The organism is Streptomyces sp. NPDC041970, assembly GCF_055588985.1.
In genome coordinates, this window is record NZ_JBVJCD010000014.1 from 1 (window position 1) to 56,617 (window position 56,617).

A 56,617-nucleotide genomic window follows, 5' to 3' on the forward strand; every position below is an offset into this window, starting at 1 on the left:
AGGTCAAAACAAAACCTCCCTAAACCGGCCCCCTTTTCCCCCTTTCCCGACCCGCGTGGGGAGGCCCCCCGTTGGGCCCCCCGGTGCTGGGGGGTCCCCCCCGGGGGGGGCCCCCCACCGGGCCTTCCTCACCTGCCGTCGATGAGCCGCAGCGCGAACTCCGGCGAGAAGTGGCCGGCCTCGACCTGCGGGCCGGTGGACGGGCAGCGGGCGTCGTCGGCGTACTGGCCGTCGGAGTCGCCGGGGTTCTTGATCCACAGGTAGAAGGCGGCGCCGCCCTCACCGATGCGGGCGGGCGATCCCAGCTTGCGCAGCGGCGGGTTGCAGAACCCGACCTGCCCGCTGGTCTCGTCGCCGGGGATCCGGTACGCGCCGTTGCCGTTGCGGGAGGTGTCCACGACCCAGGTCGTGTTCACGCCCAGCCGCTCCTTGACGCGGGCGGCGAGCCGCCGGCCGTAGTCGTTGGAGATGTCGGTGGAGTGGTAGTTGGCCACGTTCAGCGCCACGCCGTCGGCCAGGTAGATGCCCGAGCGGCCCAGGAGGTCGGTCATGTCGTTCAGGCCGATCCCCTTGTCCGCCGGGTCGTCCAGACGGCGTGCGCCCAGCGTCCACGTCGCGTTGCCCGCGTCGATGTACGTCTTCACGTACGGGCCCTGCGCGTCGAGGTGCTGGTTGGCGTACCAGAGCATGTCGAAGCGGGCCTCGCGCTGCTCGGGCGTGAGGCAGTTCTGCTCCACGTCGGCCTGGGCCACCGCGTCCGGCTCCAGGATGACGATCGCCGGCCGCTTGCCGATGCCGGCGATGAAGCCGTCCATCCACTCCTTGTAGAGCCGCGCGCTCTCCGCGCCGCCGCCGGAGGCGCCGCCGCAGTCGCGGCCGGGGATGTTGTACGCGACGAGCGTGGGCACCTGGCCGGCGCCGGCGGCCGAGGTGACGTACTCGTCGACGGCCGCGCGCACATCGGCGTTCCAGCCGCCGAACCACTTGACGGTCATCCGGTTGGCCACCCCGGTGCTGATCTTCTGGCGGTCCGCGGTCTCGGGGGCGGTGCCCACCCACCTCTGGGCGTTGGACTTCGGGTCGACGAAGAAGCCCTCGCGCGGCGTCGACGTCGTCAGCGAGACGTTGTCGAAGGTGAAGTCGCGGGGCTCCGCCTGCGCGCCGAGCTGGAGGGTGATCTGGCCGCCCTCGCCGGCCGTCGTGTCGATCGTGGAGCGGAAGGTCCACTGGAACCGCTTGCTCACGGTGTCCAGGTCGAGCCCCTCGTTCAGGGCGGAGAAGTAGCCGCCGCTGGACTCCTGGACGGAGGTCCGGATCCTCGTCGGGCCCGAGGAGCGGGCGTCGAAGGAGAGGGTGTACAGCGCGCCCTTGCGCAGCCGGACGCCGTTGCGTCCCAGCATCGCGTCGTAGGGCTGGCCCTTGCCGGCGCCCACGGAGGTCTTCATGGTGCCGCCCGAGTAGTCGGTGCCGCTGCCCGTGGAGGACCACCAGGTGGTGTTCGGCGGGGCGGTGGTGAAGTCGCCCTCGGGGGCGAGTTCGCCGTAGAGCAGCGGCTCGGGAGCGGCGTGGGCGGTGGAGGCCGGCAGCGCAACGGAGGCGGCCAGCAGGGGTATCGCGGTGAGGGCGTACAGCAGGGATCTCGTGCGCACCGGTGTCGGTGTCCTTTGCTCGGGGTGGTGGGGAACCGGTCGCGGGCACTGGGGGCCCGCGACCGGGGCGGACGGCGGCAGCGCCCTCAGAGGAGGGCGCCCTTGCGGAGCACGGTGTTGCCGCCGCCGTCGTGCCAGTCGATCTCGACTCCGTCGATGTAGCCGGAGTTGACGACGGTGTAGGCGGAGCCCGTCACGGAGACGCCGCGTGCGGGGGACGCCTTGCTGCGGCCGTCGTCGTTGCTGCCGGGGGTGACGATCAGGCCGTCGGCGAGCACCTTGGCGGCCGAGCCCTCGACCTTCAGCCCGGCGTACCCGCCGCCGCCCAGGTCGTGGTTGCGCCCGTCCCGGTCCAGTCGGCAGCCGGTGAGCTGGAGGATGGCGCGGGCGCTCTTGGCCTCGACCTTGATGCCGTTGAACATGCTGCGGTCGGTGGAGCATCCGACGAACTGGATGACGCCCTCCCAGCCGTGCATCATGAAGCCGTCGCCGCCCGACCACTCCGCCCGGCAACTGGTGAACGTGGAGTTGCCGGTGCCGGCGATCCACCAGCCGGTCCCGTTGCAGCCGAGCGCGTACACGTCGTGGAAGACGGAGTCGGTGCAGTTGTTCAGCGCGATGCCGTAACTGCCGGTCCACTGCACGGAGACCCGGTCGAAGTGCAGGCAGAAGGGCGCTTGCGGGCCCTTGGGGACGTCGGTGTTGAAGACGGTGTTGATCCCGATGCCGGTGACCTTGCGGATCTGCACGTCCCGCAGTTGGAGGTGCTGGATCTGGCCGACGGCGCGGATGCCGTCGATCTCCGCCCCGTCGCGCGGGAGGTCGCTGCCGTCGATGGTGAGGTCGAAGACGCGCGGTTCGACGGCCCGGCGCGCGTGGCCGCCCCGCAGTTGGTCGAGGACGAGGACCACGGCCTCGCCGGCGAAGTCCGGCAGCGGCTTCAGGCCGAACGGCGGGTCCGCCACGTCGTGCTCGTTCTCGCCGGAGCCGTGCGAACCCCGCAGGGTCACGTAGGGCCCGATCCGCACGGGCGCGCTCGTACGGTACTGGCCGACCGGGAGGTGGACGCTGTTGCCCGGTTCGCAGGCGTCCAGCGCCGCCTGGATCGCGGCCGTGTCATCGGTCCGGCCGTCCCCCTTGGCCCCGTACGCCCTGACGTCGTGCCAGCCCGGCGCGGCCGCCGCCCCGGCCTCCGCGGCGGCGGCGCGCGGTGCCACGGCCGCCACGGCCGCGGAGGCGGTCACCCCGCCGAGAAGAAGTCTTCGTGTGCGGTCCATACCCGCCATCCCCCTGTGATTCGAACATGTGCCCGTGTGTGAGCGGTGATCATCCAATCGGAGGAACGTGCACGTGTCCATCCCCGGCGGCCGCCGGCCCCGTCCCCGCCCCCGGACAGCGCGAGGGGCGGGGCCGGGCGACGGCTCAGGTCCGTGGACCCTCGCTCGCGTCGTCCGTCCCCGCCCCGGCGCCGCACGCGGTGGGTGCGGCATCGTGCGCGGTGCGCCTGCCTACTTCAGGTAGACCAGGCCGTCGGTGGTCAGGGTCGGGCGGCCCTTCGTGCCGACCACCACGATCTTGACCGTGTGCTTGGCGCTGGAGGACCAGGACGTCGCCCAGATCGCGTCCCGGTACTTGGTGGTGGAGGACTTCAGGTCCACCGTGGTCACCTTCCGGCCGTCGACGTAGACGTGCGCCTGACCGGAGGTGGCGGCCCGCGAGACCACCCACGCGGCCGACCTGCCGGTGAACGTCCAGGTCAGACTGGCTCCCGTGGAGCCGCTGCTGAACGACTTGCCGCCCAGGTAGCTGGTGGAGGACTTCGTCGTCCACGAGCCGCTCTTCTGCGCGGCGGACTCCTGGAGGATCACCGGTGTACCGGAGACCGAGGCGGCGGCGGTGTTGCCCGCGTGGTCGTACGCCGTCATCTTCCAGGTGGTCGCCACGGCCGACTTGGCCGTGTGCGAGGCGCTGGTGGTCGTCGGGCTGTACGTCTTGGCCACGGGCGCGGTGAGCCGGACGTCCTTGAGCGCGCCGGCGTCGGCGGCCTTCCACTTCAACGTGAGCGGGACGGCGCTCGTGTTGACCGTGCCGGTGCGCAGCGCGAGGGCCGGCTTGGCGGTGAAGACCGGCGCCGTACGGTCGGCGACCACGGTCGCGGCCGGGGAGAGGGAGGTCTTCCCCGACTGGTGGGTGGCCCGGACCTGCACCGTGTGACGGCCCACCGCGAGCGTGGCGGCGGCCGAGAGGACGTTGCCCTTGACGGTGGCCACCGGCTTGCCGTCGACGAGCAGTTCGTACTGCTTGACGAAGGCGGTGGGCGTGCTCGCCTTCCAGCCGACGGTGATGTTCGCCTTGGTGTGGTACGTGCTGCCCGAGGCGCTCGCGCCGGTCACCGAGGTGACGGCGAGACCGGCGACGGGGCCCGCGGCCAGGGTGCGGATGGCGGGCAGTTGGCCGTAGAGGCCGGCGCCCGGGCACTCGGTGAGGAACCCGTCCCGGTGCCCGGAGATCTGCCGGAAGGAGTAGGAGTTGCCCGCGACGAACGTCGTCCCGGACAGGCTCTTGCCCGCCGCCCCGGCGGTCAGTTGGACCGAGCCGGCCGGGTCGCCCTTGTACTGGCCGAGCTTCCACGCGGCGACCCGGGCGACCGCCGTGGTGGCGGCGGTCGGCGCGTTGGTGTCCGTGTACATGCCGATGACGGCGATCCCGGTGGTGTCCCGGTTGAAGCCGTAGGTGTGCGCGCCCATCACGGGGCGGTCCACGCCGCCCTTGCGGCCCTCGAAGACCGTGCCGCACTTGTCGACGATGAAGTTGTAGCCGAGGTCCTTCCAGCCGTTCGACTTCACGTGGTACGTGTGCAGCCCGCGCACGATGGCCGCCGAGTCGGCGCAGGAGTAGGAGTTCGTCTGCGCGGTGTGGTGGACGAACACGGCCTTGAGCCGGTCCATGTAGGTCGGCGCCTCGTCGTTGAGCGACTCGTCCGCCTTCCAGCCCGCCCGCGAGACGATCGGGGGCTGCGGGACGGTGGACGGCGGGCCCGGCGTCAGCGTCGGGGACGGCGTGGCGGTCGGCGTCGGCGAGGCGCTGGGCGTGGGGGACGCGGTGGTCGGGCTCGGCGTCGGCGTCGGGCTCTCGGTCGTCGGCGCGGGCGTGGGCTCGTCCGTCGGGACCGTGCTGGGCCCGTCCGTGGGGACGGTGCTCGGCTCGTCGGTCGGCTCCGCGCCCGGCGAAGTCGGGTCGGCGGGCGTCGGCTCCTGGGACGGCTCCTCGTCGACGGCGAACGCGGCCGGCTCGGCGGCGAGCGGAGTGCTCTCGCCGCCGGGGTCGACGGTGTCCAGCCGCAGCCCCTCGGGCAACCCGTTCTTCACGCCGTCCGCGGCTTGGACGCGGACCTCGACGCCGTTGGAGGGGCCGACCCAGCGGGGTTCGGTGGTGCCCCGGACGCCGGCGCGGCCGGTCTCGGTGCGCCCGTCGATCTCGGTGTCCAGCGGCAGCCACCCGGTCCACTCGCCGGTCGCGGCGGAGCGGGTGCGCGCCTCGACGCGGCCCTCCACCTTGGCGGCGGGGTCGGTCCAGGTGACGCCGAGCAGGCTGAACGGCTCGGTGCCGCGCCGCGCGAGCGAGGCGGAGCTGCCGTCGGACGAGGTCGTGAGCGCGGTCTTGCGCACATCGGCCTCGACGGGGGCGGACTTGGCGTCCGTGCCCGCGGCGGCGTCGGCGGCGGGGGTGTCGTTCACGCCCTGGAAGACCAGGACGCCCGCCACGGCTGCCGTCGCGACGGCAGCGGTGGCCCAGACTCTTCGCTGTGATCTCACGTGTGGTTATCCCCGGAAAGGAAGTTGGTGGGTGCATGACATTTCGACCGGTCAGGCACTGACCGGAGGGCGCGACGTCGCCGTCGGCCCGGCCGGTGGGGGCGACCCTGGGACATGCTTGCGGGGTGCAGTCTTTCATGGGGCCGATCCGATCGTGCGACCGGACGGACCGAAACGTGTCGCCCGCCGATCGATGAGGGAAGGAACCGGTCATCCGCCGACAGGGCCGGGAACGGTCGCGCCCCGGCCCCGCCGACCGCCACGCCGTGCGCAGCCGTGCGCCGTCGGGCGTCTCAGGCGGCGAAGTGCTGGGAAAGCGAGTCCCGGTCCTCGCGTTCGACCAGATCGGGGCGGGTGTAGCGCTCGGCGCGCGCGTGGTAGTCGAAGTCGCCCCGCACGAGCCCTCGGTAGTCCCGCACGCAGCGCTCCAGGGCGGTCCGGGTGGGACCGGTGATCCCCGCCGCGTCGATCTCCTCGGTCAGCTCCCGCTCGGCCCGCCGCACCCGCTCGGCGATCCGGGCCAGTTGCCTGCCGGCCTCGTCGACGGCCTCCTGGAGCGTGCAGCCGCGTTCGCGCTGGATGAGCCGTACGGCATTGTGCTCGTAGCCGAGGGCCGCCTCCTTCTCGAACGAGCAGATGTCGTTGCAGAGGCCGGAGTGGTCGGTGACCGCGTTGCGCAGGGCGATGTACGCGGGCAGGCTGCGGGCGGATTCCGGGAGATCGATTCCGGCGGTGATCTCGTGCAGGTCCAGGAAGGGCTGCATGGCCACCGAATCGCGCCGGTGCCGGACGAAATCGGCCCGGCTGGGGACCTGTTCGGCGGCCCGCTCGACCGCCTCGGCGTAGTACGTCCACAGCCAGGCGGCGGTGTCCCGGCGGAACTGCCTGTTCCACTGCGGCGAGCGGTCGCGGCAGGTGCGGTCCCGCAGCCCGGCGAGCGCCTGCTCCATCGGGCCCTGCGGCGCGGCCCCGTCGAAGACGTCCACCAGGCGGGCGATCGCGGCCTCGCACACCAGGGGATCACGCCCGGCCGGGCCGTCGTCGAACTCGTCGTCCACCAGGAAGGCCCAGAAGAGCCATTGGCAGAAGAGGTCGAGGTGGTCCTGCGAAGCCTGCGGGAAGATGAGGGAGATCCACAGTTCCGGCCGGGTGCGGATCATCTTCCGCCGCGCGGGCACGGACAGGTCGAGCCCTTCCGCCTCGGCCCATTCCCAGGCGGCCTCTCGGGTGGCGGCCAGCCCCGCATGGCAGCCCGCGCTCCTGAACGGCATGTGAAACACCGGTAACTCGATCTGGCTCATTGCTGGCCCCTCGTCGAAAAGATGGGAATGGGCGGTGCGCACAACGCGTCCCTGATGATCGCGCAGGGGGACGCGAGCGACAGGAAGTGTTGACCGGGCGTGCGGAATCGGGACCAATTGGTGACGGTACGAGGTGGGACGGCCGGTGCTGTCCCCTCTCCCTCGCCGGTGCACGGGTGCGGAAGCCGGGCCGGTGTCAGCCCTCGCACCGCCGGGCGCGAGGCACAGTCAACCTCCGGTCCAGGGGCGGAGGGAAGACACACGTGACCGAAAATGTCTGATCGCCGCCAACTCCCCGCACCCTCCCGCGCAGATGAGGGACGTGCGGGAAGGTTCACGGCCTCTGGGACGGCAGTGGCCGGATCCGGCCGAACCGGTCGATCGGACGCGTCGGCCGCGTGGCCGGAACCGGTCGCACCGGCCGGACCGGGCCTCGTTCGAGCCGGGTCCGGCCGGTGCGCGCGGGCGCGGTCAGGTCCGGCGGAAGAACTCCACCTCCCCGACCGCGATCGGCCGCCCCGCTCCCTGCCCGGCGGCCTCCCGCAGGACCAGTTGGACCGAGACCACGTCGCTGATGCCCATCCGGACGTCCTGGCGTCCGGGCTTGTCGTTGAGCGTCACCTTCTTCTCGTGGACCCCGCCCCCCGCCGTACGGATGATCAGCTCCGCCCGGACGGGCCGCGCGCCCTGCCGGAACTCCTTCGGCTTCGTGGAGACCCCGGAGTACACCACCACGCCCACCAGCCGGAACGGCGTGGTGAACGAGCACGTCAGCGACGAGCCGAGCGCGGGCGCGCCCCAGTACTGGTTGGTCACCCCGTCGACGGCCGCGTCCGCCGGGTGGCCGGGGACCGCCCCGCTCGCGGACGCCTTCGAGCAGCCGACCTCCGCCGTGCCGCCCCTCTTGTCCCGGACGTCCTCGTAGACGTAGCGCGCCAGCGGCAGGAGCAGGTAGCCCCCGAAGAGCAGCCCGACCACCGTCAGGACCAGCAGGATCCGCCGCAGCGCCCGGCCCGACCGCAGTCGCACCCGGCGCCGGAACGGCCACACCGTGCGCCACCACGGCAGGGCGGCCACTGCCTCCCGGCTCCGCAGCGGGGCGGCGCAGCGCCGGCAGAACCGCCGCTCCGGCAGGTTGGGGACGCCGCAGGACGGGCAGGGCGGGCCGTCCGCCGCCTCCTCCGCCGCCACGGGCCGTACGACGGGCCGCCTGGCCACGGGCTTCGCCGGCTGCACCGCCCCCACGGGCTCGTCCGGCTCCGGCCCGCCCGCGCCGGGTCGGGCCGCGTCCGGCGCCGGTCCGGGCGCGGACGACGGGACTCCGGGGCGTACGGGCGCGGGCTGCGCGGTCGGCTCCCGGCGGCGCCGCGCGGGCGTGCCGCTCGCACGCGGGGCCGCGTCCGGCGCGTTGCGGGGCGTGGGCGGAGGCGTCGCGGGGGGCGAGTGGTGCGGCGTGGGCGGGGGCGTCGCGGGGGGCGCGGCAGGGCGCGGCGGGGGCGGCGGCGAGGACGGAGCCGCCGGTTCGGCGCGTTCCGGCCTCCCGGCCGGGGCCGGTTCCGGTGCCGACTCCCGTACCGGTGCGGGCGGTGCGGGCGGTGCGGGCGGTTCCGGAGTCGGAGTCGGAGCCGGAGTCGGAGGCAGGGGCGCGGGAGTCGGGTCCGCGGCCGGTTCCGGAGCCGCCGGTTCCGCAGCGGCCGGTTCCGGAACCGCCGGTTCCGCGACCGGTTCCGGCGCGGGAGCCGGAGCGGGCGCGGCAGTCGGCCGGGACGGTTCGGAGGACCAGCCCAGGTAGCCGCCGCAGTTCCCGCAGAAGTCGTCGTCCTCGCGGTTGGCCGTACCGCACGCCGGACACGAGCGCATCGCGTCAGCCTCCTGTCTCGTCGAGCTGGGGGGAGCCCTCGGGCGGGCCGGGCAGGACCTCCACCCGGCTGGTGAGGTGGACGGGGCACGAGGCCGCGACGACGTCGTGGACGCGGCGCGCGTCCACCGCCGCGCCCTCGCGCACCGGCCAGACCCGTACGAACAGTTCACCGGTGGGCGGCGGCGGCAGGGCCGCGCCCGGCGCCGCCGACCAGGTCGCGCCGCCGCCGTCCCGGACGTCCGCGTGGACCTGGCAGCAGAGCCGCAGGTGCTCGACGAGACCGCGCCGGGTGCCGCGCCACCGGTGCAGCTCGACGGCGCGGGCGACGACGGCCCGGCGCAGCTCCACCGGCCACGCCGGATCGGCCTCGACGCCCACCCAGGACGCCAGCCAGGGCAGGAAGTCGGCCGGGGCCAGCGCCGGGTCCAGGTAGGCGGGCAGGTTGTCCAGCGTGGACAGGACCGGGGCGAGCACCGTGTCCAGGCCCGCCGTGAAGCGCTGGGCGAGGTCGTCGTCCGCGTACAGCGCGGGCAGCAGCCCGCCGATCGGGTAGCGGCTGGGCAGCCCCGGCACCGAGGCCCTCACGCGCCCTCACCGGCCCCGCCCGCGGTGACGACCACCTGGTGCTGGTGGGAGAAGACCAGCGCCCCCGGCGCCACGTCGATCCGGTCCACCGCCGCACCGCGCCGCCCGGTGATCGGGTCCGCGGGGAACAGCCGGACCTCCTCCACCAGCCCGGCGCCCTCCACCTGTTGGAGCACCGCGAAGATCTCTCCGTACTGCACCGGCCTGCCGAACGGCCACCCCGCGCCGTCCGCCCCGCCCCGCAACGGGTCGATGTGGCGGAACAGCGCCTCCAGCGCCTCGGCGCGCACCCGGTCCACGTCGGCGGCGGCCGCCACCAGCCGGGCGACGACCGTGACGCCCTGGTAGGCGGGCGGTTCCACGACCAACCGGGTCCCGACCAGCCGCCGTTCGTCGAGCCGGGCGGTGACCGCCGCGAGCACGGCGTCCGAGGGGATCAACTGCTCGAACCGGAGCCGGCCGTCCACGTCGGCGACCGCGTCCGGCACCACCAGCATCCGCACCGCACCGCCCTCGCCCGCCACGGCGGGCAGGCACCGCACCCGGCGCAGGGAGGGCGCGGCCTCCCGCGCGATGACCTCGTAGTCCTCGGCCGTCACCGCCCGCTCCTGGACGCGCAGGATGGTGGGCGCGCGCACCTTCGCGCTCTCCACGCTCTCGCCGTCCACCCCGCCGGCGGCGGCCTCGCGGTTGTGGACGCCCGCCACGTACGGCACCGAGCTGCGCAGCACGCTGATGGCCCCGCGGGCGACGTTCCCAGCAGCCCCGCCGCCGGTCCGGTAGCGCGGGACGCGGAGCTGCGCCCCCTTCTCGGGCACCGCGCCGTACACGCGCATCGTCCCGTCCGGCTCCCGCACCTCCGGCGGGAACACGAACTCGCCGGAGACGGCGTCGATCCGCACGTGCCGGTCGCCCGGCCGGGACGCGCCGAAGTGCTCGACGGGCGTCCAGACCTGCCAGCCGTCGTCGGTCGACACCTCGACGACGGGCGGTTCGCCGTCCAGCAGCAGCGGGACCCGGCTCACCGGGAACCGCTGCCCGGCGACGCCCTCGGACACCCCGAGGGGGACGTCGAGGACGGCCTCGGCGTGTTCCACGGGGGCCGTGCCGCCGACGGTGAAGACCTCGGCCTCGCGGATCGTCGGCGACTCGGAGTAGAACGGCTGGCCCGGCTCGGGGGCGGTGACCCGGCACCGCAGCCACCCCGCACGGGTCCCCGCCACCACCGACGCGGTGTGCCCGGCCGGGACGAACACGACGACCTCGCCCGGCCGGTTCAGCCCGCCGGTGCTGTCGGTGCCCGTCGCGCACGCCGCCCAGCGCGCCCCGTCCCACGCCTCCCACACCAGCGGCGGCTGGCGCGGGTCCACGCCCACGCCCTCCACCCGGCTGTCCAGGCGCACGGCGACGATGCACCGGGGCACCGCCGTGGGCAGCCCGAACAGCAGGGCGTCGCCCGGCTCCGGGCGGGCCTGGAAGCACGGGATGTCCTTGCCCGCGCCGAGCGGCGCGGTCCGGTCGGTCTGCTCGCCCGAGACCGGCGCGGTCACCAGCCGGACCAGCGAACTCGGCACGATCGGCAGCTCCTCGGAGGTGGCGAACACCACCGGCTCCTCCGCCTCCCCGCGCGCCGTGGCGACCTCGGTGCCCGCGAGCAGGAGCACGGTCTCCGGCTGCGGCGCGGAGAGCCAGAAGTCGACCTCGGCCCGCGCCGCGGTCGGCGGGAACAGGGTGAGGCCCAGCAGGTCGAGGAAGGCCGCGTAGTTCTTGTCGGGCACCCGGTTCAACCGGTACAGCAACTGGTCGACCATGTACGCGAACGTCTCGATGAGCGTGACGCCGGGGTCCGACACGTTGTGGTCGGTCCACTCCGGGGAGCGCTGCTGGACGTACCGCTTGGCCTCGTCGACGAGCTGCTGGAAACGCCGGTCGTCCAGGTTGGGCGAAGGCAGGGCCATCAGAGCACTCCCGATTCCCGAGCCGCCTCGGCCGACCCCTCGGAGGGGATCGTGTAGAAGGGGAAGACGAGGTTGCGCAGGTCGTTCGTGGCCCGCACGGTGTAGTGCACGTCGATGTAGAGCGTGCCCTCCTCGATCGCGTCGAACGCGATCGCCACGTCCGTCACCTCGATCCGCGGCTCCCACCGCTCCAGGGCGGTGCGGACCTCGTGCGCGATCCGCCCGGCCGTCGCCCCGTCGCCCGGCGCGAAGACGTAGTCGTGGATGCCGCAGCCGAACTCCGGGCGCATCGGCCGCTCGCCCGGCGCGGTCCCGAGGACGAGGCCGATCGCCTCCTCGATCTCCCGGTCCCGTTCGACCAGGGCGATGCCGCCGGTCGGGCCGGTCCGCAGCGGGAAGCCCCAGCCGCGTCCGATGAATCCGTCGCCGCTCACAGCGGGCCCCCGATCAGGACGTTGGGCGCGCCGGTCAGGATGGGCGCGCCGCAGGTGGTGGTGTCCCGCATCCGGGCGGCGGGCAGCCCGCCGATGAGCACCTGCCCGGTGACCGCGGCGGCCGGGTTGGGCAGGATCACGTTCCCCGGTCCGAGCGCGGCGTGCGGGGGGACGACGCACACGTGGAGGCTCCCGGCGACGGCCGCGGGCCGGCCGCCGATCAGCACGGTGGCGACGGCCACCGCACCCGGTGGCGGGGTGCCGATGACGCCGCCGTGGGCGGTGCTGTCGCCCGTGCGGGCTGCGGGGGGCATGAGCGGGGTTCTCCTTGCGGTGGGCGGGTGAGCGGGGGATGGAGGGGATGGAAGGGAGGGCGGGGGCGGGTCAGTTGATCCGGATGAGCCTGGCCTTGAGCACGGCGAGCAGCCCGCCGTCGACGGTGACCCCCGTCTTGCCGTTGACGGTCACCGAGCGGCCCCGGATGTCCACGTCGCCGGTCCCGGCGTCGAGGGTGATGCCCGAGGCGGACACCGTCACCGAGCTGAGCGCGCGGGTGCCGCCGCGCGCCTTCACGGTCAGCGTGATCTCGCCCCGCTTCTCGTCCAGCACGACGTCGAGCCGCTTGTCTCCGGTGGCGAGCCGTACGCCGGAGGGGCCGCGCGGGGCGTCCAGCAGCTCCAGCCGGTTGCCCTTGCGGGAGACCAGGGAGCGGCGGTTGACCTTGCCGCTGGTCGGGTCGACGAGGGGGACGTCGTGCGGCGAGGGCTTGTCGACCCCGTTGTAGAGGCCCCCGAGCACGTACGGGCTGTCCAGCAGCCCCTGCTCGAACCCGACCAGCACCTCGTCGTTGACCTCGGGGCTGAAGACCCCGCCGCCGCCCTGGCCGCCCCACTGCACCGTACGGACCCAGTCGGTGACGTACGTGTCGTCGAGCCACGGGAACCTCAGCCGCACCCAGCCCCGCTGCCCCCGGCCCTCCTCGCGGATGTCGGTGACCACCCCGATCGCCAGGCCCGGCATCCGCGACCCCCGCGCGGGGGCGCTCGAACCGCCGGACAGCCCGGCCAGCGAGCGGTCGGGCGAGGCGCTGACGAGGACCGTGGTGCGGTAGCCGCCGTTCGGTTCGAGGACGTGGTGCGCGGCGGTCGCCGTGTAGCGGCCGGAGAAGGCGGGCCCCACGTTGCCCAGGGCCACCGGCTCGCCCGCGCGCAGGCGCGGGTTGCCCAGGGCGACCGCCTCGATCTCCCCGAAGCCGGAGCTGACGGAGGCGGCGAGCGCACCGGCCACGGCGGTGGTCTCCGCCTGCGTCCGGTACGGCGTGTCGGCGATCGTCGTCCGCGCGTTGGCGCCGAACGCCTTCGCCGCCAGGGACGGGCTCATTCCCGGCGTGACGGTGGTGCTGCGGACGGCCTGGTGCCGGGCCACCAGCCGCGTCTTCGTCTCGACGTTCCAGCCGCGCACCTCGACGCTGTCCGCCCCGTCCGCGCCGGTCAGCACCGCGCGCAGGGCCAGCAGGTTGTTCCCGTACTCCAGCACCCTCGGGTCGCGGGCCGCCGGCGTCGTGGGCGAGGGGGCCGAGGAGGCGGGCTTCGGTTTCACGAACTGGAGCAGGCCCTTGTCGTCCACCCGCACGACCGCCCCGCTCTCGGCCGCCAGGTGCTGGAGGAACTCCCAGTCCGAGACGTTCGGCTGGGTGAGCTGCTTGTACGTGATGGGCGCGGCCTCCACCCGTCCGCAGGTCAGGCCGGCGTCGGCGGCGACCTTGCGGACGATGTCGGCGGTCTTCATGTTCCGGAACGCCGCCACCTTGCGGCCGCGCTGGAGGCGGTGCGCCTTGGAGAACGCCCGGACCACCGTGAACGAGCCGGTGGTGTCGCTGTCCAGCTCGACCGCGGTGACCTCGCCGGTGAACAGCCGCTCGCGCGCCCGCTCCTGCACGGTGACCACGGAGATCTTCAGCGGTATGCCGATGGTGATGCCGGTCGCCGTCAGCAGCTTGTGGTCCGGGTCCCGGTACGTGAGCACGGCGGCGTCCGGCAGGCCGACGTTCTCGTCGACGACGCAGCTCACCAACTGGGCGGCCCAGGCGGCCGGCAGTTCGTTCGGCGCCTCGACGATCGGGTCGGCGGCGAAGGAGCGGCCGGGCGCCTTGCCGGTCACGGGGCCACCTCCGCGACATGCTCGTCCCGTGCCGGCACGAGCAGCTCCGTGCCGGGCGTCAACCGCATCGGGTCGTCGATGCCGTTGGCCTCCGCGATGGCACGCCAGGCGGTGGCGTCGCCGTACTCCCGCCAGGCCAGCAGCGGCAGGCTGTCCCCGGCCACGACCCGGTGGGTGCGCCGCGCCTCCAGCGACCCCGACGTGGGGTTCTGGCCGGCCGGGTCGACGCTCGCCTCCTCGATGGAGAGCGAGCAGGTGGCGCGCAGCGGCTTCCCGTCCACGTCGAACAGGCTGTAGGCGACGGAGAGGTTGGAGAGCACCCCGTCGAACGAGGTCGTCTTCGACGTTCCCCAGTCGAACCGCACCCACGGGCTGGCGGGCGTCTTGCGGGCCAGGCTGCTCGGGGTCGGCACACAGGCCGTCATCAACTGCTCCACCGCCTTCTCCACGGAGTTGTCGTGGGTGGCCGTGGCGTCGAGGAACACCTCCAGCGACAGGGACCGGGGCCCGCTGCCGACGAACTCGGGGAGCGCGGACTGGCCGGCCATCCGGGACGGGGTGCGCCGCCACTCGGTGCTCTTGCTGAGCGACAACTGCGCCGGGTTGAACTGCAACGTGAGCCGGGCGAGCGTGCCGCCCGGCTTGGCGCCGACGGTCGAGGGCGGCTCCATGATGGTCAACTGGGCACGGGCGCGGCTGGCGCGGACAGCGGGTGACATGGCGTTCCTCCTTCCTTCTCTCTCGTGCTGCCGGTGTCTGCCCGGCCCTCTGCGGGGCCGAGGCGGGCGGTCAGGACGCCTCCAGCCCGTGGTGGGCGATCTCCAGCGTCTCGATCGCGGCCTGGGAGTCGGCCGGGTCGAAGGACGGCCCCTGCCAGCGCACCGGCACGATGCCCTGCACCTGCCAACTGATGATCCGGGTGCGGTCCGGGCGGAGCGCCACGATCTCGCCGTCCTTCGGCTCGACCCGCCGCATGGTCTCGTTCAACCACCGGGTGATCTTGGCCGAGTCGGCGGTGACCGGACGGGTCAGCGTGATGTTGGACCAGGTGATCCGCCCCGGAAGCTGCCAGGTGAAGCCGTTGTTGCCGCCCTCGGCGTAGGTCTCCATCTCCACCTCGGCCCCGAGGCCCGAGCAGGTGTGGAACGAGCCCAGGTCGCTCCCGCCGATCGCGAGCGTGAAGAACACGCTCGTCGCGAAGATGTTGTCCGTCATGCGCTTCTCGTCTTCTCTGCTGTCCGTCGTACGGGCGGTGCGGTGCGGGGCGGGGGCGGTCCGGCGTCAGCGGCGGCCGTCGTGCAACCGGCCGGCCCGCTCGCGCCCCCGGCGCAGGTCGGCGCGGATGAGCCGGCTCACCGGGTCGATGAGCCGCCGGGCCAGCTCCTCCATGTCCGCGCCGGTGAGCCGGTTGCCCGCGGGCGGGTCCGGGGCGGCCGGGGCGGCGGCCGGCGTGCCGCCGCCGGCCCGCTGGACGGGCCCGGCCGGGACGGCGCGGACGGGCACCCCGCTGATCCCGGCGGCCGCCGCCCGTTGGACGGCCTGTGCGGTGGAACCGCTGGTGGGGGAGCCGTTCGCCGCCGTGCCGCTCGGCGGAGCGGTGGGGGCGCGGGGCGGCACCCGTACGGAGAGGGCGGGCGGGGTCCCGAAGGCCGCGTCGCCGCCGGGCGTCGGACCGGAGACCGGCGGCCCCGCGGGACCGGGCGCGACGGGCATCGCCGACCGCTGCACCGGTACGGCGGTGGCCGACGGCGTCGCCGATGCCGGCGGATGCGGCCGTACGACCGGAACGGGCCGCGCTGGGGGCGCGGCCGGGGCGGTCGGGGCGGCGGAGGGACGGGACGCGGGGGCGGTACCGGACGACGGGGCCGGCGACGGCCGCGCCACGGACGCCGACGGCCCGGCGGGCGGGGTGGGGCCCGGCGCGGTGGGCGCGGGCGTGGTCCGCCGCGCCGAACGCTGGACGAATCGCTGGAGGACGCCGCCGGCCGAGGTGCGCGGTGCGGCGGGTACGGCGGGTGCGGCGGCGGACCGGCGGCCGCCGCCGCGTTCGCCTCGGGGCGTCCGGGCGTCGGGGCCGCCGCCGCGCGGGACCTCGGCCGCCGGGGCGTCGCCGCTGGTGGTCCGGGGCGCGGGGGTCGCGTGTACGGCACGTTGGACGGCGTCGCCGGGCGCGGGGCCCTGGCTCGCGGGCCGGGGACCGCCGCCGCCCCGGTGGGGCGGGGGCGCGGGCTGGGCGGCGCGCGGCCGGGGCGCGGGCGACGGGGCCCGCCCGGACGTCCCCGGCGATGCGGGCGGCTGGGCGGTCCGGTGGTCGGTGGGGCGCGGGGCCCCGGTCGGCCGGTCGGCGGAGCCCGGCCCCGGCTGCCGCGCGTCGCGCCGCCAGGTGGCCGCCACCACGGGCCTGGCCGTGCCCGCCGCCGTGCGGGGCGCGGTGAAGCCTTCGGCGGATCCGGTGTTGACGGTCAGGGTGCGACCGGAGAGCAGCGTCCGGGACCGCTGGACGGCGGGCGTCGGCGTCCCGCCGGAGGCGTGCGCCGCCCGCCGGTCCGGGGCGATCGGCCGGACGGGCACCGGCGGCAGGGGAGCGGTGGGGGCCTGGGGCGTACGGGGAGCGGTGCCGGGCCGCGCCCCGGCCCGACCGGGGGCCGCCGCGCGCTGTACGGACGCGGGGCCGGACGGGGACGCCGAGGGCCCGGCGGACGCCGCCCGCACCGGCATCGGCGCGGACCCGCCCGCCGGGGCGGCGGTCGCGGAGGGCGCGGGGGCGGCGGGGCCGGGGGCGGCGCTCTGCGGTCCGCCGCCGGGACGGCGGTCCCCGAGCAGCGGTGCGTGCGGGGTGGGTCGGGCGGTCGGCGGGAGCGAGGCCAGCGGCGCGCCGATCCCGCCGTGGGTACGGGCGCGGGCTCCGGCAGTCTCGGGCCCCGACGAGGCGGAGGGGCCGGCGGGCGCGGCGGCGCTCGTGCGCTGGACCGGGGCCGAGGCCGGGGGCACGGCCGCCGGGGCGGAAGGTGGCGGGGGCGGCCCCGAGGGGCGCGCCGTCCGGGACGGGGCCTGCGGGGGCTGCGGGGCCTGCCGCCGTTCCGGGGGCTGCGGCTGGTGGGCCGGCTGATGGGCCGCCTGCGCCGCCGGGTCGGACGGGCGGCGCTGGAGCACCGGCATCTCGGCGGGCCGGGTCGGGGCCGGGGCAGGCGGAGTGGGACCGGACGGCACGGCTCCGGCGGGCAGTTCGCGCAGGGGCTTGCCCAGGGCGGGGCGCACCGTCTCGGCGGCAGCGCCGGGGCCGGGGGGCGTGGGGCCGGCGGAGGGCCGCGCGGCGCCGTCGCCGCCGCGCGTCGCCGGGGGAGTTGCCGGGTCCGGGGCGCCGCGACCGCCCGAGGCCCGCTGCACGGTGGCCGTGGCGGAAGCGCCGGTGGCCGTGGCGGAAGCGGCGGGGGCGGCGGTGGGCGGTGCGGGCGGGAGCGCCGGTATCCGCCGCAGCGTCATCGCCGGACGCCGGGCGACGGTCAGGGGCGGGGCGGTCCGCTGTGGACGGACAGCGGCGGGCCGGACCCGCTCGCCGGAAGCAGAAGCAGAAGCGGAAGCAGAAGCGGAAGCGGAAGCGGAAGCGGAAGCAGGAGGAGAAGCGGAAGCGGATGCTGAAGGCGAAGGCGAAGCGGAAGTCGGCCGCCCGGTACGCGAGGCCGACGCGCCCGTGTTCGCGCCCGTCGTCCGGCTGTTGCCGGGCCCGGCGGACCCGGAAGCGGTCGCCGTACGCGTACGGGAAGGCGCTGACGGCCCACCGGAGCGAGACGAAGAGGAACCGGAACCGGAAGCGTCCGCCCCCGCCGGCGCGGAAGGGCCCGAGGCGCGGCCCGTCCCCGAAGACGCGGACGGGCCCGAGGCGCGGGTCGTCCCCGAGGACGGGCCGGCCGCCGAACGGCTCGACCGCTGGACCACCGGCCCGGCCCCCTGGCGCGCGGCGCCGGGCGGCTCCGGGGCCGGATCCGCCCCCGCGTCGCCCTGCGGCCGGACCGCGCGCAGCAGCAGCGGCCCACCGGGGGCCGCGGTGCGCGCGCTCCCCGGACGGGCGACCCCGTGGATGAGGCCCACCGGGGCCGAGGGCAGCACGGCGTGGCCCAGCTCCCCGCCGAGGGCGGGGTTCTGCCACGAGGCGAGCTGGGAGCGGAAGCGCAGCCCGTCGCTGACCCCGATCGAGGACCGGGCGACCGTCATCGCGGGCGGGGCGACCCGCCGCCAACCGCCGTCCCAGCCGCCGCCCGCAGCGGGCCCGTCCCCGGACCCGGCGTCGGGCACGGCGGAGGGAGCGGCGGCCGATCCGGCGGCCCCGCCCCCCTCGCCGTCCCGCGGGGGTGCGTCGGGCCGTCGCCGATCCGCCCGGCGGAACAAGTCCCCGAAGCCCACACGATCACCCGCCTTCGTTGACGCGGGTGTTGATCCGCGCTATCTCCCGCACCCACTGCTGACGCTCGCCGTGGGTGAGGTCGAGGATGTCCTCACGCTGCCAATGGAAGTGGTAGGCGACGTACGCGATCTCCTCCCGCAGCCGGGGAAGCGCGTACGTCACGATTCCCCCAGGCGCCCACCCGAGAGGTCCACCTCGAACGAGCCGTGGCACAGCGGGCAGGTCACCGCGGCGTGCGTGTGGCCCTCGCTGTTGATCCGGCGGTAGAAGTCCTGGAGGAACGCCACGTCGGTCGCGTACATCCGCTCGACCACCCCGGCGTGCACGTCGGTGATGGAGCCGAGCCGGGTGATGACCTGGCTCAGCAGCACCACGGACAGGTACGCCGGGTTCTCCTTCACCCGCAGGTCGATCTGCGGGCGCAGCTCGTCCCGTGCCGTCGCGAGCCGCATCGAGCCGTGGCGGTGCACCTGGCCCTCGTCGTCGACGTAGCCGCGCGGCAGCTCGAAGGCGAACTCCGTCTGCAACGTCTCCCGCTCGCGGGAGCGGGCCGGGGCCGGCGCGGGCGCCGCGCCCTCCTCGCGTGCGGCGGGCGCGGCGGCGAGGCTGTCGAGGACTTCGTCCAGCCCGCCCGACGTAACGGTCCTGCGCCTCATTCGACCACGATCTCCTCGAAGGTGATGGTCACCGTCTCGGTCGCGGCGCTGGACTCGCCCGCCTTCAGCGCGGGGCCCTCCCACTTGCTGGCCCAGCCCTGCATGAGCTGGATGCGCCGGACGGTCTCGCCGGTCGAGTCCTTGATCTCGATCGTGAGGTTCTGGCGGGCCGTGTCGACCGCGCCGTTGTTGAGCGTCTCCTTGATCCAGGTGGTGAACTCGCTGCTCTTGTCGAGTCCGCGGGTGATCGTCACCTCGCCCGCCTGGCGCGCGCCCGGCTGCTTGCGGATGATCTGCTTGCCGTCGGCGGTCACCTGGCGGACCTCGACGACTTCTTCCTCGACGGTCATGCCGCTGATCTCCTGGATGGACTCCACGAGATAGCCGCCGAGCTGCACGCCGAATATGTGGGTGGAAAGAGCGTCGCCCTCTGCCATGACTGTGTGTCACCTGTTCCGCTGGTGGGGGAGGACCGGGAAGGTCACTCGTTGACGAGGCTGGTGCTGTCGGAGAACTGCGAGAGGCGGAAGACCACGAACTCCGCGGGCTTCACCGGGGCGACCCCGATCTCGCAGACGACCTGACCGAGGTCGATCGACTCCTGGGGGTTGTTGCTCCGGTCGCAGCGGACGTAGAACGCCTCCTCGGCCGTGCGGCCGAACAGCGCGCCCCGGCGCCACTCCTCGGTGAGGAAGGCGGTGACGTTGCGCCGGATGCTCGACCAGAGGCGGTCGTCGTTCGGCTCGAACACCACCCACTGGGTGCCCAGGAGGATGGACTCCTCCAGGTAGTTGAAGAGGCGGCGCACGTTGAGGTAGCGCCAGGCCGGGTCGGACGAGAGGGTGCGCGCGCCCCAGATGCGGATGCCGCGACCGGGGAAGGCCCGTACGCAGTTGACGCCGATCGGGTTGAGGAGATCCTGCTCGCCCTTGCTGAGGCGGATCTCCAGGTCCACCGCGCCGCGGATGACCTCGTTGGCGGGGGCCTTGTGGACGCCGCGCTCGCCGTCGCTGCGCGCCCACACGCCGGCGACGTGACCGCTCGGCGGGACCAGGGCGTTGCGGCCGGCCGCCGGGTCGAAGACCTTGACCCACGGGTAGTAGAGGGTGGCGTAGCGCGAGTCGTAACCGGCGTCGTCGTTGCGCCAGGTACGTACGCGCTGGGCGTTCATGCCGGGCGGGGTGTCCAGGATCGCCACCCGGTCGCCCATCTGCTCGCAGTGCGAGATGACGGCGAGCTGCACGGTCTTGACGCCCTCGGCGTCGATGTCCCCGCGCTGGTAGGCGCTCATCAGGTCCGGGACGGCGACCATGGTGATCTCGTCGATCGCCTCCAAGCCCGCGAACCCGGTGCGCGCGGAGGCGTCGCCCACGTACTCGGAGGGGTTCAGCCGTGCCACGCCGGAACCCGGAGCGGCGGCGGGCGCGGCGGGGGCGAGGGCGACGGACTGCTTCTCGGGGCGGCTCTGGGCCGTGCCGGGCTGCTCGGCCACCTGGATGAGCCGGGAGTCGCGGGTCTGGGTGACCAGGTAGCCCTTGACGTTCTTGCGGGTGGAGACGTCGTACGTCTCCACGACCTTGCCGGCCTGCCGCACCAGCAGGCGGAACCGGTCCTCCGGAGGGTTCTCGCCCTCGGCGTCGGCGACCTCGACGGAGAGGTCGGCGCCCGCGCCGGGCTTCGCGGAGACCAGGAACCCGCCGAGCGCGACCGGCGCCGGGTCGACGGCCGCCGGGGAGGAGCCCTCCGACGCGTCCTGCGCGGGGCCGCCGATCCGCACGACGTAGGCCGCGCCGCCGCCGTTGGCGAAGTAGCCGTAGACGGAGTGCGCCAGGTAGGTGTCGGCGGTGAACGTGCCGAACGTCTGGACGTACTGGTCCCAGTTGGTCACCAGCGTCGGCTGGTGGAACGGACCGCTCTCGGCGAAGCCGACGAAGGCTGCGACCGCGGTGCCGACTCCCTCGATGGGCCGCGCTCCGGACTGCACCTCCTCCACGTAAACACCGGGGGTGAGGTACGACGGCATACTCGCTCCTTCTGGACGGACATCCGATCACCGCCCAGTCTCGACCGGCGGCGCGGTCGGAGAGTAGGCCCCAGGGTCCTGGACGCGGGGCAGCGCCGCTGCCTTTCCGGGCACCCGGACGCGGTGGATCACTGCCCCCGCGGGCCCCCGCCGTTTCCCCGCATTCACCGCACAAGGCCCGCGTTCACCACGGTCCGGGCGAAGAAGGGAAGAAGAACGGGTTACGCCGACTGGTCCCCGTCGGACCGCCGTCGAGGGATTCGCCGGGATTGTGGGCGAGGGCGTCGCGGACCCGGTGTGTTCGGTATCTCTTTTTTCCCGGTGAACCCGAGGCGGCCTGATTCCGTCGAGAGCGGCCGGGAATCGCGGCGGGCTGGTGCGATTCGGCCAGAATGCACCGGGGTGACGGGGCGAATCGGACGATTCCCTACGGGCGGAGCCGGTGCGGCCGCCCCCGGAGGGGTCGGCCGCGGCGATCCGTGGGACCGCCAGTACCCGTCCTGATCAGGCCCGTTCGTGAGAGGGCTCGGCGGAAGCGGATATTCTGCCCGCACTGCCGGCGCCCGGGGAGCCCGCAGGGCGTGCGGACCCTCGGCGTGGCCGGGAGGGCGAATCCGCCATCTTCCGGCACGCCGCGTTTCCTTACGGGCGTTATTTTGCTGTCCTCTCACCCGGCAGGGTGCGGAAAAGCCCTTACGGCCGCGGAAGATCGCTCAGCACACCGCTGACATTGAGGAGCTGATGGCAACCGGCGGCCTGCGTGCCGGTCGCCGGCGTGCCCGGCTTGGCGCAGGTGACGGACGCGTTGACGGTGGTGTTCTCGGGAACCTGAATGGGAGTGACCCAGTGGTAGTCCTGGTTGCGGAAGGTCTCCAGAGCGATGGTGGTGATCGTGCGCTGCCCGAACGAGATCGTCAGCACCCCCTCGTCGCCCTGGAAGTTCGCCACCACGATGTCGGTCACGTTGAACACCTTCCCGGCCGGGACCCGGTAGTTCTTCGCGTTCTGGCTCCCGGCGTCCGTCTTCACGACGATGGTCTCGGAGGTCTGCTGACCGCCGCCCCCGACGCCGGTGCTCCCGCCCGTGCCGCCGCCCGGTCCGGCGCCGGCCGGTCCGGAGCCGCCCGTGCCGGCGCCCGCGGTCGCGCCCTGACCGTCCGGGCCGGTCCCCTGACCGCCCGCCGGTTCGCCCCCGGCGCCCGGCGCGACCGCGCCCTGCTCCTCGGCGCGTGCGGTCTCCTCCTGCGCGGCCTCGGCCACCGCCTGGTCCGCCGTGCTCTTCATGGCCGGGCGGACCAGCGCGAACCAGGCGACCACCAGGGCGATCAGCACGGCCAACACGATCAGCAGCCACTTGGGCAGGATCGGGACCTGGGCGAACTCCCCGGCCAGCGGCTCGGGTCGGGCGACGGGCTCGTCCGGGCGCGCCTCGGCCTCCCCGACCTCGGTCGCCTCGACCTCGAACGGCCAGGCGACCGGTTCACCGAACCAGATCAGCTTCTGGGCGCGCACCCGCAGCGCGGTCTCCGCCGACTCGCCGGGCTCCAGGCGGTGCGTCTCCGGGGCGAAGGCCAGCCGCAGCTCCTCCCCGTCCTGCCTGCCGGCGAGGGCGACCTCGACCGCGGTGTTCCCCTTGTTCTGCACCGCGGCCCGGTAGCGGGCGCCGCGCCATCCCCGGCGGCGGCGCGGTTCCAGGTCCGCGCGCAACTCGTGGAAGGGCTCGACGGTCACCGTGCCCTCGGGCACCACCGCCGACTCGGGGCGCTCCGCGGGCAGTACGCGCACGGCCAGCGGGATCTCGCCCGCCCGGACCTCGTGGGAGCGGGGCGGGGCGAAGGTGAGGACCACCGTCTCGGAGGTGCCCGGATACAGCGACACGCGTGCCGGCTCGACGGTGCTCCACGCGGCGCAGTCGCCGACCACCTCCAGCGTGTACGCCTCGACGATGTCGCCGTCGTTGCGCACGGTCAGGGTGGTGGTCGCGGTGGCGCCCGGCGACACCGTCACCGAGGGGCCTTCGAGTTCGGCAGTTGTGGTCACGGTGCGACGGTAGGCCGCGCGCCCCGCCCGGCAGCAGAGACGCGAGGGCAACGAACGGGCACGGGTGCTGCCCCGCGGGCCCGTCGCCGAGGTGCCCTCGCGCCCCCCCGCCGAGCGCGCGCCCCCTGCCCGGGGACCGGCGGACGACACGGACGACACGGACGACACCAGGCACACCGGGCACCAGCACTACGGAAGAACGGGCAGGGAACGATGACGATGACCACAGGAAGCAGGAACGGCGTGGCCGTGGGCGGCCAGTACCGCAGGGCCGACGCGCCGCGGCGCCGGGCGGCGGTGGCCTCGGGCGGCGCTTCCGGGGAGCGGGTCTCCGTGGCGGTGTACGCGGAGGACCTGATCCTGCAGACCGGCATGACCCACCAGCTGCGGGTGCGCCCGGAGATAGAACTGCTGCCGGAGGACGAGGCGGACGACGCCCAGGTCTCCCTGGTGGTGGTGGACATGGTGGACGAGCCCACCGTGCAGCTCCTGCACCGCCTCCAGCGCAACACCTCCACCCGCACCGGCCTCGTGGTCGGGTACTTCGAGTCGGGCGCGCTCCAGACGATGATCGAGTGCGGCGTCGCCGCCGTGCTCCGGCGCGGGGAGGCCGACCAGGACCGGCTCGTCCACCTGGTCAAGGCGATGGCCAACGGGGAGGGCGTCCTGCCGGGCGACCTGCTCGGCAAGCTCCTCGACCACGTCAGCTCGCTCCAGCGCACGGTCCTGGACCCCCGCGGGCTCACCCTCTCCACCCTCACGGCGCGGGAGGCGGAGATGATCCGCCTGGTGTCGGAGGGGTACGACACCGCGGAGATCGCCCAGAAGACCTCGTACTCCGAACGCACCGTCAAGAACGTGCTGCACGAGGTGGCGACCCGCCTCGACCTGCGCAACCGCGCCCACGCGGTGGGCTACGCGATGCGGCACGGGCTGATCTGACCCCGCCTCATGCCGGGGTCGGGGCCGGTCCCGGCGCGGCCGCGTACGACGGTCGCGGCGGGCGGGGGACCGGGCGGCGGGGGCGGTTGCCGCAAAGGGCAGCGGTCCCTTCCCCCACCGGGGGTACTCGCGGCCTGTTCCCGGCCCCCGCGCGGGGTGATGCTGGTCGGTGGAGCGTTGTCGACGAACTGTGAGACGAATTGTGAGGTGGGCCGTGACCGGCACTGCTGGCCCGGCAGGACATTCCAGGCTGGGCCGACTCATCGGAGCGGTGCTGCTGCTGGTCCCGCTGCTGGCGGTCGGTTCCGCCGCGGCCCCGCCGGGCGCCACGGCGCTGGCCGCGGAGGCCGAGCCGCTGCCGGCCGGGCGCGTCGCCTTCGCCGGCACCGAACACCGCAGCCTGGGCCGGGCCAACGGCGCGGACACCACCGACGCGCTGTTCGCCGACGGCCCCGCCCACTACGACCAGGACCCCTCCGCCCGCGGCGACCTCCTGGTCTTCACCAGCCTGCGCGACAGCGCCCGCCCCCAGGTGTACGTGCGCGACGCGGACGGGGCGGTGCGCCGGCTCACCACCGACCGGGACGCCGCCCACCCGGAACTCTCCCCGGACCGCCGGACGGTCGTCTTCGACTCGGCCGAACGCGGACCCGGCGGAACGGTCCAGCGCGAGCTGTGGTCGGTGGGCGTCGACGGCTCGGGCCTGAGCCGCCTGACCTACACCCTCGCCAACGAGGAGTCCCCGACCTACTCCCCGGACGGCCGGCGGATCGCGTACTCCGCCGACGGCGACCCGATCCTCGGACGGCAGATCTACACGCGGGCCGTCGCAGGCGGCCCGCAGACCCGGATCAGCGACGGGCCGAAGGGCGACGGGCCGATCGGCGACGCCACCGAGCCCTCCTGGAACCCGGTCGACGACGACGCCCGCCGGGACCTCGTCGCGTACACCCTCACCGTCACATCCGACCCGAACGCCCAGAACGCCGGCCGTCTGCGGGCCACCCAGGGCATCGGGACCGACCGGGAACTGCTGGCCGGCGTCGTGCAGGAGCAGAAGTGGGGCACCCGCTCGCCCTCCTGGCTGCCCGACGGCGAGGACCTGGTCTTCCTCAGCCCCTACTACCAGGACTGCAGTTGCGAGAAGTTCGACCACGTCTACCGGGTCACCGCGTTCGTGGACGAGAGGCCGGAACAACTGGTCAAGGAGGACCGCGCGGTGGGGCCGCCCACCTGGTACGCCCCCGACGCGACCGTCGTCGTCCCCCGGATCACCCCCTCCCCGGACGGCGACGTGCAGGCCGCGTCCGTCGTCACGCTCCAGGACGTCCGGCAGGACGGTTCCGACCCCCGCGACCTGGGCCTCACCATCCTCACGGAGGACCCGAAGGCCCGCACCGACTCGACGCGCGACTACCTTTTCGACCCGTCGGAGGGTCACGACCCGTGGACCGAGCGGCAGACCTACACCCCGGACGGCCTCCGCATCGTCGTCACCCGGTTCGAGAACATCGACGGTCGGCGGGTCGAACGGATCTGGACGGTCGACGCCGACGGCTCGAACCCCGAGGCGCTCCCGCTCGCCGGGCGCGGCCCGGCCGACTGGGACACCGACCCGGCCCTCTCGCCGGACGGGACCAGGATCGCGTTCACCCGGAGCTCGCCCGGCGCCACGCCGGGCGTGCCGGCCCGGACGAGCCGGATCCTCATCGCCGACCTCGCCTCGGGCGCGATCCTCGACGAGATCCGGCCGCCCGGGGGCGGGCAGGCGGACGGCGACGCCCAGCCGGCCTGGTCCTCCGACGGCGTCCACCTCGCCTTCACCCGCGAACAGGTCATCAACGGCACCGGTGACAACAAGCACATCTGGGTGGCGCCGATCGGCGCCCTCGACCGGCAGTACGACCTCAGCACCACGATCTGCCCCGGCGCGTGCGAGGTCGTCGACGACAGCCCCGCGTTCTCCCCGGACGGCACGAAGGTCGCCTTCAACCGCAAGGAGGACGGTGGCACGACCGAGGAGCGCACCGGCGTCCTCGTCAAGCCGCTGCGCGGCGGCGGCTGCCGGGTCGTGCTGCCCTCCATCCAGCGGGACAACCCCGACGGCTGCGACCAGGAGATCCCCGACATCACCCGGACCGGCCCCTACCAGCCGCGCGACGTCGCCTGGTCGCCGGACGGCGGCCGGCTCGTCCTGAGCTCGCGCCGCACCGCCGCTGGCACCTCGCTCGAACGGCTCTCCGTCCTCGACCTGGCCTCCGGCGAGCTGACCCCCCTGATCGACGGCCACGCCGGACGCCAGAAGGAGCCCGCCTACCAGCAGTCGGTCGACCTGAAGCTGACCGCCCCGTCCACCGGACCCGAGGTGGAGGTCGGCTCCTCCACCGAGGTGACGGTCACCGTCACCAACCGGGGCCCCTCGCCGTCGCCCGGCACCCTGCTCACCGCCGACGCCCCGCCCGGCGTACGGCTGGAGGAGCTGACCACCGGCGCCGGGAGCTGCGCCCCCGGCGCCCCCCAGTGCGACCTCGGCACCCTGCCGCCCGGCGCCTCCGTCTCCGTCACGGCCCGACTGACTGGCGTGACGGCGGGGGACCAGCCCCTCGGCTGGTCGGTCACCGGAGCGGTGCTGGACCCCAACCCCACGGACAACGCCACCGCGACGACCGTCCCCGTCCGGGACGTCCCGCCGCCGAGCCCCACGCCCACGCCGAGCCCCACCCCGACGCCCGAGCCCACCACCCCGACCCCGGCGCCGCCGACCACCTCGCCCGCCCCGCCTCCGCCTCCGGCCCCGCGCCCGCCCGCGCCCCGGCCCCCGGCCCCGCTGCCGCCCCCGCCCGCGGCCGGACCCGCCGTCACCGTGCGGGCCCAGCCCAGCCCCGGCTACGTCGGCGGCAAGGTCGTGGTGACGTACACCGTCCGCAACGGCCGCAACGCCCTCGCCACCGGTCTGCGGCTCCGGCTCGGCCTGCCCGCCCGCATCCCCGCCGGACCGCTCCCCGCCGGCTGCTCGGCCGGCGCCTGCGCCCTGCCCGATCTCGCGCCCGGCGCGTCCACGGTCCTGCGGGTCGTCCTCTCGCCCGACCGGGCGCTGCGGACGAGCGTCACCGCCACGCTGACCACGACGGGCACCGACGCCAACAGCCGGGACAACGTCTCCCGCATCCCGCTGCGCATCCTCCAGCCCCGCATCGTCGCGGTGCCCGCCATCGGCAAACCGGGGTTCGTCACCTCCGTCCGCGGCAAGGACTTCCCGCCCGGCGCGCCCGTCGCCCTGAGCTGGAACCCGGGCATCACCGCCACCGCGCCGCCGACCCGCCCGCTGGGCGACGGAACGTTCATCGCCCAGCTCCTCATCCTGGCCAAGGACCAGACCGGACCGCGCACCATCACCGCGAGGGGCCCCGGCTTCTCCCCGGTGAAGACGCCGTTCCTGGTGGTCCTCGGCACCATCGTCCCGCCGGACGAGGTGATGCGCCGATGATCCACGAAGTCGACGAGGGGCTGCGGCTCCTGCTGGTCGAGGCCGGACTGGAGGACAGCGGCGTCGACCTGGTCTTCGACGCCCCCACCAAGGACTGGTCCGCCCGCCGCAACGCCCCCACCATCAGCGTCTTCCTGCACGGCATCCGCGAGGACGCGGGCAGGCGGCGCTCCGGCACGGCCGAGGTGCACGACGAGAGCGGCCGGATCACCGGCTGGCGCACCCCGCCGCGCTGGTTCGAGCTGACCTACCTGGTCACCGCCTGGACCAACCGGCCCCAGGACGAGCACCGCCTCCTCTCCGAGGTGCTGCGCGCCCTCGTCCGCTCGGACGTGCTGCCCGCCCGCACGCTCACCGGCAGCCTCGCCGAGCTGGGGCTGACCGTGGGGCTCACCGCGGCCGGCCCGGCCAACGACGGGCCGTCAGCCTCGGACGTCTGGTCCGCGCTCGGCGGCGAGCTGAAGGCCGCCATCGACCTGCGCGTCCTCGCACCGCTGGCCGGCGAGCGGGCCGCCGCCGGCCCGCCCGTCACCGAAGGGCTCGTGATGAAGGCCGCCCCGCACCTGGACGGCGCCGGCGACGACCCCGGCCGCCGACTGCGCTACGAGGAGGCGTCCGACCCCGGCGCGCAGGGCTTCGCCGCCCCGCGCGAACGCCAGTTGCCGCCCGGTCGGCGCAAGCGGGGGAGCGGCCCCCGATGACCGTCGCCCCCAGCGCGAACGCCCCGGCCCGCGACGCCGGGCCCCTCCCCGACGACGGCCCGGCGGGCCTCGACGCCCTCTTCGAGCGGATGGCGCGTGTCGAACGGCGGGTCCGGGAGGCCGTCGCCGCGCGCCGCGCCGCCGACCCGGACGCCGACGACCCCTACCGGGGCCAGTACCTCACCCCGGAGGCGGCCGAACGCATCCTCGCCTCCCGCGACGCGTTCGCCCCCGTACCGGCGTACGACGACGGGCCCGAGCCGCCCGCCCCCGCCGGAGGCCGCCTCGACCGGCTGGCCGAGCGGTTCGCCCTCCCGCCGTTGGACGTCGAGCTCCTGCTGGTCGCGATGGCCCCCGACCTCGACGCCCGGTTCGAGCGCCTGTACGGGTACCTCAACGACGACCTCACCCGCCGCCGCCCCACCATCGGCCTCGCGCTGGAACTCTGCGGGCTGCCCGCCGCCGGCCCCGGCCGCTTCCGGTTCTCCCCGGCCGCCCCGCTCGTCGCGGGCGGGCTGCTGGAGATCGCCGAGCCCGAACGCCCCCTGCTCTCCCGCATCCTGCGGGTGCCCGACCGGGTCACCGCCCACCTGCTCGGCGGCGACGAGATCGACGGGCGGCTCGGCGCACTCGTCCGGGCCGCCGAAGCGCCGGACGACCCGGACGAGCGGCCGCAGGCCCTGCGGATCGCGGCGGCCCTGGAGACCGGCAGCGGCCTGGTGCACCTGCTCGACCGGGGCGGCGACCCGCGCGCCCTCGCGGTCGAGGCGCTGCGCCTCACCGGGCGGCGGCCCCTCGTCGTCGACATCGCGGCGCTGGCCGCCGCGACCGAACCGGCCGCGCTGGTACGGACCCTGGCGACCGAGGCCCGCCTCAGCCGCGGCGGCGTCGTCCTCGGACCGCTCGAAGCGCTCGCCCCCGAGCGCCCCGAGGGCGGCCGTACGCTCGCCGCCCTCTGCGCGGCGGTCGCCGGCACGCCCCTGATCGCGTACGGCAGGAAGAACTGGGACCCGCTGTGGACCGCGGAGAGCCCCCTCCCCGTCGCCGTCCCGCCCCCCGGCCCCGCCGGGGCGGCGCGGCAGTGGCGGCGGGCGCTGAGCGAGGCGGGCCGGTCGGTGGGCCTGCCCGCCGACCACCTGCCGCCCGACGACCGGCTCATCGAGGCGACCGCCTCCTACCGGCTCGACTCCGACCAACTGCGCCGGGCGGCGACCGTCGCGACCCGGCTGGCCGTCCTCGGGCAGCGGCCGGTGGCCCCGGAGGACGTGCGCACGGCGGTCCGCGCCCAGAACGGCGCGGGGCTGGAGCGGCTGGCCCGCCGCATCGAGCCCGCGGTCGGCTGGGACGACCTGGTGCTGCCCCCGGCGACCCGCACCCAGCTCACCGAGCTGGCCCTGCGCGCCCGCCACCGCGAACAGGTCCTCGGCCAGTGGCGGATGCGTCCCGGCGGAGGCCGGGGGCGGGGCGTCATCGCCCTGTTCGCCGGGGAGTCCGGCACCGGCAAGACCATGTCCGCCGAGGTGGTCGCCGCCGAACTGGGCATGGAGCTGTACGTGGTCGACCTGTCCACGGTCGTGGACAAGTACATCGGGGAGACCGAGAAGAACCTGGAGCGCATCTTCGTCGAGGCGTCCGACGTCAACGGCATCCTGCTGTTCGACGAGGCGGACGCCATCTTCGGCAAGCGGTCCCAGGTCAAGGACGCCCACGACAAGCACGCCAACGTGGAGTCGGCCTACCTCCTCCAGCGCATGGAGTCCTTCGACGGGATCGCCGTGCTCACCACCAACCTGCGGGCCAACCTCGACGAGGCGTTCACCCGCCGCCTGGACGTGATCGCGGAGTTCCCGATGCCCGACGCCCACCAGCGCCTGGCCCTGTGGGACCGCTGCCTGGGCCCGGCGATCCCGCGCGACGACACGCTCGACCTGGAGTTCTGCGCGGACCGCTTCGAGCTGGCGGGCGGCTCGATCCGGGCCTGCGCGGTGACCGCCGCCTACCTCGCCGCCGAGTCGGGGACCCCGCTGGGCATGGAGCAGCTCGTCACGGCGGTGCTCCAGGAGTACCGCAAGCTCGGCCGGCTGGTGCTGGAGAGCGAGTTCGGGCCGTGGCTGGGGAAGGGGCGGGCGCGCGGCGGGCGGTAGCGCGCGGACGGCGGCGCGCGCCGGGGGTCAGAAGGCCACCGCGTCCCGGATCAGCGGGCAGGTCATGCAGTGGCCGCCGCCCCGCCCCCGGCCCAGCTCCGCCCCGACGATGGTGATGACCTCCACCCCGGCCCGCCGCAGCAGCGCGTTGGTCTGGGTGTTGCGGTCGTAGGTGAAGACCACGCCCGGCTCCAGGGCGACCGCGTTGTTGCCGCTGTCCCACTGCTGGCGCTCCGAGGCGTACACGTCGCCGCCCGTCTCGATCACCCGCAACTGGGCCAGGCCCAGGCCGCGGGCCACCACCTCGGTGAAGGGGGTCGCGCCCTCGTCGGTGACCTCGATGCCGGGCGCCCGGTCGGACGGCCGCAGCGAGAACGTGTGGACGGCGTCCATGATGCGCGGGTACAGCGTGACGATGTCGCGGTCCGCGAAGGTGAACACCGTGTCCAGGTGCATCGCCGAGCGCAGTTTCGGCAGCCCGGCGACGATCACGTGCTCGGCCGCCCCCTGCGCGAACAGCGCGGCCGCGACCTGGGTGATCGCCTGGCGGGAGGTCCGCTCGCTCATGCCCATGAGGACGACGCCGTTCCCGACGGGCATGACGTCCCCGCCCTCGAACGTGGCCCGGCCCCAGTCCCGCTCCGGGTCCCCCCACCAGACCGTGCTGCCCCGGAAGTCCGGGTGGAAGGTGTAGACGGCCTTCATCAGCAGGGTCTCGTCGTGCCGGGCGGGCCAGTACAGCGGGTTCAGCGTGACCCCGCCGTAGAGCCAGCAGGTCGTGTCGCGGGTGTACAGGGTGTTGGGCAGCGGCGGCATCAGGTACTCCCCGGCCCCCGTGCCCTCGCGGACCAGGCCGACGTACGGCGAACGGAACGCGTCCGGCAGGTCGGCGACGGCCAGCCCGCCGATCAGGTGCTCGGCGAGCCGACGCGGCGTCAGGGTGTCCAGGAAGGCGCGGACGTCGTCGACCAGGCCGAGGCCCACCTCGTTCGCGTCGATCTTCCGATCGAGCAGCCAGGACCGGGCCTCGGGGATCGCCATGGTGGCGGCGAGCAGCTCGTGCAGCTCGACGACCTCCACGCCCCGCGCGGTCAGCTCGGCGACGAAGTCGGCGTGGTCGCGCTGGGCGTTCTCCACCCACATCACGTCGTCGAACAGCAGGTCGTCGGAGTTGGTGGGGGTCAACCGGCGGTGCGCCATGCCGGGGGCGCACACCAGGACCCTCCGCAGCCGCCCCACCTCGGAGTGGACGCCGAGGGCCGGTGCGGGGACGGGTGGGGTGCTGGTCACGGTGGGCCTTTCGCTCGGTGACGGCGACCGCGGAGCCGACGGCCGTCGCGGACGGCACCGGCCCGGCCGAGGAGCCATCCATCGTTATATCCAGTCATCGGGCGATATCAGCACTGCTGCGTCGGCCGTGTCAGGCCGACCGCCCGCACGGCGGGCGGCGGTGGACACGCCGAAGGCGGCCCCCCGCGGTCTGCGGGGGGCCGCCTTCGTGGATGATGCCGGCTCGTCGCCCTCAGCCGGCCGTGTTCAGCCGGACCGCTGCGGAGCCCGTGCTCCGCAGGGCCAGCGCGCAGGCGGCGGCGATCGCGGCGCAGGCCGCCGCGACCAGCAGGGCGGCCGGCAGCGCCAGGCCCGTCGCGCTGCCGACGCCGACCAGGGCCGCCACGGCGAACACCGTCTGCACGAGGCCCAGCAGGGCCAGCCAGGCCACCGTCAGCGCACGCGGCGCCCTCGCCCGTACGCGCTCCAGGCCGAGCAGGGCCGCGCCGCCGGTCAGCAGCACCAGCGCGAGCACCGTCAGGGCGGCGCCCAGCGGGTCGAAGCCGGCCGGATCGGTGTGGTCGATCGCTGCGGTGTCGGGCCCGAGCACCAGGAAGGCGACCTGGAGCAGGACCGCGTAGGAGATCTGGAGCACCAGCAGCGCGGGGGCGATACGCCGGGTCAGGAGACGGATCACGCGTTGCTCCTCAGGAGCTTCTTGCTCTTGATGATCCACAGCTTGCCCTTCGTGACGTAGCTGATGCACTTGTCGCGGGCCCGGTGGTTCGACTTGCTCTTGCCGCGGTAGTCCCGGCCGATCTTACGGCCGATCTTGTTGTTGCGGAGATCCATCTCCTTGTCGACGCCGCGGGACTCCGACTCGTGGCGGGTCGCCACTTCGTAGGCGGTGTCGTGGTCGATGTTGATCTCCATGCGGGCGTTCCAGTAGCAGTGGCGGAACGCGTCGCCGGTGCCCTGGTACAGGGACTTCTGGGAGTAGCGCTTGGCGGCCTCGTCGAACGCCTTGTCGGCGTCCTTGCGGGCCTTGTTGCAGTCGTGCGGGTTGGTCGCGCAGTAACGCCGTTCCGCGGGGGTCAGGTTGCCGTAGCCGGCGCCCGGATCGAGCAGGACCGGGAACGCGATGGTCCGGCCCGGCGCGGGGGCGAGGGAGACGATGATGTCGTGGCCCTCGACCCGCAGGGAGACCGGCACGGTCTCGCCCTTGGCGTCCATGGCCAGCGGGGCGGAGATGAACGCGGTCGCGTCACCCGCCGGGTCGGAGATCATCAGGGTGTTCTCGCTGACCGCGGTGATCTCGTGGCCGGGCTGGACGGCGGCCCGGTAGGTGAACGACTGCGGCGCGTTCGGGCTGCGCAGCAGGTGGAAGACCTCGACCGCGCTGGTGCTGGTGCGCACGGCGACGGTGTCGGCGTCCCGCTGGGTGTTGGGGTAGATCACCAGGCCGGTCTCGCTCAGCTCGGCCGGGGAGGCCGCCGCCGCGGGCAGGTCGATCAGCGTCTGGGTGGCGCCGTCGGGGCTGGTGCCCACCAGGGTGCTGTTCGCGGCGTCCGGGAGCTGGGCGATCGCGTCGGCCCCGGCCGGAGTCCTCGGTCTCCTCGACCTCGGGGAGCATCTCTTCTTCTTCGACGACGACGCGCACCTGCCCGCGCCCGACACCCTCGCCCGGCTCGCCGCCGAACTCCGCCGCGACCCGCGACTCGCGTAGGTGCAACCGCGCATCGGCGACCCCGTGGCCGGCGTGACCCTCCGCCGCTGGGCGCCCCGACCCCTCGCCCCCCTCAACCTCGCCACCTGGTGCCTGATCACCCTGTGGCGCACCCGCGACCGCCGAGCGCTCCGCGTCACGCTCGCGGGCTTCCGCGAAGGACTCTCCGGCGGTCCCGGCCGCCCCCTCGGCGCGCCGGGCGCCGGTCCCTCCCCGTGGGTGGCCGGGTGGTCAGACGCGCGTACGCCTGCGCTGGTCTTCGCGGACCATGAGAAGGATCGTGGGGTCGGCGCCGCAGGCGCGGGCGAACCGTTCGAGTGCGAGGCGGCTGGGCAGCTCCGCCCCGGCGAGGTATCGGCTGAGATCACGGGTCGACATGCCGGCACTGGCGGCGACGTCATGCGGAGCCCTGTGCGCCAACTGGAGGACGCGCTCCATGATCTGCCCTATGTGCCATCGGGGAGTCGTGAGACCTTCGTCGTGGTCCATGTGGGTGGCCTTGATCCGCAGTAGGGGTTCGACTGGGCGGGTGCGCAGCGCCGTGACAGGCCGAACGCGCGCACCCGGACGGGGGATTCGCCGCGTCTCGCGGAGGCGGGGACCGGCGGTCGCCCCGTGCCGGGGAGGCCGCCGGGGCTTCGTCAGCCGTCCTTGACCGCCCGGTAGAGCTGGTGGCCGTGGGCGATCAGGCTGAGCACCGCCGTGACGCGTTCGAGCGGTGTCGCGGGCGGCCCCTGCAACGACAGGACCGCGCCGAGCGTCTGCGCGACCGGAACCACGTGATCGCCCAGGCGGATCGAGCGGACGGCGTTCCGGAGGCGGCTGCTAGCCTCTCCCGCACGGGCGCGCGCGTCGCGTTTGCCGCCCGTACGGTCAGAAGAGGGCGTCATGGACGTACTCCTTTGGTCGGAGTGGACGCAGGGCCCTGGCGCTACGGCCTCGAAACTGTGCGGCCGGGGTCCTGCGGCTCATCGGATGATCAGTTCGCTCAGACAGTAGTGCGCAGGACAACCCCCCTTTCGGTGGAAAAGCATCCGCTGACGCGCGCCGCCGTGCGTGAGGGGCGCCGTCGTTCTCCGTACGCGGGAGTCGGTGAGGACGTCCCGCGCTCCCTGCTGCCCAGCGAACCCGGAGACGCCGGCATCGGTGCAGGTCAGAGCCCCTGGTGCCAGGGCGGCCACGCGTGCGGTGCACCTCCTCCCCACCCCTGCCGGGGCCGCGCCGGGCCGCTTGCCGGGCCGACGCGGCGGCGGGGAAAGAAATCGGTGATCACGTGCACTTGCAGCAGCCGCCCCCTCCTTGAATTTCGAATCGCTTGTGCGCCGGGGCATAACCGTGGCGACGAGCGGTGATACTCCTACCGATCGCAGACGTGCAATTGCACGTCTGTTACCGGGAAGTGCAAACCACGGAGGTGACGTGATGGTGCAGCCCCGCACCGTGCGAGTCGGACGCGACGACCCGACGTACGCGTGGAAGAAGAGTTCCTACAGCAGTCACAACGGCGACTGCGTCGAGCTGGCCGAGTTAGGCGAGCTGGTGGCCCTCCGGGACTCCAAGGACCTCCACGGGCCCGTGGTCTCGGTGGACCGGCGGACCATGGCGGCCTTCGTCTCCGCGCTGACGGGCGACCGTCTGGCCCGCTGACCGGCACTGAGGTCGTGATTCGGCCACCTCGCGCTTGCGAGGTGGCCTCACAAGACAAGATCACATCAAAGAGGCACGGCGGCCCTAGAACTCCCCGGTACTGACAGGTCATCATGTGAGGTGTGCAACTGCACGCTTCCGTCGGCCGGTTGAAGGCCACACGTGTTCCGTAGCGCGACGACAGAGAGGTGGACGCCCACGTGGATGGCGTCGGCAGGACGGCCGGACTCCCGGACGAGGGGGCGCCCGACTTAGGCCAGGACCGGCCACACAGCGCCCGCATGTACGACTACTACCTGGGCGGCAAGACCAACTACGCGGTCGACCGCGAAGCCGCCGAGGCCGTGATCCAGCAGTACCCCGCCGTCGTGACGGCGGCCCGCGTCAACCGCGCCTTCATGCACAGGGCCGTTCGCTTCCTCGCGGCGGAGCGCGGCGTCCGCCAGTTCCTGGACATCGGCACCGGCATCCCGACCGCCCCCAACCTCCACGAGGTGGTGCAGGCGGTGGACCCGCGGTGCAAGGTGGCGTACGTCGACACCGACCCGATCGTCCTCGCCTACGCCGATTCGCTCCTCACCAGCTCACCCGAGGGCGAGACGAGCTACCTGGAGGCCAGCGTCACCGACCCCGAGGCGGTCGTCGAGGCGGTCAAGGAGGACGGCTGCGTCTCGTTCGACGAGCCCGTGGCCCTGACGCTCCACGCGCTGCTGCACTTCGTCCCCGACGAGCAGGACGCGTACGGGGTCGTCGAACGGCTCCTCGCCGAGCTGGCGCCGGGCTCGTACCTGAGCCTGTCCCACTGCACCGGTGACTTCGCCCCGGAGTCCTGGCAGGCCATCGTCGATCTCTACACCCAGCGGGGCACCCCGGCGCAGGTGCGTTCCCACGCCGAGGTGCTGCGCTTCTTCGACCGTCTGGAACTGGTCGACCCCGGCCTCGTCGTCGCCCACCGCTGGCGACCGGAGCCGGCCGGCGGGCCCAGCCTGGTGACGGATGCCGACGCGTCCCTCTACGTGGGCGTCGCCATGAAGCGGTGAGCGGCCCCTCGCGCGCTACTGCTTCGCGAGCAGGTCGAGGAGTCGCTGCTTCGATCGCCTCTTCGTCAGGCTGACCTTCAGGAGGCGATCGAAGCTCTTGATCCGGTGGTCCACCTCGTCCGCCTCCTGGCAGACGAGACCGCCCTCGTCACGCTCCTCGAAGAGGACCGTGGGGAGCTGCTGCTCCTCGAAGTCGAACAACATGGTCTGCCCGATGCCGATCGGCATGTTGAAGCCCGACAGCTCCACGATGTGCAGGCTGAAGAGCGGGTCGTCGGCCAGCTCGACCAGGTGGTCGAGCTGGCCCCGCATGGTCTCCTTGGACCCGAAGCCCCGGACGAGGCTCACCTCGTCGAGGAGGCAGAGGTAGCGGGCCGACCGGGACCGGCGAAAGCGGGTCTGACGCTCCAGCCGGAACAGCACCCGCTTCTCGATCTCCTCCTCGGGCGCTCCCGGCATCCCGACCCGGATCACGGCGCGGGCGTACTCGGGGGTCTGGAGCATTCCGGGCACGCGGTCGCGGTCGTACACCCGGATGCGTTGGGCGACCTCCTCCAACGTCACCAGGGTGTGCAGCTTCTGCTTGGCCACCCCCCGCCACTCCGACTCCTGCCACCAGCGGCGCCGGTGGGCGATGTCCAGGACCTCCCAGAGGTGCGCCTCCTCCTCGGGGGTCGCCCGGTAGATCCGCAGGGCCTTGCGCACGAACTCGGGCCTGCAGGGCGTCTCCCCCGTCTCGTTGCGGCTGACGGTGTAGTTCGCGACGCCCAGCAGGTCGGCCGCCTCTCTCTGGGACAACTTCGCCGCCTCGCGGAGCCGCCGCAGTTCACGGCCGACGACCATGTGCTGTGCCTTGGGCACGGCCTTGTGGAGTTGTCGAACCTGCCGTCGAGCCTGCGGTTGGGCTCCCACTTGGTCTCCTCGGATGAACACCACTGCTGCCTCGTTGAGTTGGACGAGATCACCCATCGTGCAGCACCTCCACAACGGGTGCACAGTAAATCGGATAACCGACTCAATCGTGTCCATTTGTTCGGTTCAGTGGGTTGACCGAGGAGGCCGACGGCCGTATACGGCCCACCCGTCGCCCGGCTCATGCGCGGGTCACGGGCTCCCCGAAGCGGCCGGGCGAGATCGCGCAACTGCACGGGGCGGGGGCCGTTTCGACCGGAACGCCCGACTTCTCGTCGCGTGGGCAGCGAACTGGACGGTGGCGGAGACGTGCCGGGTCCGGCCGTTCAGCACTCGATGATGTTCACCGCGAGCCCGCCGCGGGCCGTCTCCTTGTACTTGACGGACATGTCCGCGCCCGTCTCCTTCATCGTCTTGATGACCTTGTCGAGGGAGACCTTGTGGCTGCCGTCGCCCCGCAGCGCCATCCGCGCCGCGGTGACCGCCTTCACCGCGGCCATGCCGTTGCGCTCGATGCAGGGGATCTGCACGAGGCCGCCGACCGGGTCGCAGGTCAGGCCCAGGTTGTGCTCCATGCCGATCTCGGCGGCGTTCTCCACCTGCTCGGGGGAGCCGCCGAGGACCTCGGCGAGGGCTCCCGCGGCCATGGAGCAGGCGGAGCCGACCTCGCCCTGGCAGCCGACCTCGGCGCCGGAGATCGAGGCGTTCTCCTTGAACAACATGCCGATCGCACCGGCCGCGAGGAGGAAGCGGACCACGCTGTCCTCCTTCTCGGCCTCGGTGCAGCCGCCCGCCGCGAAGTTCATGTAGTAGTGCAGCACGGCGGGGATGATGCCCGCCGCGCCGTTCGTCGGGGCGGTGACGACCCGCCCGCCCGCCGCGTTCTCCTCGTTGACCGCCATCGCGTAGAGCGTGATCCACTCCATCGCGTGGGCCTGCGGGTCGCCCTCGGCGCGCAGTTGGCGGGCCGAGTTCGCGGCGCGGCGGCGGACCTTCAGGCCACCGGGGAGGATGCCCTCGCGGGCCATCCCGCGTGCGACGCAGGCCTGCATGACCCGCCAGATGTCCAGCAGCCCCGCGCGGATCTCCGCCTCGGTGCGCCAGGAAAGCTCGTTCTCCAGCATCAGCGAGGAGATGGAGAGCCCGGTCTCCCGCGAGAGCCGCAGCAGTTCGTCGCCGGTGCGGAAGGGGTGCTTGAGGACCGTGTCGTCCGGCACGATCGGGTTCTCCCCGGCCACCGCGTCCTCGTCCACCACGAAGCCGCCGCCGACCGAGTAGTACGTCTTCTCCAGGAGCGGGGCGCCCTCGGCGTCGTACGCGAGGATCGTCATGCCGTTGGCGTGGTACGGGAGCGCCTTGCGGCGGTGCAGGACGAGCTGCTCGTCGGCGTCGAAGGGGATCTCGTGCATCCCCAGCAGGTTGATCCGGCCGCCGGTGCGGATCGCCTCGACGCGGGCGTCGGCCGACTCCACGTCCACGGTCCGGGGCGACTCGCCCTCAAGGCCGAGCAGGACCGCCTTGGGCGTGCCGTGCCCGTGGCCGGTCGCGCCGAGCGAACCGTACAGCTCGGCCCGGATCGAGGCGGTGTGCGCGAGCAGGCCCTCGTTCTTCAGGCGGCGCGCGAACATCCGGGCGGCGCGCATCGGGCCCACCGTGTGGGAGCTGGACGGGCCGATGCCGATCGAGAACAGGTCGAAGACCGAGATGGCCACGGGAGTACTCCTTGGGGTTGGAAGACGCCGTTGTCTGCCTGGGTGGTGCGGGAACGGGCCGGGTGGCGCCGGGCGGGCCGGGGTGGTGGCCCGCCGGGCGAGGGTGGAGCGGGGGGACACGGATCGGGGCACCGCGCTCACTCCCCAGTGTGCGCGGTGCCCCGCCCGAACGTGCGGAACCGCAGGCCAGGTGCTACTTCAGGCCGGGGTACAGCGGGAACTTCTCGGCCAGCGCCGCCACGCGGGCCTTCAGGCCCTCGGCGTCGTAGGACGGCTTGAGGGCGGCGGCGATGATCTCCGCGACCTCGGTGAAGTCCTCCGCGCCGAAGCCGCGGGTGGCCAGCGCCGGGGTGCCGATCCGCAGGCCCGAGGTGACCATCGGGGGGCGCGGGTCGTTCGGGACGGCGTTGCGGTTGACCGTGATGCCCAGCTCGTGGAGCCGGTCCTCGGCCTGCTGGCCGTCCAGCTCCGAGTCGCGCAGGTCGACCAGGACCAGGTGGACGTCGGTGCCGCCGGTCAGGACGGAGACGCCGACCTCGGTGACGTCCGGCTGGACCAGGCGCTCGGCGAGGATGCGGGCGCCGTCCAGGGTGCGCTGCTGGCGTTCCTTGAACTCCTCGCCCGCCGCGATCTTGAACGAGACCGCCTTGGCCGCGATCACGTGCTCCAGCGGGCCGCCCTGCTGACCGGGGAAGACCGCGGAGTTGATCTTCTTGGCCAGCTCCTGGGTGGAGAGGATGACGCCGCCGCGCGGACCGCCGAGGGTCTTGTGCGTGGTGGTGGTGACGACATGGGCGTGCGGCACCGGGTTGGGGTGCAGGCCGGCCGCGACGAGGCCCGCGAAGTGCGCCATGTCGACCATCAGGTACGCGCCGACCTCGTCCGCGATGCGGCGGAAGGCGGCGAAGTCGAGTTGGCGCGGGTAGGCGGACCAGCCGGCCACGATCAGCTTCGGCTGGGACTCCTTGGCGAGGCGCTCGACCTCCTCCATGTCAACGACGCCGGTCTCGTCGACGTGGTAGGGGACCACGTTGTAGAGCTTGCCGGAGAAGTTGATCTTCATGCCGTGGGTCAGGTGGCCGCCGTGGGCCAGGTTCAGGCCCATGATCGTGTCGCCCGGCTTCAGCAGCGCGAACATCGCGGCGGCGTTCGCCTGGGCGCCGGAGTGCGGCTGGACGTTCGCGGCCTCCGCGCCGAACAGGGCCTTGATCCGGTCGATCGCGATCTGCTCGACCACGTCGACGTGCTCGCAGCCGCCGTAGTAGCGGCGGCCGGGGTAGCCCTCGGCGTACTTGTTGGTGAGGACGGAGCCCTGCGCCTCCATGACCGCGACCGGGGCGAAGTTCTCCGAGGCGATCATCTCGAGGGTGGACTGCTGGCGGTGGAGCTCGGCGTCGACGGCGGCGGCGACGTCGGGGTCCAGCTCGTGGAGGGAGGAGTTCAGAAGCGACATCAGGGGGTCCCTTAAGGTCTCAGTTGCCGGAGAACGCGGTGTACTCGTCGGCGGAGAGCAGGTCGGCCGGCTCCTCCGCGACGCGCACCTTGAACAGCCAGCCGCCCTCGAAGGGAGCGGAGTTCACCAGCGAGGGGTCGTCCACGACGTCCTGGTTGGCCGCCGTGACCTCACCGGTCACCGGCGAGTACAGGTCGCTGACCGACTTGGTCGACTCCAGCTCGCCGCAGGTCTCGCCCGCGGTCACCGTGTCACCGACCTCCGGGAGCTGGGCGTAGACGACGTCGCCGAGGGCGTTGGCCGCGTACTCCGTGATGCCGATGGTCGCCACGCCGTCCTCGACGGCCGACAGCCACTCGTGCTCCTTGCTGTACCGAAGCTGCTGGGGGTTGCTCATGACCTGAATTCTCCTGTACGCGGGGGAGTGCTGATGGACGGTGGTCTTGCGGTGTGAGACGCGGGCGGGTCGCGTCCCGGCGCCGGGGACGTCCCGATCGTCCCGGAGCGTCACTTCCGGCGCTTGTAGAACGGCAGCGCGACGACGTCGTACGGCTCGTGCGTGCCGCGGATGTCCACGCCCACGCCCTCGGCCCCCGGCTCCGCGTGGGCCGCGTCCACGTACGCCATGGCGATCGGCTTGCCCAGGGTCGGGGAGGGGGCGCCGGAGGTGACCTCGCCGACCACCTTGCCGTCCACGACCACGGGGAAGCCCGCGCGCGGCACCCGGCGGCCCTGCGCGACCAGCCCCACCAGCCTGCGCGGCGGCGCGGTCTCGGCGCGCTCGGCGGCGGCCGCCAGCGCCTCGCGCCCCACGAAGTCGCCGTCCTTCTCGAACTTCACGACCCGGCCCAGACCGGCGTCGAAGGGGGTCAGCGCGGTCGTCAGCTCGTGCCCGTACAGCGGCATCCCCGCCTCCAGGCGCAGCGTGTCGCGGCAGGAGAGCCCGCAGGGGACCAGCCCGTGCGCGGAGCCGGCCTCGGTCAGCGCCCGCCAGAGCCGCTCGGCGTGCTCGGGGGCGACGAACAGCTCGAAGCCGTCCTCGCCGGTGTAGCCGGTACGGGCGATCAGCGCCGGGACCCCGGCGACGTCGCCCGGCAGGCCCGCGTAGTACTTCAGCCCGTCCAGGTCGGCGTCGGTGACGGCCTTCATGACGGCGGGGGACGCCGGGCCCTGCACGGCGAGCAGCGCGTACGCGTCGCGGTCGTCGCGCACCTCGGCGTCGAAGCCCTCGGCGCGGGCGGTGAGCGCGTCCAGCACGATCCCCGCGTTGCCCGCGTTGGCGACGACCATGAAGGCGGGGGCGCCGGACTCGTCCAGCCGGTAGACGATCAGGTCGTCCAGGATGCCGCCGTCCTCCTGGACGATCATCGTGTACCGGGCCCGGCCGTCGCCGACGGTGGAGATGTTCCCCACCAGCGCGAAGTCCAGGAAGGCCGTGGCCTCGGGCCCGGTGACGGAGATCTCGCCCATGTGGGACAGGTCGAAGAGGCCGGCGCGGGTGCGCACGGCCTGGTGCTCCTCGCGCTCGCTGGCGTACCGCAGGGGCATGTCCCAGCCCGCGAAGTCGGTCATGGTGGCGCCGAGCGAGCGGTGCAGCGCGTCGAGGGCTGTGCGGCGGGGGGCAGGACTCATGGGTACGGCTCCAGGACATGACGACGGCAGGGACGGACCCTCCCCATCTGTCATCGGAACCTGAGAGGTTCGCCGGACGCCCCTGGCGGGGTATGCCCCATCTCGCGGGGCGCGGCTTGCACCTTGGGTGGAGCCGCCGGGCGGCTCGCTTTTCAGATCTGCCTCATCCACGCGGTACGGGGCCTGAGAGATTCAAGGGAGGATCTTGCTCCTTCGGCGCCCGGCCCACCTGGGGCCGGAACTCTCCCGCGCGGATTCGAACGGCCGGTATGCAGTTGGCGGCCTCATCATCGCACGGGCCGGGAGAGAGTGGGGCGTGCGGTCCCCGCGCGGGCGGCGGCGGCGCGGCCGGTTGTGCCGTATTACCTTTTCTTTACACTCAGGGGCAGACGTGGGTGTCCCGACGGCAGGGGGATGGGCGATGACATCGCAGCGGTCGGTGCCGATCGCGGGGGTCGCGCACGGCGCGGTGCCCGCACAGTCCGGCGCACCCGCGCAGGAGCTGCCGACGGCCCGTGCGCCGGTGGTACGCGATCTGCGCGGGCTCACCGGGCCGGCGCCGCGCAGCCTCGACTTCGCCGCCGGCGACATCGTGGTGGTCTCCGGCCTCCCCGGCAGCGGGAAGTCCACCCTGATCCGGCGCACGGTCACGGGCCGCGCCATCGACTCCCAGAACACCCGCGACCGCTGGGCCGCCGCCCTGCCCCGCTTACTCCCCTACGCCCTCTACCGCCCCCTGGCCCGCGCCGCCCACTACCTCGGCCTCTGGAAGGCGGTGCGCTCCGGCGAATCCGTCGTCGTGCACGACTGCGGCACCCAGGCCTGGGTGCGCCGCCGGCTCGCCCGGCACGCCGCGCGCCGGGGCCGCGCCCTCCACCTGGTCCTGCTCGACGTGGCCCCCGAGGTGGCCCGCCAGGGGCAGCGCGAGCGCGGCCGCGGCGTCTCCGGCTACGCCTTCGCCCGCCACCGGCAGGCGGTGGCCCGGCTGATCCGCGCCACCGAACAGGGCCTGCTGCCGCCCGGCTGCGCCTCGGCGGTGCTCCTCGACCGCGAGGCCGCGGGCGCGCTCCGCCGGATCTCCTTCCCGGACACCGGGGCCCGCGCGGCCCGCGCCGGTTAGGGTGCTGGCCACGGAGCGAGGCCGCCAGTGGGCCGAGACGGTGAAGAGAGGGCACAGAGGCAGTGGACATTCCGGCACCCGCCCAGGCGCACCCCCCGCAGGGGTGGCCCGCCAACGAGCTCGAAGAGGTGCTGAGCGCCTCGCTCGGCGTCCCCGAAGCGGGCGGCCGACTCGTCGAAGTGCTCGGCCGCAGCTCCGTGTGGGTGCCGCTGCCGGGCGGCGGCGGCCCCACCAGCGCCGACCTCGACGTGCCGATGATGGAGATCGACGGCGCGGCCTACGTCCCCGTCTTCAGCTCCGAGGGCCAGTTCCTGAGCTGCGTCGGCAGCCACATGTCCTTCGCCGTCGCGCCCGCCCGCGACTTCGCGCGGGGGCTGCCCCCGCAGCTCGGCATCGCCGTGAATCCGGGCGGCGCGGTGGGGATGCCGCTGCCGCCGCCCGCCGTCGCCGAGCTGTGCCGGGCCGGGCGCACCGCCCTGGAGGGCGCCGCCGGCGGCGGCCGGGTCCGGCTGTTCGAGCCGGACTGGCAGCAGGACCCCCTGGACTTCCTCGCCGTCGTCTCCGAGGAGTTCGAGGCCATCGGCGTCGTGGGCGCCGCCCGCCGGACGCTGGCCAGCATCGAGGGCGGCGACCCCGTCCTCTTCGTCGGCGTCGAGTTCACCGCCTGGGACGGCGCCGGGCAGCACCTCCCCATGGACGCCCTGGGCCGGGCGCTCGGCCGGATGCCGGCGCCCTGGCCGGTCAACCTCGTCCTCCTCGACCTGGCCGACGACCTCGTCGGCGACTGGATGCGGGAGAAGGTCCGGCCGTTCTACCGGCGCGAGGGCCGCTGACCGTGCCGGGCCCCGGCGGGACGCCGGTGTCAGAGGCGGCGCATAAGCTGGTCGTCGGCGAGGCCGCTCCCGTGCGCCGGGGAGCGGTGGCGCGAATCCGACGGATCGACGAGGGGCGGGACCCAGGGTGAGTGCGTCAGGCACCGCGGCGGCCGGGCAGGTCGAGCACATGCTGCGCCAGGTGACCCCCGGGCGTTACGACGCCTACGAGGCGCTGCTCGCCGCGCTCGCCGACAGCCATGTCTGGATGCTGCTCTGGCACGGCTCCGCCGGCTCGCCGGACGCCCAGTACGGGAACATGGAGATCGACGGCCTGGGCTACGCCCCGTGCGTCACCTCCGCCCAGGAGCTGTCCGCCAGCGGCTGGAACCGGGCCCACGAGCTGGTCACCGGGCGGGAGATCGCCCGCACCCTCTTCCCCGACCGCTGGGGCATCTGGCTCAACCCGCACGCCCCCGGCGGCGGCGTCGGCATCCCCTGGCTCGACCTGCGCCGCATCGCCACCGGCCTCGACCGGCTGCCCGCCGGCCCGCTCCGGCTCTCCGAGCCCGCCATCGAGCTCCCGCAGTTCTACGCCCTGCTCACCCAGAACGCCCACCGCACCCCCGCCGTCCGCTCCCTGCGGCGCGCCTGGGTCCACCCCGCGGTCGGCGTCCCGTATCTGGCCATCGGCCTCGACCTCTACGACACCGGCCGCGCCGCCGTCGAGACGGTGCGCGCGATGATGCGGGAGTCGGTCGGCGCGGTCCCCGAGGGGCTGCCCGTCTCCACCGTCGCCATGTCCGACGAGTACGACCCGGTCGCGCTGTGGCTGCGCGCCAACGCCCGCCCGTTCTACGACCGCGAGGCGCACGCCCCGATGGGCCCGCCGCCCCCCATCTCCGCTCCCGGTTACGGATATCCACCGCAGCGTCACTGAACTGCGGGCGATGTCCGCCTTGTTGGGCTCCCGCGTAGGGATGTCCCGTAACCAGCCGGTTTGTTGACCGTCCGGGTCTCGACTAGGTCTCACCGCTATCCGGACTGTTCTCTTGCGGTGCACCCCGTCTGTAGTGTGCGGCCATCAAACCTCGTTAGATGGCGAACCAGGGATGGACCCATGCGCATACACAAGTCCCGGACCGTCCGGGCGATCACGACAGCGGTCGCTGTCGGCCTGATCGCCACGGGCTGTTCCAGCGAGCGGGACGCGGGCGGCTCCAAGGGGGGCGACAAGGACACCTTCGTCTTCGCGGGCGCCGGTGACCCCGGTTCGCTCGACCCGGCCCTCGCGAGCGACGGCGAGACGTTCCGCGTCACCCGCCAGGCGTTCGAAGCCCTCCTGGAGCACGAGTCCGGCGGCAGCAAGCTGGTCGGCGGCCTCGCCGAGAAGTGGTCCAGCGACCCGGCCGGCAAGGTCTGGACGTTCAACCTGCGCCAGGGCGTGAAGTTCCACGACGGCGAGGCGTTCAACGCCGCCGCGGTGTGCGCGAACTACGACCACTGGTTCAACTGGAAGGGCACGTACCAGTCCAGCGCGGTCTCCTACTACTGGCAGACCATCATGGGCGGGTTCGCGAAGAACGAGGACGCCGAGGCGCCCAAGCCCAACTACAAGTCCTGCACCGCCAAGGACGAGAACACGGCCGTCATCGAGGTGAACGAGCCCTCGGCGAACCTGCCCGGCGGCTTCTCCCTCCAGGCGCTGGCGATCCACTCGCCGAAGGCCATCAAGGAGTACGCGAAGCAGGACGCCTCCGCCAAGGGCGACGCGATCACGTACCCCAAGTACAGCCAGGAGGCCGGCACGGTCGCCGGCACCGGCCCGTACAGGATCGTGAAGTGGAACAAGGGCAACAAGGAAGTCTCCCTGGAGCGCTTCGACGACTACTGGGGCGACAAGGCCAAGGTGAAGAACCTGGTCTTCCGCACCATCTCCACCGAGGAGACCCGCCGCCAGGCGCTCCAGGCCGGTGACATCGACGGCTACGACCTGGTGGCCCCGGCCGACGTCACGACGCTGGAGAAGCAGGGCTACAAGGTCCCGACCCGCGACGTCTTCAACCTCCTCTACCTCGGCATGAGCCAGACGGCGAACCCGGCGCTGAAGAAGCCCGAGGTGCGCCAGGCCATCACGCACGCCATCGACCGCGAGAACCTGGTCAACACCCAGCTCCCCGAGGGCGGCAAGGTCGCGACCCAGTTCATGCCCGACACGGTCGCCGGCTTCTCGGACAAGGTGAAGACGTACCCGTTCGACACCGCCAAGGCGAAGAACCTCCTCAAGCAGGCCGGCGAGGAGAAGCTGAAGCTCGAGTTCTGCTACCCGACCGAGGTCACCCGCCCGTACATGCCCGCCCCGCAGGACATGTTCGAGCTGATGAAGGCCGACCTGGAGAAGGCCGGCATCACCGTCACCCCGAAGGCCATGAAGTGGGCCCCGGACTACCTGGACGCCACCGAGGCGGGCTCCTGCGCCCTGCACATGCTCGGCTGGACCGGTGACTTCAACGACGGCTACAACTTCATCGGCACCTGGTTCGCCGGGCCCGCCAAGCAGTGGGGCTTCAAGGAGCAGAAGGTCTTCGACGCGGTGAACGCCGCCTCCAAGGTCACCGACGCCGCCGGCCGCACTGCGGCCTACCAGAAGGCCAACGAGACGATCATGGAGTACCTCCCCGGCGTGCCGGTCTCGTCCTCGCCGCCGGCCATCGCGTTCGCCAAGAACGTCAACCCGCCGAAGGTCTCCCCGCTGACGCAGGAGAACTTCGCCGAGGTCTCCTTCAAGTAATCGCACATCAGCAGGTCCGCCCGGCCACCCAGCACGAGGTGGCCGGGCGGACCCGCATCGACGCACGTGAGAAAGGGGATGCGGGGTGCTGCGACTTGTCGTCAGAAGACTTATCCAGCTCATTCCCACCCTGCTCGGCCTGTCGGTTCTGCTGTTCCTCTGGCTGAACCGGCTGCCCGGCGGACCCGCCACAGCGATCCTGGGCGAGCGGGCCACCGAAGCCGAAGTAGCGAGAATCAACCGGTCGCTCGGGCTCGACGAGCCGGTCCACGTCCAGTACTGGCGCTTCCTCAAGCGCATCTTCGAGCTCGACCTCGGAACCTCCACCCAGACCGGGCAGCCGGTCTGGGACGAATTCACCCGCGCCTTCCCCGCCACCGTGGAGCTGAGTCTCGCGGCGATCCTGATCGCCGTCGTCGTGGGGGTCCCGATGGGATACCTCGCCGCCAAGCACCGCGGCGGCTGGCTGGACGTCGCCTCCGTCTCCGGTTCGCTGCTCGGCATCTGCATCCCGGTCTTCTTCCTGGCCGTGCTGCTGCGCGGGATCTTCTCCGTGCAGTTGCAGTGGTTCCCGAGCCAGGGGCGGCTCGACTCCGGCATCAACGCCACCGACGTCACCGGGTTCGCCGTCCTGGACGGCCTGCTGACCGGCGAGTTCGACGCGAGCTGGAACGCGATCATGCACCTGATCCTCCCCGCCGTCGCGCTGGCCTCCATCCCGCTCGCCGTCATCGTCCGGATGACCCGCGCCAGCGTCCTGGAGGTGCTCGGCGAGGACTACGTCCGCACCGCCGAGTCCAAGGGGCTGGACAAGCGGACCGTGCGCGGCCGCCACGTGCTGCGCAACGCGCTGCTGCCGGTGATCACCGCGGTCGGCCTGCTGACCGGGAGCCTGCTGTCCGGAGCGGTGCTCACCGAGTCCGTCTTCGACTTCGGCGGCATCGGCTCGTTCATCCGCACCGCGATCGACGGCCGCGACTACCCGGTCCTCGTCGGGTTCATCCTCTTCATCGCGATGGTGTACGTGCTCATCAACCTCCTGGTCGACCTCGCGTACAGCATCATCGACCCCAGAGTGCGGGTGCACTGACGTGACGATCCTGACCAACAAAGCAGACAAGGTCGACCGCCTCGCGGAGCTGACCCAGAGCTCCGAGACGGTCGCCGGCACCAGCCTCTGGCGCGAGGCGTTCCGCCGGATGCGGTCCAGCAAGATGGCGATCATCGGCGCGTTCGTCATCGGCGTGTTCGTCCTCGTCGCCATCGTCGGCCCGTGGGTCGCGCCGCACGCGCCCACCGCGCAGGACTGGCGCAGCGAGGTCTTCCCCAACCAGGGCAAGTTCGTCGGAATGCGCGGCGAGAACTGGTTCGGCCTGGACCACCTGGGCCGCGACATGTTCTCCCGCTGGCTCGTCGGGGCGCGGCAGACGCTCCTCGTCGGCGTGGTCTCCATGCTCATCGGCCTCATCGTCGGCGCCCTCATCGGCGTCCTCTCCGGCGCCGCCGCCACCCTCGGCGGCAAGGCCGGGCAGCGCGTCGACACCGTGATCATGCGCTTCACCGACATCATGCTGTCGCTGCCGTCGCTCCTGCTGGCCGTCTCCATCGCCGCGGTGCTCGGCCAGTCGCTGACCACCGTCATGATCGCCGTGGGCGTCGTCCAGATCCCCGTCTTCGCCCGCCTGCTGCGCGGTTCGATGCTCGTCCAGGGCAGCGCCGACTACGTGCTCGCCGCCAAGGCGGTCGGCATCCGGCGCAAGCGGATCGTGCTCACGCAGATCCTGCCGAACTCGCTGAGCCCCGTGATCGTCCAGGCCACCCTGAGCCTGGCCACCGCGATCATCGAGGCCGCGGCCCTGTCCTACCTGGGGCTCGGCAACCCGGACCCGGCCGTTCCCGAGTGGGGCGTGATGCTCGCCCAGGCGCAGCGCTTCTTCGACAACGACCCGATGATGGCGGCCTACCCGGCCATCGGCATCATCATCACCGCTCTCGGCTTCACCCTGCTCGGCGAGGCCATGCGCGAAGCCCTCGACCCGAAGTTGCGAGGCTGAAGTCCCATGTCACTGCTCTCCGTTGAGGAACTGAGCGTCACCTTCACCGCCCGCGGCCGCAAGGACGCCACGGCCGTGGACGGCGTCTCCTTCCAGGTCGACCAGGGCCAGGTCGTGGGCCTGGTCGGCGAGTCGGGCTGCGGCAAGTCCGTCACCTCGCTCGCCCTGATGGGGCTGCTGCCCCGCAAGGGCGTGCGGATCGGCGGGCGCGCCGAGTTCGACGGCCAGAACCTGCTGACGATGAACGAGCGGAAACTGCGCGACCTGCGCGGCAGCCAGCTCGCCATGATCTTCCAGGACCCGCTCTCCTCGCTGAACCCGGTCGTGCCCGTGGGCGTCCAGGTCACCGAGATCCTCCGGCGCCACCGCGGGCTGAAGGGCGAGAAGGCCCGCAAGGAAGCCGTCTCGCTGCTCGACCGGGTCGGCATCCCCGACCCGGCGCGGCGGTTGAAGGAGTACCCGCACCAGCTCTCCGGCGGTATGCGCCAGCGCGCGCTGATCGCCATGGCGGTCGCCTGCGCGCCCCGGCTGCTGATCGCCGACGAGCCCACGACCGCGCTGGACGTGACGATCCAGGCGCAGATCCTTGAGTTGCTGAAGGAACTGGTCGACCAGGAGGGCACCGCCCTGCTGATGATCACGCACGACCTCGGCGTGGTGGCCGGCCTCTGCGACGAGGTCAACGTGCTCTACGCGGGCCGGGCGGTGGAGTCGGCGGGCCGCCGCGAGCTGTTCGCCCACCCCACCCACCCGTACGCGCACGGGCTCCTCGGCTCCATCCCGCGGCTGGACGCGCCGCGCGGCGAGCCGCTGCACCCGATCCGCGGGTCCATCAACGACAAGATCGCCTGGGCCGACGGCTGCGCGTTCGCGCCCCGGTGCGACCACTACACGATGGAGTGCCTGACCGGCACCCCCGAACTGACCGAACCACGCACCGCCGGCCACCAGGTGCGCTGCGTCAACCCGGTCCTGCCCAAGGCGGAGGTCCCGGCATGAGCCTGCTCGAACTGGACGGCGTCAAAGTCCACTTCCCGGTCAAGAAGGGCCTCTTCTTCGACCGCACCGTGGGCCACGTCTACGCGGTCGACGGCGTCTCGCTCAGCGTGGAGGCCGGCCAGACGTACGGTCTGGTGGGCGAGTCGGGCTGCGGCAAGACGACGCTGGGCCGCGCGGTGCTGCGGCTGAACGACATCACCGAGGGCGGGGTCGTCTTCGACGGCACCGACCTGGCCAAGCTGCCCTCCGAGGAGATGCGGGCCTTCCGCCGCCGCCTCCAGATGGTCTTCCAGGACCCGCTGGGCAGCCTCAACCCCCGGCAGAACATCGAGTCGATCCTGAGCGAGGGCATGGCCGCCCACGGCATCGGGAAGGACCAGGCCGAGCGCCGGGAGAAGATCAAGGACATCCTCGCCAAGGTCGGCCTGCCGTCCAACGCGATGTCCCGCTACCCGCACGAGTTCTCCGGCGGCCAGCGCCAGCGCATCGGCATCGCCCGCGCCCTGGTCCTGGAGCCGGACGTGATCATCTGCGACGAGCCGGTGTCCGCGCTGGACGTCTCGGTCCAGGCGCAGGTGATCAACCTGCTGGAGGAGCTCCAGGAGTCGCTGGGCCTGACCTACCTGGTCATCGCGCACGACCTCGCCGTGGTGCGGCACATCTCGGACGTCATCGGGGTGATGTACCTCGGCGGGCTGGTCGAGGAGGCCCCGAGCGACGCGCTGTACGCGAAGCCCCGGCACCCGTACACCAAGGCGCTGATGTCCGCCGTGCCCGTGCCGGACCCCGAGGTCGAGGACCGGCGGGAGCGCATCCTGCTCCACGGCGACCTGCCCTCCCCGGCGAACCCGCCGGCCGGCTGCCGGTTCCACACCCGGTGCCCGTGGGTGCAGGAGACCAAGTGCGCCACGGAGCGCCCGCCGCTGCTCGACACGGGGGACGGGCACAAGGTGGCCTGCCACTTCACGGCCGAGATCGAGGCGGGGACGGTCGAGCGGACCCTGGCCACGGGCATCGAGGCCGTGACCGAGACCGAGGCGGTGGCCTCCGAGGCGGCGGACGCCTCCTAGGCCCCCTCCGGGGCGGCACAATTGTCCGGTGCTCACCGAACTGTTCACGCCCTCCGTCCAACACGCGCTCGATCTCGTCGGCATCTTCGTCTTCGCGATCTCGGGCGCCCTGCTCGCCGTGCGCAAGAACTTCGATGTCTTCGGCATCGCGGTCCTCGCCGAGGTGACGGCGTTGGGCGGGGGGCTGTTCCGGGACGTGATGATCGGCGCGATCCCGCCCGCGGCCTTCACCGACCTCGGCTACTTCATCACCCCGCTGTTCGCCGCCGGCCTGGTCTTCTTCCTCCACCCGCACGTCGAGCGCATCCAGGCCGGCGTCAACGTCTTCGACGCGGCGGGGCTCGGCCTGTTCTGCGTGGCGGGCACGGTGAAGGCGTACGAGTACGGCCTCGGGCTGACGGCGTCGGCGGCCATGGGCCTGGCCACCGCGGTCGGCGGGGGCGTGCTGCGCGACGTGCTGGCCAACGAGGTGCCCTCACTGCTGCGCTGGGACCGCGACCTGTACGCGGTGCCCGCGATCGTCGGCGCGACCATGGTCGTGCTGTGCATCCGCTTCGACACCCTCAACGCCCTGACCAGCGCCATGGCGGTGATCGCCGCGTTCGTCCTGCGCCTGCTGGCGCTCCGCTTCCACTGGCGTGCGCCGCGCGCCTACAACCGCTCCTCCGCCCGCGCCGAGAAGGGCTCGGCGGCCGCCTGAGCCCGCGGGTCGATCGCCCGCCAGAAAAGCTACCGCTCAGTAATGCGTTCCGTGTACGGTGCATGGCATGGCACAGTCAGCGACAGAGGCGGCGCAGGCCGCACGGGCAACCATCGGCGACAGCGAGTTCGACCGCGACACCGCGGTCACCCTGCGCGAGGAGGGCGTCTACGACGCCGAACTCTCGGCGGGCTGGACGATCATCCACGCCGTCAACGGCGGCTACCTCCTGGCCCTGCTCGGCCGCGCGCTGGGCCAGGCCCTGCCGCACCCCGATCCGTTCTCCGTCTCCGCGCACTACCTCACCGCCTCCGTGCCCGGCCCCGCCGTGGTGCGCACCGAGGTCGTCCGCACCGGACGCACCCTCTCCACCGGTCAGGCCTCCCTCTTCCAGTACGCCGAGGACGGCAGCGAGATCGAGCGCATCCGGGTCCTGGCGACCTACGGCGACCTCGACGCGCTCCCCGACGACGTCCGCACGACGGCGCTGCCGCCCGCCATGCCCGACCGGGACCACTGCCTCGGCCCGGACGACGGCCCGGCCCCGATCCCCGGCAGCTCCGCCATCACCGAGCGCCTGGACATCAAGCTCGACCCGGCCACCGTCGGCTGGGCGGTCGGCGCCCCGTCCGGCAAGGGCGAGATGCGCGGCTGGTTCGGCCTGGCCGACGGCCGCGACCCCGACCCGCTCTCGCTGCTGCTCACCGTGGACGCCCTGCCGCCGACCTCGTTCGAGCTGGGCCTGAGCGGCTGGACCCCCACCGTCGAGCTGACCGCCCACGTCCGCTGCCGCCCGGCTCCGGGCCCGCTGCGCGTCTCCATCACCACCCGCAACCTGGCGGGCGGCTTCCTGGAGGAGGACGCGGAGGTCTGGGACAGCGCGGACCGCCTCGTCGCCCAGTCCCGCCAACTCGCCAAGGCCCCGCGCGGCCGGTGACCGCGCGCCTGCCCGCCGTGTGCGCCCGACCGCTGTGAGCCCTTCGCGGGCAGGTCGGGCGCCGTCGTTCGTACGCGAACAGGGGCGATCCGCGGGTCCGGGGCCGCGACGCCCTCCGGCCGCACGAGGGGCGCGTCGTGCGGTCACGCCCCGTCCGGCCAGTGGGCGCGGCCCAGGGAGATGAGCCGCAGGCGTCGCCGGGCCACCCGGACGACGTCCCCCTCGCGCGCCGGTCCGGCCTCCAGCAGGGCCGAGGCGGTGATCATCATCTGGTCCACGTAGAGGCCGCCCAGCATCAGCAGGTCCTCCTCGCTCCACCCCGCCGACTCCGGCTCCTGCCCCAGCGCGCGGGCCGCCTCGTGCGCGAGGCCGAGCAACCGTACGGCGATGGCCTCGCGCACCGGACCCACCCCGCCGTGCCGCTCGCGGGCGATGAACCGGAAGTGGGCGGGCTGCTCCCCGACGTGGCGGGCCACCGCCGCCACACCGCGCTCCACCCGCTCCTCGCTGTCGCCCGTCTCCGCGAGCACCGCGCCCACCAGCCCGTGCAGGCTGCCCAGCGCCTCCTCCACCAGTGCGACGCCGAGCGCGGCGGTGTCCTCGAAGTGGCGGTAGAAGGCGGTCGGCGCGACCCCGGCCGCTCGGGTGACCTCGCGGAGCCCCAGGCTGCTCAGGCTCTGGTGCTCCAGCAGGAGGAGGGCCGCGTCCATGAGGGCCTGACGCGTTCTGAGTTTCCGAAACTGGCGGATTCCGGCGGGGTGGCTCATGCCCGTCAGTAAACAGCCGCGTGCCAAGTCGGGGAAGGCGTGCGATGTTTAGACTTGGCAGTCAGTGAACACGCGTACTCCGAACGGCCTTCGTCGTCGCACAGAGAGGCTCCGTCGTGCTCGTCCTCGTCGCCGCGCTTCTGCTGCTGGGGATCGTCCTCGGGGCGGTCGCCCAGATCCCGGTCCCGCTCTCCCTGGCCGCCGCGGCCGTGATCGGCTGCTGGCTGCTGGTCTTCGCCGTGCGCGAGCGCACCCCGCGCCGCCCGCGCTGACCGGCCGCCCGTGCCGGGACGCGCGTACGGGCCGGTGCGCCGACCCGCGCACCCCGCCCACGCCGAGCTTCCCGGAACCCGGACCGAGTCGATCCGACCCGAAGGAGTCCGCACCATGATCACCGACTTCGCCCGCCGCGTCGCCCACGCCACCGAGCCCGAGAGCCGTGCGGAGACCGCGGCCCCGACCCCCGCGCGCCCGACCGCTCGCGCCTCACGGGCACCCGCCGCCCCTTCCGCCGCGAACGCGAGCGCGGAGGCGGCGGCGGGTCGGTCCGCGCCGGGCGCCCGTGCGCCCGGCCGGGAGGCGGACGGGCTGGCCGTCGCCTCGTTCGTGCTCGGCCTCGTCGGCCTGCTGGTCTTCAACATCCTGCTCGGGCCCGTCGCGATCGTGATGGCGCTCCTGGCCCTGGCCCGCCGCACCCGCCGCCGGGGGCGCGCCTGCCTCGGCCTCGCCCTGGGCGTCGCCGACCTCGCGGTCCTGGCGGTCCTGCTCGCCGTCAACGGCACGGTCGCCTGGAACCTCGGTGGCTGACGCGGCCCCCGCGCGCCGCGCCTCCGCCCGCCTCCGCCGGGCCGCCGTCCGCGGCCGCCGGGAAGGCGCGGGGACCCGGCGGCGGGCGCCGCACGAGCCCGCGCGGGCGGCCGGGCGGGGCGCGACCGGCGTGCGCCGCGCGGCGGGCTCGTAGAATCGGCCCCACCATGGCCTACCTCGACCACGCCGCGACCACGCCGATGCTTCCCGAAGCGATCGAGGCGATGAGCGCCCACCTCTCCGTCACCGGCAACGCGTCCTCGCTGCACGCCGCCGGGCGCCGGGCCCGCCGTACCGTCGAGGAGTCCCGCGAAGCCCTCGCCGACGCCCTCGGCGCCCGCCCCAGCGAGGTGGTCCTCACCTCCGGCGGCACGGAGGCCGACAACCTCGCCGTCAAGGGCCTCTACTGGTCCCGCCGCGACGCCGACCCCCGGCGCACCCGCGTCCTCACCGGCCCCGTCGAGCACCACGCCGTCCTGGACGCCGTCGACTGGCTGGCCGAGCACGAGGGCGCGACGGTCGAGCACCTCCCCGTCGACCGCTACGGCCGGGTGCACCCCGAGGACCTGCGCGCGGCCGTCCTCCGCAACCCCGACGACATCGCGATGATCACCGTCATGTGGGCCAACAACGAGATCGGCACCATCATGCCGGTACGCGAACTGGCGGAGGTGGCAGCCGAGTTCGGCATCCCCATGCACGCCGACGCGGTCCAGGCCTTCGGCCAGTTGGAGGTCGACTTCGCGCGCTCGGGGCTGGCCGCGATGACCGTCAGCGGACACAAGATCGGCGGCCCCTTCGGCATCGGCGCGCTGTTGCTGGGCCGCGACCACACCCCCGTACCCGTGCTCCACGGCGGCGGCCAGGAGCGGCACGTGCGCTCCGGGACCCTGGACGTGCCCGCCGTCGCCTCCTTCGCGGTCGCCGGGCGGCTGGCCGCCGAGCGGCGCGAGCACTTCGCCCGGCGCGTCGGAGGACTCCGCGACGACCTGGTGGCCGCCGTGCGCAGCGCCGTGCCGGACGCCGTGCTGGGCGGCGACCCGGACCCGGCCGGACGGCTCCCGGCCAACGCCCACTTCAGCTTCCCCGGCTGCGAGGGCGACTCCCTCCTGCTGCTGCTCGACGCCCAGGGCATCGAGTGCTCGACCGGCTCCGCCTGCACCGCCGGGATCGCCCAGCCCAGCCACGTGCTGCTCGCCACCGGCACCGACCCCGACCTGGCCCGCGGCACCCTGCGCTTCTCGCTCGGCCACACCTCGACCGAGCAGGACGTCCAGGCGCTCGCGCGGGCGATCGGCCCGGCGGTGGAGCGCGCGAGGACGGCCGGGCTGAGCTGACCCGCCCCGCCCCGCGGCTCAGCCGGCGGCCGGGGTGCGGGCCCCCGTCGTCGGCGAGGGCGTCGCCGGGGCCGTCGCGGCGCGCCGCACCAGCTCCATGTAGCGGTCCCAGTCCCAGTGCGGTCCGGGGTCGGTGTGGTCGGTGCCCGGCACCTCCACGTGCCCGATGACGTGCTCCCGGTCGACGGGTATGCCGTACCGCGCGCATATCGACGCCGTGAGCCGGGCCGATGCCTCGTACATCGCCTTCGTGAGGTCCTGGGGCCGGTCGACGAAGCCCTCGTGCTCGATGCCGACGCTGCGCTCGTTGTACGAGCGGTCGCCCGCCTGGTAGGCCACGTCCAACTCGCGGATCATCTGCACCACCCGCCCGTCCTGGCCCACGATGTAGTGCGTCGCGGCCCGGTGCGCGGGGTTCTGGAACACCCGCACCGCGCTCGCGAAGCTGCCCTGGGTGACATGGATGATCACGCGGTCGATCCCGAAGTCGGCCGGGCGGTCCGCACGCCGCCAGTTCGCCTCGGAGGCCGCCACCCAGGTCGCGCCCGCGTAGTCCAGCTCACCGGGCTTGCGGGGCTTGTCCACGCCGGGCACCCGCCACCAGCCCCGCCGCACGTCGTCCCGGGCGAGCACGGCGACCACGCCCGCCGCCGCGGCCCCGCCGCCGATCAGCAGCGCGCGCCTGCTCACGCCGTCCGCGGGCTTCTTCCGCGAAGGCTTCCGCGCGGCCCCGGTGCTCCCGTTGTTCCCCATATGGACGTCAACGCGTATCCGCGAGCGTTCGGTTCCCGGCGACCCGTACTCTGGAGGAGCTATGACTGAGACTTCCCAGCGCCCCCTGCGTGTCCTCGCCGCGATGTCGGGCGGCGTGGACTCCGCCGTCGCCGCCGCCCGCGCCGCCGAGGCGGGCCACGACGTGACCGGTGTCCACCTCGCCCTCTCCGCCAACCCCCAGTCCTTCAGGACCGGGGCGCGCGGCTGCTGCACCATCGAGGACTCCCGCGACGCCCGCCGCGCGGCCGACGTCATCGGCATCCCGTTCTACGTCTGGGACCTGGCCGAACGCTTCCGCGAGGACGTCGTCGAGGACTTCGTCGCGGAGTACGAGGCCGGGCGCACGCCCAACCCCTGCCTGCGCTGCAACGAGAAGATCAAGTTCGCCGCGCTCCTCGACAAGGCCCTCGCCCTCGGCTTCGACGCCGTGTGCACGGGCCACTACGCCACGGTCGTGGTCGGCCCGGACGGCGCCCGCGAGCTGCACCGCGCCTCCGACATGGCCAAGGACCAGAGCTACGTGCTCGGCGTCCTGGACGAGAAGCAGTTGGCGCACGCCATGTTCCCGCTCGGCGACACCCTCACCACCAAGGACGAGATCCGCGCCGAGGCCGAGCGCCGGGGCCTGGCCGTCGCCAAGAAGCCCGACAGCCACGACATCTGCTTCATCGCCGACGGCGACACCCAGGGCTTCCTGGCGAGCCGCCTCGGCGGCCCGGCCGAGGGCGACATCCTCGACGAGTCCGGGACGAAGCTCGGCACCCACGACGGAGCGTTCGGCTTCACCATCGGCCAGCGCAAGGGCCTGCGCATCGGCCACCCGGCCCCCGACGGCAAGCCGCGCTACGTGCTCGACATCTCCCCGGTGGACAACACCGTCACCGTGGGACCCGCCGAGGC

At 73.5% G+C, this 56,617-nt stretch carries 51 protein-coding genes and 1 riboswitch (1 of these 52 cut by a window edge); of the genes, 21 read left to right on the plus strand and 30 right to left on the minus strand.

The features are described 5' to 3' along the window. Window positions 1-128 precede the first annotated feature (128 nt). From ACZ6EJ_RS10255 to ACZ6EJ_RS10340, 18 genes are all read right to left on the minus strand, one after another. A complete protein-coding gene (locus ACZ6EJ_RS10255) occupies window positions 129-1,649 on the minus strand; it encodes a glycoside hydrolase family 6 protein (RefSeq protein ID WP_469265989.1) in 1,521 nt (506 codons plus the stop codon). A gap of 86 nt (window positions 1,650-1,735) precedes the next feature. Further along, complete coding sequence (locus ACZ6EJ_RS10260) at window positions 1,736-2,926, minus strand: right-handed parallel beta-helix repeat-containing protein (protein WP_469265990.1); 1,191 nt, start codon at window positions 2,924-2,926, stop codon at window positions 1,736-1,738. Window positions 2,927-3,157: 231 nt separating this feature from the next. Next, window positions 3,158-5,464 carry an N-acetylmuramoyl-L-alanine amidase gene (locus tag ACZ6EJ_RS10265; RefSeq protein ID WP_469265991.1) on the minus strand — a complete coding sequence of 769 codons (2,307 nt, stop codon included), beginning with the start codon at window positions 5,462-5,464 and terminating at the stop codon, window positions 3,158-3,160. 293 nt (window positions 5,465-5,757) lie between these two features. Next, window positions 5,758-6,765, minus strand: a complete 1,008-nt coding sequence (locus ACZ6EJ_RS10270; RefSeq protein ID WP_469265993.1) for a terpene synthase family protein — start codon at window positions 6,763-6,765, stop codon at window positions 5,758-5,760. Between the two features lie 471 nt (window positions 6,766-7,236). After that, the gene (locus ACZ6EJ_RS10275; protein ID WP_469265995.1) at window positions 7,237-7,983 is read right to left on the minus strand and encodes an NADase-type glycan-binding domain-containing protein; all 747 of its coding nucleotides are present in this window, start codon (window positions 7,981-7,983) and stop codon (window positions 7,237-7,239) included. 646 nt (window positions 7,984-8,629) lie between these two features. Continuing rightward, on the minus strand, window positions 8,630-9,211 hold the full coding sequence (locus ACZ6EJ_RS10280; RefSeq protein ID WP_469265997.1) for a phage tail protein: 582 nt from the start codon (window positions 9,209-9,211) through the stop codon (window positions 8,630-8,632). Continuing rightward, on the minus strand, window positions 9,208-11,169 hold the full coding sequence (locus ACZ6EJ_RS10285) for a putative baseplate assembly protein (protein WP_469265999.1): 1,962 nt from the start codon (window positions 11,167-11,169) through the stop codon (window positions 9,208-9,210). Before ACZ6EJ_RS10285 ends, ACZ6EJ_RS10280 begins: the two co-directional genes overlap by 4 nt. Beyond that, entirely contained in the window at window positions 11,169-11,603 is a 435-nt protein-coding gene (locus ACZ6EJ_RS10290; protein ID WP_469266001.1) for a GPW/gp25 family protein, read from the minus strand. Before ACZ6EJ_RS10290 ends, ACZ6EJ_RS10285 begins: the two co-directional genes overlap by 1 nt. After that, entirely contained in the window at window positions 11,600-11,917 is a 318-nt protein-coding gene (locus tag ACZ6EJ_RS10295; protein WP_469266003.1) for a PAAR domain-containing protein, read from the minus strand. The genes ACZ6EJ_RS10290 and ACZ6EJ_RS10295 overlap by 4 nt, the downstream gene beginning before the upstream one ends. A gap of 70 nt (window positions 11,918-11,987) precedes the next feature. Beyond that, window positions 11,988-13,763, minus strand: a complete 1,776-nt coding sequence (locus ACZ6EJ_RS10300) for a VgrG-related protein (protein WP_469266005.1) — start codon at window positions 13,761-13,763, stop codon at window positions 11,988-11,990. Beyond that, on the minus strand, window positions 13,760-14,482 hold the full coding sequence (locus ACZ6EJ_RS10305; RefSeq protein ID WP_469266007.1) for a CIS tube protein: 723 nt from the start codon (window positions 14,480-14,482) through the stop codon (window positions 13,760-13,762). The genes ACZ6EJ_RS10300 and ACZ6EJ_RS10305 overlap by 4 nt, the downstream gene beginning before the upstream one ends. A gap of 70 nt (window positions 14,483-14,552) precedes the next feature. Further along, window positions 14,553-14,978, minus strand: coding sequence for a phage tail protein (locus tag ACZ6EJ_RS10310; RefSeq protein WP_469266009.1), 426 nt, complete (start codon window positions 14,976-14,978; stop codon window positions 14,553-14,555). 66 nt (window positions 14,979-15,044) lie between these two features. Continuing rightward, complete coding sequence (locus ACZ6EJ_RS10315) at window positions 15,045-17,246, minus strand: hypothetical protein (protein WP_469266011.1); 2,202 nt, start codon at window positions 17,244-17,246, stop codon at window positions 15,045-15,047. A 922-nt stretch (window positions 17,247-18,168) separates the two neighbouring features. Then, a complete protein-coding gene (locus tag ACZ6EJ_RS10320) occupies window positions 18,169-18,327 on the minus strand; it encodes a DUF6760 family protein (RefSeq protein ID WP_003966147.1) in 159 nt (52 codons plus the stop codon). Then, a complete protein-coding gene (locus ACZ6EJ_RS10325) occupies window positions 18,324-18,821 on the minus strand; it encodes a hypothetical protein (RefSeq protein ID WP_469266013.1) in 498 nt (165 codons plus the stop codon). The genes ACZ6EJ_RS10320 and ACZ6EJ_RS10325 overlap by 4 nt, the downstream gene beginning before the upstream one ends. Further along, window positions 18,818-19,258, minus strand: coding sequence for a phage tail protein (locus ACZ6EJ_RS10330; RefSeq protein ID WP_469266015.1), 441 nt, complete (start codon window positions 19,256-19,258; stop codon window positions 18,818-18,820). The genes ACZ6EJ_RS10325 and ACZ6EJ_RS10330 overlap by 4 nt, the downstream gene beginning before the upstream one ends. A gap of 44 nt (window positions 19,259-19,302) precedes the next feature. After that, a complete protein-coding gene (locus ACZ6EJ_RS10335) occupies window positions 19,303-20,844 on the minus strand; it encodes a phage tail sheath family protein (RefSeq protein ID WP_469266017.1) in 1,542 nt (513 codons plus the stop codon). A 693-nt stretch (window positions 20,845-21,537) separates the two neighbouring features. Next, on the minus strand, window positions 21,538-22,884 hold the full coding sequence (locus ACZ6EJ_RS10340) for a COG1470 family protein (protein ID WP_469266019.1): 1,347 nt from the start codon (window positions 22,882-22,884) through the stop codon (window positions 21,538-21,540). A 219-nt stretch (window positions 22,885-23,103) separates the two neighbouring features. Here ACZ6EJ_RS10340 and ACZ6EJ_RS10345 point away from each other — a divergent pair, with 219 nt between their 5' ends. The 4 genes from ACZ6EJ_RS10345 (at window position 23,104) to ACZ6EJ_RS10360 (ending at window position 30,158) form a co-directional block, all read left to right on the plus strand. Beyond that, window positions 23,104-23,826, plus strand: a complete 723-nt coding sequence (locus tag ACZ6EJ_RS10345) for a helix-turn-helix transcriptional regulator (protein WP_469266021.1) — start codon at window positions 23,104-23,106, stop codon at window positions 23,824-23,826. A 214-nt stretch (window positions 23,827-24,040) separates the two neighbouring features. Continuing rightward, a complete protein-coding gene (locus tag ACZ6EJ_RS10350) occupies window positions 24,041-27,313 on the plus strand; it encodes a hypothetical protein (protein WP_469266022.1) in 3,273 nt (1,090 codons plus the stop codon). Beyond that, the gene (locus ACZ6EJ_RS10355) at window positions 27,310-28,014 is read left to right on the plus strand and encodes a Pvc16 family protein (RefSeq protein WP_469266024.1); all 705 of its coding nucleotides are present in this window, start codon (window positions 27,310-27,312) and stop codon (window positions 28,012-28,014) included. Before ACZ6EJ_RS10350 ends, ACZ6EJ_RS10355 begins: the two co-directional genes overlap by 4 nt. Next, on the plus strand, window positions 28,011-30,158 hold the full coding sequence (locus ACZ6EJ_RS10360; protein ID WP_469266026.1) for an ATP-binding protein: 2,148 nt from the start codon (window positions 28,011-28,013) through the stop codon (window positions 30,156-30,158). Before ACZ6EJ_RS10355 ends, ACZ6EJ_RS10360 begins: the two co-directional genes overlap by 4 nt. Window positions 30,159-30,185: 27 nt before the next feature. Here ACZ6EJ_RS10360 and ACZ6EJ_RS10365 read toward each other — a convergent pair whose 3' ends face one another. The 3 genes from ACZ6EJ_RS10365 to ACZ6EJ_RS10375 form a co-directional block, all read right to left on the minus strand. Next, window positions 30,186-31,448: an arginine deiminase gene (locus ACZ6EJ_RS10365; protein WP_469266028.1), complete on the minus strand. Its 1,263-nt coding sequence runs from the start codon at window positions 31,446-31,448 to the stop codon at window positions 30,186-30,188. Window positions 31,449-31,680: 232 nt separating this feature from the next. Next, window positions 31,681-32,124: a hypothetical protein gene (locus tag ACZ6EJ_RS10370; protein WP_469266030.1), complete on the minus strand. Its 444-nt coding sequence runs from the start codon at window positions 32,122-32,124 to the stop codon at window positions 31,681-31,683. Next, window positions 32,121-32,975 (minus strand): DUF6973 domain-containing protein, encoded by an 855-nt coding sequence (locus ACZ6EJ_RS10375; RefSeq protein WP_469266032.1) that lies wholly within the window; start codon window positions 32,973-32,975, stop codon window positions 32,121-32,123. The genes ACZ6EJ_RS10370 and ACZ6EJ_RS10375 overlap by 4 nt, the downstream gene beginning before the upstream one ends. Here ACZ6EJ_RS10375 and ACZ6EJ_RS10380 point away from each other — a divergent pair. Beyond that, entirely contained in the window at window positions 32,968-33,153 is a 186-nt protein-coding gene (locus tag ACZ6EJ_RS10380; RefSeq protein ID WP_469266033.1) for a hypothetical protein, read from the plus strand. The genes ACZ6EJ_RS10375 and ACZ6EJ_RS10380 overlap by 8 nt on opposite strands. A gap of 231 nt (window positions 33,154-33,384) precedes the next feature. Here ACZ6EJ_RS10380 and ACZ6EJ_RS10385 read toward each other — a convergent pair whose 3' ends face one another. Together ACZ6EJ_RS10385 and ACZ6EJ_RS10390 are read right to left on the minus strand one after the other, a co-directional pair. After that, window positions 33,385-33,642 (minus strand): helix-turn-helix domain-containing protein, encoded by a 258-nt coding sequence (locus ACZ6EJ_RS10385; protein ID WP_469266035.1) that lies wholly within the window; start codon window positions 33,640-33,642, stop codon window positions 33,385-33,387. Between the two features lie 152 nt (window positions 33,643-33,794). Next, on the minus strand, window positions 33,795-34,043 hold the full coding sequence (locus tag ACZ6EJ_RS10390) for a hypothetical protein (RefSeq protein WP_469266037.1): 249 nt from the start codon (window positions 34,041-34,043) through the stop codon (window positions 33,795-33,797). A 532-nt stretch (window positions 34,044-34,575) separates the two neighbouring features. Between ACZ6EJ_RS10390 and ACZ6EJ_RS10395 the strand changes: the two genes are divergently transcribed. Together ACZ6EJ_RS10395 and ACZ6EJ_RS10400 are read left to right on the plus strand one after the other, a co-directional pair. Continuing rightward, window positions 34,576-34,800, plus strand: coding sequence for a DUF397 domain-containing protein (locus ACZ6EJ_RS10395; RefSeq protein ID WP_469266039.1), 225 nt, complete (start codon window positions 34,576-34,578; stop codon window positions 34,798-34,800). 200 nt (window positions 34,801-35,000) lie between these two features. Next, on the plus strand, window positions 35,001-35,840 hold the full coding sequence (locus tag ACZ6EJ_RS10400) for an SAM-dependent methyltransferase (protein WP_469266041.1): 840 nt from the start codon (window positions 35,001-35,003) through the stop codon (window positions 35,838-35,840). A 15-nt stretch (window positions 35,841-35,855) separates the two neighbouring features. On the opposite strand, the gene ACZ6EJ_RS10405 is transcribed toward ACZ6EJ_RS10400, so the two are convergent. The 5 genes from ACZ6EJ_RS10405 to gcvT all read right to left on the minus strand — a co-directional run bounded on the left by ACZ6EJ_RS10405 (window position 35,856) and on the right by gcvT (window position 41,549). Beyond that, window positions 35,856-36,701 carry a helix-turn-helix domain-containing protein gene (locus ACZ6EJ_RS10405; RefSeq protein ID WP_469266043.1) on the minus strand — a complete coding sequence of 282 codons (846 nt, stop codon included), beginning with the start codon at window positions 36,699-36,701 and terminating at the stop codon, window positions 35,856-35,858. A gap of 377 nt (window positions 36,702-37,078) precedes the next feature. After that, window positions 37,079-38,464: an L-serine ammonia-lyase gene (locus ACZ6EJ_RS10410; protein WP_469266045.1), complete on the minus strand. Its 1,386-nt coding sequence runs from the start codon at window positions 38,462-38,464 to the stop codon at window positions 37,079-37,081. 193 nt (window positions 38,465-38,657) lie between these two features. Then, window positions 38,658-39,917, minus strand: coding sequence for a serine hydroxymethyltransferase (glyA, locus tag ACZ6EJ_RS10415; protein WP_469266046.1), 1,260 nt, complete (start codon window positions 39,915-39,917; stop codon window positions 38,658-38,660). A gap of 19 nt (window positions 39,918-39,936) precedes the next feature. Then, entirely contained in the window at window positions 39,937-40,314 is a 378-nt protein-coding gene (gene gcvH / locus ACZ6EJ_RS10420) for a glycine cleavage system protein GcvH (RefSeq protein ID WP_006127740.1), read from the minus strand. 110 nt (window positions 40,315-40,424) lie between these two features. Beyond that, window positions 40,425-41,549 carry a glycine cleavage system aminomethyltransferase GcvT gene (gene gcvT / locus ACZ6EJ_RS10425; protein ID WP_469266048.1) on the minus strand — a complete coding sequence of 375 codons (1,125 nt, stop codon included), beginning with the start codon at window positions 41,547-41,549 and terminating at the stop codon, window positions 40,425-40,427. Window positions 41,550-41,711: 162 nt separating this feature from the next. After that, window positions 41,712-41,808: riboswitch (glycine riboswitch) on the minus strand. Window positions 41,809-41,970: 162 nt separating this feature from the next. Between gcvT and ACZ6EJ_RS10430 the strand changes: the two genes are divergently transcribed. The 10 genes from ACZ6EJ_RS10430 to ACZ6EJ_RS10475 all read left to right on the plus strand — a co-directional run bounded on the left by ACZ6EJ_RS10430 (window position 41,971) and on the right by ACZ6EJ_RS10475 (window position 52,032). Next, the gene (locus tag ACZ6EJ_RS10430) at window positions 41,971-42,669 is read left to right on the plus strand and encodes an AAA family ATPase (protein WP_469266049.1); all 699 of its coding nucleotides are present in this window, start codon (window positions 41,971-41,973) and stop codon (window positions 42,667-42,669) included. 62 nt (window positions 42,670-42,731) lie between these two features. Further along, window positions 42,732-43,502, plus strand: coding sequence for an enhanced serine sensitivity protein SseB (locus ACZ6EJ_RS10435; protein WP_469266051.1), 771 nt, complete (start codon window positions 42,732-42,734; stop codon window positions 43,500-43,502). A 127-nt stretch (window positions 43,503-43,629) separates the two neighbouring features. Beyond that, window positions 43,630-44,421 carry an enhanced serine sensitivity protein SseB C-terminal domain-containing protein gene (locus ACZ6EJ_RS10440; RefSeq protein ID WP_469266053.1) on the plus strand — a complete coding sequence of 264 codons (792 nt, stop codon included), beginning with the start codon at window positions 43,630-43,632 and terminating at the stop codon, window positions 44,419-44,421. 180 nt (window positions 44,422-44,601) lie between these two features. After that, complete coding sequence (locus ACZ6EJ_RS10445; protein WP_469266055.1) at window positions 44,602-46,272, plus strand: ABC transporter substrate-binding protein; 1,671 nt, start codon at window positions 44,602-44,604, stop codon at window positions 46,270-46,272. An 85-nt stretch (window positions 46,273-46,357) separates the two neighbouring features. Beyond that, a complete protein-coding gene (locus ACZ6EJ_RS10450) occupies window positions 46,358-47,362 on the plus strand; it encodes an ABC transporter permease (protein ID WP_469266056.1) in 1,005 nt (334 codons plus the stop codon). Between the two features lies 1 nt (window position 47,363). After that, entirely contained in the window at window positions 47,364-48,326 is a 963-nt protein-coding gene (locus tag ACZ6EJ_RS10455; RefSeq protein WP_469266057.1) for an ABC transporter permease, read from the plus strand. Between the two features lie 6 nt (window positions 48,327-48,332). Then, window positions 48,333-49,325 (plus strand): ABC transporter ATP-binding protein, encoded by a 993-nt coding sequence (locus ACZ6EJ_RS10460; RefSeq protein WP_469266058.1) that lies wholly within the window; start codon window positions 48,333-48,335, stop codon window positions 49,323-49,325. After that, window positions 49,322-50,395 carry an ABC transporter ATP-binding protein gene (locus ACZ6EJ_RS10465; protein ID WP_469266059.1) on the plus strand — a complete coding sequence of 358 codons (1,074 nt, stop codon included), beginning with the start codon at window positions 49,322-49,324 and terminating at the stop codon, window positions 50,393-50,395. Before ACZ6EJ_RS10460 ends, ACZ6EJ_RS10465 begins: the two co-directional genes overlap by 4 nt. Before the next feature lie 28 nt (window positions 50,396-50,423). Further along, the gene (locus tag ACZ6EJ_RS10470; RefSeq protein WP_469266060.1) at window positions 50,424-51,095 is read left to right on the plus strand and encodes a trimeric intracellular cation channel family protein; all 672 of its coding nucleotides are present in this window, start codon (window positions 50,424-50,426) and stop codon (window positions 51,093-51,095) included. A gap of 67 nt (window positions 51,096-51,162) precedes the next feature. Further along, on the plus strand, window positions 51,163-52,032 hold the full coding sequence (locus ACZ6EJ_RS10475) for a thioesterase family protein (protein WP_469266062.1): 870 nt from the start codon (window positions 51,163-51,165) through the stop codon (window positions 52,030-52,032). Between the two features lie 143 nt (window positions 52,033-52,175). On the opposite strand, the gene ACZ6EJ_RS10480 is transcribed toward ACZ6EJ_RS10475, so the two are convergent. Beyond that, window positions 52,176-52,799 (minus strand): TetR family transcriptional regulator, encoded by a 624-nt coding sequence (locus ACZ6EJ_RS10480; protein ID WP_469266063.1) that lies wholly within the window; start codon window positions 52,797-52,799, stop codon window positions 52,176-52,178. Between the two features lie 116 nt (window positions 52,800-52,915). Between ACZ6EJ_RS10480 and ACZ6EJ_RS10485 the strand changes: the two genes are divergently transcribed. The 3 genes from ACZ6EJ_RS10485 (at window position 52,916) to ACZ6EJ_RS10495 (ending at window position 54,943) form a co-directional block, all read left to right on the plus strand. After that, on the plus strand, window positions 52,916-53,071 hold the full coding sequence (locus tag ACZ6EJ_RS10485) for a hypothetical protein (protein WP_469266064.1): 156 nt from the start codon (window positions 52,916-52,918) through the stop codon (window positions 53,069-53,071). Between the two features lie 115 nt (window positions 53,072-53,186). Then, the gene (locus ACZ6EJ_RS10490) at window positions 53,187-53,606 is read left to right on the plus strand and encodes a hypothetical protein (RefSeq protein ID WP_469266065.1); all 420 of its coding nucleotides are present in this window, start codon (window positions 53,187-53,189) and stop codon (window positions 53,604-53,606) included. A gap of 167 nt (window positions 53,607-53,773) precedes the next feature. Beyond that, window positions 53,774-54,943: a cysteine desulfurase family protein gene (locus tag ACZ6EJ_RS10495; RefSeq protein ID WP_469266066.1), complete on the plus strand. Its 1,170-nt coding sequence runs from the start codon at window positions 53,774-53,776 to the stop codon at window positions 54,941-54,943. Between the two features lie 18 nt (window positions 54,944-54,961). On the opposite strand, the gene ACZ6EJ_RS10500 is transcribed toward ACZ6EJ_RS10495, so the two are convergent. Then, window positions 54,962-55,696 (minus strand): N-acetylmuramoyl-L-alanine amidase, encoded by a 735-nt coding sequence (locus tag ACZ6EJ_RS10500; RefSeq protein ID WP_469266068.1) that lies wholly within the window; start codon window positions 55,694-55,696, stop codon window positions 54,962-54,964. Window positions 55,697-55,757: 61 nt separating this feature from the next. On the opposite strand from ACZ6EJ_RS10500, the gene mnmA reads away from it, so the two are divergent. Further along, window positions 55,758-56,617, plus strand: the 5' portion of a protein-coding gene (gene mnmA, locus ACZ6EJ_RS10505) for a tRNA 2-thiouridine(34) synthase MnmA (protein ID WP_469266070.1). It continues 274 nt past the right edge of the window; the window shows 860 of its 1,134 coding nt (coding positions 1-860); the start codon lies at window positions 55,758-55,760; the stop codon falls past the right edge of the window.

Excerpts from the sequence above, each read along its gene's own strand:
- ACZ6EJ_RS10260 (WP_469265990.1), bottom strand. The coding sequence starts at position 2,926 with ATGGACCGCACACGAAGACTTCTTCTCGGCGGGGTGACCGCCTCCGCG.
- ACZ6EJ_RS10270 (WP_469265993.1), bottom strand. The coding sequence starts at position 6,765 with ATGAGCCAGATCGAGTTACCGGTGTTTCACATGCCGTTCAGGAGCGCG.
- ACZ6EJ_RS10285 (WP_469265999.1), bottom strand. The coding sequence starts at position 11,169 with ATGGCCCTGCCTTCGCCCAACCTGGACGACCGGCGTTTCCAGCAGCTC.
- ACZ6EJ_RS10295 (WP_469266003.1), bottom strand. The coding sequence starts at position 11,917 with ATGCCCCCCGCAGCCCGCACGGGCGACAGCACCGCCCACGGCGGCGTC.
- ACZ6EJ_RS10305 (WP_469266007.1), bottom strand. The coding sequence starts at position 14,482 with ATGTCACCCGCTGTCCGCGCCAGCCGCGCCCGTGCCCAGTTGACCATC.
- ACZ6EJ_RS10310 (WP_469266009.1), bottom strand. The coding sequence starts at position 14,978 with ATGACGGACAACATCTTCGCGACGAGCGTGTTCTTCACGCTCGCGATC.
- ACZ6EJ_RS10315 (WP_469266011.1), bottom strand. The coding sequence starts at position 17,246 with ATGACGCTGCGGCGGATACCGGCGCTCCCGCCCGCACCGCCCACCGCC.
- ACZ6EJ_RS10325 (WP_469266013.1), bottom strand. The coding sequence starts at position 18,821 with ATGAGGCGCAGGACCGTTACGTCGGGCGGGCTGGACGAAGTCCTCGAC.
- ACZ6EJ_RS10330 (WP_469266015.1), bottom strand. The coding sequence starts at position 19,258 with ATGGCAGAGGGCGACGCTCTTTCCACCCACATATTCGGCGTGCAGCTC.
- ACZ6EJ_RS10335 (WP_469266017.1), bottom strand. The coding sequence starts at position 20,844 with ATGCCGTCGTACCTCACCCCCGGTGTTTACGTGGAGGAGGTGCAGTCC.
- ACZ6EJ_RS10345 (WP_469266021.1), top strand. The coding sequence starts at position 23,104 with ATGACCACAGGAAGCAGGAACGGCGTGGCCGTGGGCGGCCAGTACCGC.
- ACZ6EJ_RS10355 (WP_469266024.1), top strand. The coding sequence starts at position 27,310 with ATGATCCACGAAGTCGACGAGGGGCTGCGGCTCCTGCTGGTCGAGGCC.
- ACZ6EJ_RS10360 (WP_469266026.1), top strand. The coding sequence starts at position 28,011 with ATGACCGTCGCCCCCAGCGCGAACGCCCCGGCCCGCGACGCCGGGCCC.
- ACZ6EJ_RS10385 (WP_469266035.1), bottom strand. The coding sequence starts at position 33,642 with ATGGACCACGACGAAGGTCTCACGACTCCCCGATGGCACATAGGGCAG.
- ACZ6EJ_RS10390 (WP_469266037.1), bottom strand. The coding sequence starts at position 34,043 with ATGACGCCCTCTTCTGACCGTACGGGCGGCAAACGCGACGCGCGCGCC.
- ACZ6EJ_RS10395 (WP_469266039.1), top strand. The coding sequence starts at position 34,576 with ATGGTGCAGCCCCGCACCGTGCGAGTCGGACGCGACGACCCGACGTAC.
- glyA (WP_469266046.1), bottom strand. The coding sequence starts at position 39,917 with ATGTCGCTTCTGAACTCCTCCCTCCACGAGCTGGACCCCGACGTCGCC.
- gcvH (WP_006127740.1), bottom strand. The coding sequence starts at position 40,314 with ATGAGCAACCCCCAGCAGCTTCGGTACAGCAAGGAGCACGAGTGGCTG.
- gcvT (WP_469266048.1), bottom strand. The coding sequence starts at position 41,549 with ATGAGTCCTGCCCCCCGCCGCACAGCCCTCGACGCGCTGCACCGCTCG.
- ACZ6EJ_RS10430 (WP_469266049.1), top strand. The coding sequence starts at position 41,971 with ATGACATCGCAGCGGTCGGTGCCGATCGCGGGGGTCGCGCACGGCGCG.
- ACZ6EJ_RS10445 (WP_469266055.1), top strand. The coding sequence starts at position 44,602 with ATGCGCATACACAAGTCCCGGACCGTCCGGGCGATCACGACAGCGGTC.
- ACZ6EJ_RS10460 (WP_469266058.1), top strand. The coding sequence starts at position 48,333 with ATGTCACTGCTCTCCGTTGAGGAACTGAGCGTCACCTTCACCGCCCGC.
- ACZ6EJ_RS10465 (WP_469266059.1), top strand. The coding sequence starts at position 49,322 with ATGAGCCTGCTCGAACTGGACGGCGTCAAAGTCCACTTCCCGGTCAAG.
- ACZ6EJ_RS10475 (WP_469266062.1), top strand. The coding sequence starts at position 51,163 with ATGGCACAGTCAGCGACAGAGGCGGCGCAGGCCGCACGGGCAACCATC.
- ACZ6EJ_RS10480 (WP_469266063.1), bottom strand. The coding sequence starts at position 52,799 with ATGAGCCACCCCGCCGGAATCCGCCAGTTTCGGAAACTCAGAACGCGT.
- ACZ6EJ_RS10490 (WP_469266065.1), top strand. The coding sequence starts at position 53,187 with ATGATCACCGACTTCGCCCGCCGCGTCGCCCACGCCACCGAGCCCGAG.
- ACZ6EJ_RS10495 (WP_469266066.1), top strand. The coding sequence starts at position 53,774 with ATGGCCTACCTCGACCACGCCGCGACCACGCCGATGCTTCCCGAAGCG.
- ACZ6EJ_RS10500 (WP_469266068.1), bottom strand. The coding sequence starts at position 55,696 with ATGGGGAACAACGGGAGCACCGGGGCCGCGCGGAAGCCTTCGCGGAAG.